Below are 49,664 nucleotides of genomic sequence, written 5' to 3'. Positions count from 1 at the left end.
GGAAGATCTCCTTTGTTGTGGCTCAAGACATGGCGCGCATTTGTCTGTTTGAAAATACAGGCCAGTCCGAATAGGCTGATCGGTATGGCGAACAATCTTGATGACCTCGGTGTATTTGTGGCGGTGGTGAAGGCCAAAGGATTCCGGCGGGCCGCGCGCCAGCTTGGTCTGTCCCCCGCCACTGTCAGCGAGACGATCTCGCGGCTGGAGGCGCGTCTGGAGCTGCGTCTGCTGACCCGCACCACCCGCGCGGTCACGCCCACCGAAGCGGGCGAGGCGCTGGCCCGCCGTGTCGCACCGCTTCTGGCCGAGATGGAAGACAGCCTGCATGCGGCCCGCAGCCAGAGCGGTGCGCTGCATGGCCGTTTGGTGCTGAATGTGCCGGGGGCGGTGATGGTGGATATCCTGCCGCCCTTGGTCGAGGCGTTCTGTGCCCTGTATCCGCAGGTCGAGATCGAGATCATGGTGGATGACCGCATGGTTGATGCGGTGGCCGCAGGATGTGATGCCGGTATCCGCTATGGCGAGGCCTTGGCGCAGGACATGATCGCGGTGCCCATCGGGCCGCGTCGGCAGCAAGCGGCGCTGGCAGCGGCACCGGCCTATCTGGCGCGGGAAGGGTGTCCGGCCCATCCGCGTGACCTTCTGCACCATGCCTGCCTGCGGGCGCGGTTCAGCAGTGGCGCGCTGGTGCCCTGGACCTTCGAGAAGGAGGGCGAAGAGATCCGCCTTGATCCGAAGGCGCGGCTGATCATCGGCACGGGCGGGTCGGCGGCCCTGATCGGCCATGCGGTTGCAGGGTTGGGAGTATGCCTGACCTTCCGCAACTGGCTGGAGCCGCATTTCAAGGCGGGGCATCTGGTACCGGTCCTGCCCGATTGGTGGGAGGAATTCGAAGGCCCGTATCTGTATTTCTACGGGCGCCGCCCGCCTGCCGCGCTGCGCGCCTTTGTGGATTTCCTGCGGGCGCAGCCGCAGGTGGCCGGCCCCTGATCAGGGCGCTCCCAGCAGATGCGAGATCTGGTCGGCGGCCCCCTTGAGCGCCATGCCCAGCGTGGAAATCTGCGCTGCCTTCGCCTCGGGGCGCGTGACCGAAAGCGCCAGTGCCGCCTTCACGTGCCGGCTATGATCGCAGATCGCCGCGCCAAGGCAGATCATCCCCTCGCGCACCTCACCATCATCCACGGAATAGCCACGGGCCTCCTGCGCCGGAAACACCGCCCTGAGGGCCGCCAGATCACGGACGCTGAGACGGGTCAGGGGCGGGGGAAAGGTTCCGGCGAAGGTTGTGGCAAGCTCGGCTTCGGGCAGCGCGGCCAGCAGGATCTTTCCGGTTGCGGTGAAGGGGGCAGGCAGGCGCATCCCCACCTGAAAGGTCACCCCGAGGGGCTGATGGGCCTGCGAGCAGGCGATATAGACGACATTGGCACCATCGAGAATGGTCATGGTCATCGTATAGCCCGCCAGGATCCCCTGCTGGGCCTGAGGACTGTTGAAATAGCGGTGGAATGCCGAGGCCAGATCGGATTTGGCCACGAAGTCGCGGCTCCATGCCAGCGGGCGCGCACCGGTCTGGATGCGCCCCAGCCGGTCGCGATAGATCAGGCCAAGCTCTTCCATTGCGCTCAACAAACCGTGAAGTGTGCTTTTGGGGATCTTTAGGTCCTGCGCCAGACGTGCTGCGGAAACTTCTCCGCAAGCCTCTGATATATAGTCCAGAACGGCGACTGCGCGGCGTAGGGCGGGCACGCTTGCTCCGCCTCTGGTTGTGAATGTTAGCGGTAAGGATGGCGGATTTTCTGTTGACGACACGCCAGACTCCTTCGCACAGTTAATATATGGAATTTGGTTCAATATATTGAACTACAGGAGGCGGCGCAATGATCAAACTGAACGATCCGCAGCTTCTGCGTCAGGACTGCCGAACTGGCGGGGCTTCGGGTGATCACCGGCCGTGGTCCATCCGGCCGTGGTCCATCCGCGTGGCCACCCGTTCAAGCGAGGTCGTGCGGGGCTGAGGGGGCAGACCATCCAAGCGGGGACGGGCAGGGGCCTGTGAGGGCATCGAAGGATATCTTGGGTTGACATATGTGTGCTTGGCCACCGGCCGGGCAGGTTTAATGGGGAGGATAGCATTATGACACTTACACCCTTCAGTTTCTCGACGGTGGGCGACATCCATCTGGAATGGGGCGGTGCGACGAAACTGGGCGAGCTGCTTGGCAGCCGGTTTCCGGCGCGTAATCTCCTGCTGATCACGGATCGCGGGCTCGTCAATGCAGGGCTGATCAGCCCGATCCGTGAGGCGCTCGAGGCCGCAGGCTTCCGTGTGACGCTGTTTGACGAGGTGGTGGCCGACCCGCCCGAGGCGATCGTGCGCGGCTGCACCGAGGCCGCACGGGCCGAAGGGGTGGATATCGTGCTGGGGCTGGGCGGTGGCTCGTCGCTGGATATCGCGAAGCTGGTGGCGGTGATGATCGGCTCGGATCAGGATCTGTCGCAGATGTATGGTATCGGCAATGTCACAGGCAGCCGCCTGCCGCTGGCGCTTGTGCCCACCACCGCAGGCACCGGATCCGAGGTCACCAATATCTCGATCATCACCACCGGCGAGACCACCAAGATGGGCGTCGTCTCGCGCCAGCTCTATGCCGATTTCGTGCTGCTGGATGCCGAACTGACCGTGGGTCTGCCGCAGATCCATACCGCGGCCACGGGGATCGATGCGATGGTCCATGCGATCGAGGCCTATACCTCGAAGTTCAAGAAGAACCCGCTGTCGGATGCGCTGGCACGCGAGGCGCTGCGTCTTCTGGGCGGCAATCTGATTGCGGCCTGTCAGGACGGCACCAACCGCGAGGCGCGCGAGAACATGCTGCTGGGCGCGATGCTGGCAGGGCAGGCCTTCGCCAATTCGCCGGTGGCGGCGGTCCATGCGCTGGCCTATCCGCTGGGCGGGCATTACCACCTGCCGCACGGGCTGACCAATGCGCTGATGCTGGGGCCGGTCCTGCGCTATAACGCCAAGGTCGCCGCGCCGCTTTATGCCGAGCTGGCCGATGTGCTGGGTGTCGAGGGCACGGGTGATGCCGCCACCCGCTCGCAGGCCTTCGTGGACCATATGCTGAAGCTCATGGATGACAGCGGGGCGCCGCGCCGCCTGCGCGATGTGAAGGTCACCGATAACAGCCTTGCCATGCTGGCAAGTGACGCAATGAAACAGCAGCGCCTTCTGGTGAACAACCCTGTCGAAGTGACAGAGGAAGTCGCTCTCGAACTCTATCGCGAAGCGTACTGAGTGCTTGTTGCAGGCGGGACCTTTCCCGCCTGCCGCAGGAAAGCCCCCGCTTGCGGGGGAGGGTAACGGCCATTTCTATCAAGGGGGTCTTAGAATGACCGATGATATTCGTCTTTACATGTTCCAGAGCGGGTCTCTGAAATGCAAGGTCCATAACATCAAGATGAACGAGGGCGCGGGGGCGGATTATGCCATTCCGGTGCCGTTCTTCCTGATCACCCATCCCAAGGGGCATACGATCATTGATGGCGGGAATGCGGTGGAATGTGCCACCGATCCGCGCGGTCACTGGGGCGGGATCTGTGATGTCTACTGGCCCGAGATGACAGCGCAAGAGGGCTGCGTTGCCCAGCTGGAAAAGATCGGTGTGAAGCCCGAGGATGTGAAATACGTCCTGCAGTCGCATCTGCATCTCGACCATACCGGTGCCATTGGTCGCTTCCCCAATGCCACCCATATCGTGCAGCGGTCCGAGTATGAATATGCCTATACGCCGGACTGGTTCGCGGCGGGCGGCTACATCCGCAAGGACTTCGACAAGCCCGGGCTTGATTGGCAGTTCCTCGAAGGCACGGCGGATGACCATTACGACATCTATGGCGATGGCGTTCTGAAGACCGTCTTCACGCCGGGCCATGCACCGGGGCACATGTCCTTCCTTGTGACCCTGCCGCATTCGGGGCCGATGCTGCTGACCGTCGATGCCGCCTATACGACCGACCACTGGGAAGAGCGCTCGTTGCCGGGTTTCCTTGCCTCGACGGTGGATGCCGTGCGTTCGGTCAAGAAGCTGCGGGTGCTGGCCGAGAAGACCGGCGCGACCGTGGTTACGGGGCATGACCCCGATGCATGGGCTAACTTCAAACAGGCCCCCGAGTTCTACGGCTGAAGCTCGCCCCGCCCCTGCGGCCTATGTCTCGGGGGCGGGGGGATTTAGGGCGCTAACACCACCAAAGTCCTATATCCAATGGCTCTGAGCAGGGTCACAGTTTGCCTATGTGGCGTGCTCTGATCCTTCTCTTCTTTCTGGCGGGGCCGCTTTATGCGGCACCGTTGACCCGTGCGGATCTGGCCCCGATGGTCCTTGCGCCCTACGAACTGGGCGAGGCGGTCAATGATCGCGGCGTCTGGTCCTTGCGGAATTCCGGCGGCGGCGAGGCCGGATATGTTTTCGAGACCGCACCGCTTGCGCCTTTGCCGGGATTCTCCGGCGCACCGATCAATATGCTGGTGATGCTCGACCTTGAAGGGCGGTTTCTGAATGTCCGGCTGATCGCGCAGAACGAGCCGATCTTTGTCTCGGGCCTTGGCGAGGCCCCGTTTCGTGCCTTTCTTGAACAGTATCGCGGTCACTCGATCAACGAGCCGCTGGTTGTCGGCACGCCCTATGGCGCGGGGGGCGCGGCCTCCGATAATGTCTATCTGGACGGGGTGACCAAAGCCACGGCCTCGGTCCGGATCGCGCATGAATCCATCCTTGCCGCCACGTTGGCGGTGGCACGTGAAAAGATGCAAGGCGTGGGGGCAGGGCCTGCGCCCGAACCCGATCTGGCGCATGACGAGCCGCTGGAGTGGCGCAGCCTGATGGAGCAGGGGCTCGTCGGGCGGCTGCGCGTGGCGGAACCGGCGCTGGATGCGGCCTTCAAGGGGACGAAATGGGCCGATGATGGCGGCGATCTGGACCCAGCGCGCCCCTATATCGACCTCTATGTTATCGACCTTGGTCCGCCCGCGCTGGCGCGTGCGGTGCTGGCACAGGACAGTCTGGACGAGATCGCCGATGTGCGCGCCCGCGCCCCCGACGACGAGTTGTATCTGCTGATCGAGGCCGGACAGCACGGGCTGGTCTCGCCCGATTTCGTGCGCAATACCGCGCCCGACCGGATGACGGCCACGCAAGACGGGCTGCCCTTGGCGTTACGTGATGCCGATATCCTGCCCGAACTGGCCGAGGATCTGCCCGCCTCTTTGCAGGACGCGACAAAAATGGTGCTGCGTCTGGACCGCCGTCTGGGCTTTGACCCGACCCGCCCGTGGGAGCTGAACCTGCAGGCCATCCGTCTGCACGGGATGCTGATGCCCGAGGCGGGGTCGGTGCATTTTCCGCTGGGCCTGCAGACGCCCGAACGGTTCTTCCTGCGTCCCTCCCCGCCCGAACGGCTGAGCCCCTTTGCCGAGGCCCTGCGCAACCGCGCCCCCGATCTGTGGCTGCTGGCCGGATTTCTGGCGCTGCTGATGGCGGCGCTTCTGGCACAGTCGCGCCTTGCGGGGCTGCGGGCCTATACGCCCGTGCGTCTGGCGATACTGGCATTTGTGGTCGGGTTCGTGGGGTTCTGGGGGCAGGGGCAGCTCTCGATCGTGACGGTCATGGCGGTGGCGCGCGGGCTGGTGGCGGGCGGGCTTGAGGTGCTGCTCTATGATCCGTTCGGGCTGCTGGTCTGGGCGGCAGCAGGGGCGGGCTTCGTGCTCTGGGGGCGGGGGTTTTTCTGTGGCTGGCTTTGCCCCTTTGGTGCCTTGCAGGAATTTGCGCACCATCTGGGCCGCCTGTTGCATCTGCCCCGCATAGAGCCGCCCCCCAGCCTTGCCCGCGCCCTTCTCTGGAGTGGCCCTGTCGCCCTTGCGGGGCTGCTTGCCACGGCTTTCGTGGCCCCCCAGCATGCCGAGACCATAGCCGAGATCGAACCGTTCAAGACGGCGATCACCATGCATTTCGCGCGTCCTTGGCCCTATGCGCTTTGGGCTGCGGGGTGGCTTCTGGTGTCGATGGTCTGGTTCAAAGGCTTCTGCCGTTCGCTCTGCCCTCTGGGGGCCATGATGCGGATCGGCGGGTTTTTGCGCCTGCGGCAATGGATCCCGCGCAGGCCCGAATGCGGCAGCCCCTGTCAGCTTTGCCGCGTGCGCTGTGCCTATGGTGCGATCAGCCCGCAAGGCAAGATCCGCTATTCGGAATGTTTCCAATGTCTTGACTGCGTCAAAATCCATGACGACCCGACGCTCTGTGTGCCACTGGTGCTAGAGGCGAAACGCGCAAGGAGGCCTTCATGAAGCGGCGGCGGTTTCTTCGGATTGTGGCGGGAATGGCGCTTTGCGGCGGGGCCGTGCAGGCGCAGACATGGCAGGGGCGGGCCTTCGGGGCGGATCTGCAGATCACGGCGGCAGGCGCTCTGCCTCTGGCCCGCATCCGCGAGGAGATTGCGCAGATCGAGGCGGTGTTTTCGCTTTTTCGTCCGAGCGAGCTGCAAGAGCTGAACCAGCGCGGCAGGGTCGCGGGATCGGCGCGGCTGCGCACCGTCCTTCATGCCGCCCGACAGGTGCATGCACAGACGCAGGGCGCCTTTGACCCCAGTATCCAGCCGCTCTGGCGCGCATTGGCCGAGGGGGGCGACCCTGTGGCGGCCCGCGCGCTGATCGGCTTTGACCGGCTACGGATGGGCGCGCATGTGCGCCTTGGCCCTGCACAGGCGCTGACATTGAACGGCATCGTGCAGGGCTATGCCGCCGACCGCGTGGCCGAGCTGTGCGCGCAGGCCGGTCTGGGCCGGTGTCTGGTGGATATGGGGGAATTCCGCGCCTTGGGCGGGCCGTTCCATATCGGGCTGGAAGATCCGCAGGCCGGACGTCTCGGACAGCGCAGCCTGAGCCGTGGCGCAATCGCGACCTCGTCGCCTGCGGCGCTCTGGCTGGCGGGGGGCAGTCATATCCTTGGTCCGGCGGGGCAGAAACCACATTGGTCGACGGTCAGTGTGGAAGGCCCGAGCGCGATGATCTGCGATGCGGCCTCGACGGCCTTCGTGCTGATGGACCGTCACGCGATATCGCGCGCGGCCAAGGGGCTTGGCCTGCGCGCGGTCTCTCTGGTGGATATGGACGGGAACCTTGAGACGTTTAGGGTCTAGCGTTCTGGCGGGCGGAAATCGGCCCCGTAAGATTTGAAGATGGTCGCGATCCGCCCATCCTCCAGCCCCGCCGCAATCGCATCATCCACCGCATAGGCCAGCGGGCGGTGCTGCATCGACAGCGCGGCCCCCAAGGTCCAGCTATTGCGCGCAAGGCCCAGAAGCGGCGGTTCGTGCACGGCCTCGTCGGGTTGCAAAGCGGCGTCTATCTCGGCGCGCGGTCCCATGACGGCCATCACCTCGCCCGCCTCGAGCCCCCTCATCGCGGCTTGGGTCGAGGGGTAGCGGTGCACCTTATCCGCTGTGGCCCCATGCGCCACCGAGGTCAGGAAAAAGTCGGAGATCGAGTCGTTTTCCACCCCCACCGGATCATAGCGGAAGACCGGCGGCGTCGGGCCTTTGTCGGGGTAATCGGCGGGCTTATAGGCGATCGCCAGACGGTCCACGGCATATTGACCCGTGAAGACCACCTGATCGAAGCGGCAGGCATAAGCGACATCATAGGGCGCATGCAGCATCAGGTCCGAGACATGGCCACCCACAACCGCCCCGCGATAGACATAGTTCAGCAGATCCGCATCCAGCGTCTCGCCGGGGGTCACCATGCGGATGCGCGCTGTCACGCCCAGTTCCTGCGCGATCAGCTGCGCGATCTCCACATCGATTCCCTGCGGCTTGCCGCCGTCTTCCCAAGACCACGGCGCGAAATCCTCGTACATCGCGACCTCGATCCAGCCATCCTCCCGAATCCGGTCCAGATCGCGCCCGATATCGCGGGCGAAGGTGTTTTGCAGCTTCTGTTCGGGGGCGACGCCCTCGCAGGCCGCATATGACGCCAGCGGCCATGCCGCCAGCGCCAAGGCGATCATCAGGCTCCGCCCCCGCATCGTCATTGCGCCGCCGAAAGGCCGATGGTCAGCAGTTCGGCCGCGTGTTTCTGGCTGGCCGGATCGTCGGTCAGGGCCTCTGCCGCACGGCTGACGGCACTATCGGCCACCGGTGCGCCCGAGAAGGTCTGCACCTTGCTGGCGATCTCGACCAGTTCCTCGTGCACGGGGCCTGCATCGGCCTTGCCGGCCATCAGGTCATCGCGGATCTTGTGCAGCCGGTCGGAATAGGGTTCCAGCGCGTCATCCTCGGGGCGGGTCTCGATATAGGTGCGGATCGCCCATCCGGCTTTCTGGCCCAGCACTTCGCCGAACGCGGGCATCTTGGTGGTGCCGTCTTGCGTATAGCCGTGCTGGAACCGCTCGACGAACCATTCATCGCCATATTCCTCGGCCTCAAGGAAACGCAGATCGGGGGCAAGACCGCCCGACACCGCCCCAAGCCCGTGGCAACGTGCGCAGTTCTGATTGAAACCGGAATCCCCGATCCGCACAGCGGCGCGCCAGACCTCTTCGCCCGCGGCGTCGGCGCGATAGGGGTTCTCGGTCAGCCATTCTTCTCCCACATCGGGCAGGGCGTCGGTATTGATCGGTTGCGGTGCCACATCGCCATGCGCAAACAGCTGCACAGGCGTCAGAATTCCGGCAAAGACGATTGCCGCAAGGCTGCGGCGGGTCCGGCTATCAAGCATTTCTCTCTCCCTCTTGATGGCTGCTCGTCAGCAGATAACGAGACAAGGGACGGCTCCTCCATCCGACCTTCGTCGCGTTTCACCTTATCCTGCCCGAGAGCGGCATCGGCGCGTATTGTCCAATGGTCTAATACGTAAACCGGCCCTTAAAAACGGCGCGTCCCAAAGGGCTTGGCCCGACGGGACGCGGGGCCTAGCGCGCTTTGGGCGGGCGGGTTCTGGCCGGTTCGAATCCCCAGAGCGCCAATGCGAAAAACACGGCGGCGGCCGCTGCCACGACCCCGAAGGACATGGCCGCGAACTGGCCGTAAAGCGCGAAGCGGATCAGCTCGACGGCATGGGTGAAGGGGTTCAGCCGGCAGATGGTGGCCAGAACCGGCGAGGCCTCCTGCATCTTCCACACCGGATAGAGGGCGGAGGACAGGAAGAACATCGGGAAGATCACGAAATTCATCACCCCTGCGAAATTTTCCAGCTGGCGGATGCGGGCGGACAGAAACAGCCCGAGCGCCCCCAGCATCAATCCTGCAAGCACCAGCGCAGGCAGCGCGGCCAGATATCCGAGCGGTGGCAGGTGGATACCATAGAGATAGGCAATGGCCAGAAAGGCCGCAACCTGGACCAGACCCACCAGGGCCCCCGCTACCAGCTTCGCGCCCAGCAGGAACCAGCGCGGCCAAGGGGCGGTCAGCATCAGCCGCATGGTGCCGCTTTCGCGGTCATTGACAAGGCTGAGCGAGCTTTGCATGGCCGAAAACAGCAAGATCATCCCGCAGAGGCCCGGCGCGATATAGGTCTCGTAGGTGATATAGGTGCGGTAGGGCGGAATGATCGACATGCCCAGAGCCGCGCGAAAGCCTGCCGCGAAGACGACCAGCCAGACCAGAGGCCGGACCAGAGCGGCAAAGAACCTCTCGCGCTGGGTCAGAAAGCGGGCAAGCTCGCGCGTCATGATCGCCGCCGCGGCGCGCAGCGCGCTCATTGGAGGGCTCCGGTGCGGCTCAAGAACCAGTCGGCCAGCGGCACCCCACCCCTGAGGCGGCCCACCTGCCCCTCTGCCGCAACCTGCCCGCGATGCAGGAGCACCATCGTATCCGTATCGCGCAATTCGTCCACCAGATGGGTGGCCCAGAGCACCGTAATGCCGCTGGAGGTCAGGTCATGCACATAGGCGGTGATTGCGGCGCGGGCGGGGGCGTCAAGCCCGACGGTCGGCTCATCCAGCAGCAGCAGTCCCGGACGGTGGATCAGCGCGCGGGCGATCTCCATGCGCCGCCTATGGCCCCCGTTCAGCTTGCCGACTTTCTCGCCTGCCCGCTCCGCCATGCCAAGGCGGGTGAGCGCCTCTTCGATACGGGTCTCGCTTTCGCTACGGCTCAGGCCCTGAAGCGCCGCGAAATAGCGCAGATTTGCCGCCACGCTCCGGTCCAGATCATGGGTGGGTTGCTGGAAAACGACGCCGATCCCCGCCAAGGCCCTGCGCGGCGCGCGCCCCATATCCGTGCCTGCCACCTCGACCACGCCCGGACGGGGCCGGATCAGCCCTGTCAGCACCGACATCAGGGTGGATTTCCCCGCCCCGTTCGGCCCCAGAAGGGCGCAGAAACATCCTGCGGGCAGGGTAAAGCCGACCCCGTCAAGGGCCAGCTTCGTCCCCCAGCGGTGGCTGAGTCCGCTGACCTTCAGCGCGGGGTTAGTCGATGGTGATGTCAAGCCGCTGATCCTCGCCCGACGAGCCGGGAATGGACAAAGCATAGCTTCCCGGCTTGACCGCCACAAAGGTGATTTTCATTGTGCCGGGTTCATCGAATTCTACCGAGTTGAGGCCGGTGGGGCGGACTTCCAGCCCTTCGACCACGACCTCGTCGATCCAGACGGCATGAAAGAAATCGGCCCCCGACAGGCCGATCTCGCCCGACCCGTCCGAGGTAATCTCGACGGTGTAATAGCGGCCTGATTTCAGATGCCACGGCCCGCCCAGAGGCTCGCCAACCGAGAGCATCACCTCGGGCAGTTTGTCGCGATTGCCTGCCGCCATCAGACCCGCGGGCGGACCGGCCTCGTTGTCATCATCGGTATCGGCAAAGGCGGTGGTGGCCGAAAGGGCGGCAATCACCAGGGCAGAAAGGAAATAACGCATGGAAAACTCCTGTATAGGCTTGGGTCAGTCTGCAATCGGCTGGGGAGGGGTGGGGCGGGCTGCGGCCCCCCAAGGGAAACGGCCCACCTTGATCGTGGCTTTCGGTTCCAATGTGGCGACATCGATCACCGTCACATCGCCCGAAACGCCATTGGTGGTGAACAGCAGGGTTTCATCGGGGGAATAGGCCAGATGCCAGACCCGCCGCCCGACCATCAGATATTGCTCGACCTCGAAGGTTTTCGCATCCACGACAGCCACATGGTTGGCGGGGCCCAAGGCGATGAACACCTTGGTCTTATCGGGTGAGAACAGCATCCCCACGGGTTGCAGTTTTTCCGAGCGCACACCCGCAATGGCAAAGCGGATCTTGCCCTTCTCGGTCTTGGTTGCGGTATCGAAGATGCTGACCGTGCCGCCGATTTCCGAGCTGACCCACAGCTCGGACCCGTCGGGCGAGAATTCGGCGTGGCGCGGGCGTGCGTCCACCAGCGAGTTGGCGACGATCTGATGGGTCGCGGTATCGATCCAATGCGCCATATTGGTGGTTTCCGATGTGGTCACCTGCACCTTGCCATCGGGCGAGATGCCCATGCCCTCGGGTTCGATTCCGACATCGATCTGGGCCACCACACGGCGGGTCTGGGTATCGACGACGGTGGTCACGGCGTCGTTTTCATTGGCGATGTAAAGCAGCCGGTCATCGGGGGCGAGCACGAATTGCTCGGGGTCTTCCCCCGAGGGCAGGTCATGCAGGATCTTGCCCGTTTCGGGGTCCATCACCTGTACGGCGTCGCTATCGGAGGCGCAGATGTAAAGCCGCTTGAAATCGCGCGAGAAGGTGATGCCGCGCGGGCGTTCGCCCGTAGGATAGCTGCGCACCACCTCGAGGGTCTGGACATCGATCACGCTGACCGTGTCATCGGCCTCGTTGGTCACCCAGATCTCGTCGGCAAGGGCGGGGCTGGCCGCAAGGGCGGTCGTCAGGAACAGGATGCGCAGCATTCAGCCTCCAAAAGCTTTGCAGAGGGTTTCGGGACGGTCGGTGCCAAGGGTGTCCATCTCGTTGGCGTGATGGAGAAACCCCTCGAAGGGGGCGGTCGCGATGACCGCGCGCTCTGTGACCAGTGGCAGGGGCTGGCGCATCTGGCCATCCCACGGGCGGAAGGAAAGCGGCTGGCCCAGAAAGCCCGCGATCCGTGCCTTATCGGAGATCAGATAGTCGCGCAGGCTGCGCGGGTCACCGGCACCGGAGCGGGTGCGGGCATCCGACACAGCGGCCACCGCCACCCATGCCGCGTAATCGGCGGCGCGCATGTCGCGACCGCTGGCCATGCGGAACCGGTCCTGTAGCTGTGCGGCTCCGTTTTGCTCGACCACACCGGCCCAGCCAAGCGGCTGCAACCCCTCGGAGCCCGCAATCGGACGCGGCAGCCATGTGTTATAGGGCAGATAGCGCCCGAAATCGCCGCGTTCATCGGCCACCAGCAGGATGTCATGCTCGGGCAGATCCTGCATGAACAGCGGCACCTCGGCGGCGGCAGAACGGCGCATATCAGCGGTCAGGGGCCAGTCCTTCTCGCCAGCCAGGGCCAGTCCGAACTTGCCCAAGCTGGTCTTGAGCGCTTCGGCAAAGGCTTTGTCTTCGGGATGCGGGCCGGTGACAAGCGCCAGCTTCGTCCAGCGTTTGACCACCAGTGCCTGCGCCAGCGCATCGGTACGCATTGCGACGGAAGGGGTGCTGTGCAGGATATTGGCGCGGCATTGCGTGCCACGAAGCGGCATGTCCTCGGCGCTGGTATTGAAGATCAGCACATCCTTCGCCTCGGGCAGATCCGCCAGCGCCAAGAGGTCTTCCGCCGGAGCGCGCGTCACCAATATCTGTGCCCCCTCGGCCAGAATCTTTTTCGCGGCGGTCAGAAACGGTGCGTCCGGCGGCACACGGGTTTCGTGAAGCTGCCAGTCGATTCCCAGAAATTTGCCTGTCTTTGTAATGTCTTCAAGGCTCAAACGGGCACCTGCGATGCCCAGATCATCGGGGTCACCGGCAAGATTGGATAAAACGGGGGGTGGCGTGACCTGACGTTCAAGCCAGTCAAGGCGTAGCACCTCGGCCTGCGCCGAAGCACATGCCAACCATGCAACCGCCACGGTTGTTAAAAATTTCATGTCTCTCTCCCTGAGGACACTGCATCTGCTCGGGTGGGCGGATGCAATAGGACTAAGGTCTAGGGCTGGGGGGCGGTGCGCCGTGTTAGCCTGTTTTTTGTCAAGGGAGGAAACCATGATGGCAGGTTTGCACAGGGGCTGTCTGGCCCTGCTTCTTGGGTCGTTTCTGGCCTGTCCCGCGCTGGCGGATGCCTTGGCCGAGGAGCCGGGCGGCGACCTCAATCCGCCCGAGATGAGCCTGGACCGTGTGCTGCGTGATACCGCGCGGGGCGAGGTCACGATGATGAATTGCGCCTCGGGCTATTTCATGACGAAATCCGGCGATCATGCTGCGGCGCGCGAGGTCTTCGGCCTATGTGCCGAGCGTGGTTGGACAGGGGCTATGACGTGGATGAGTGCGCTGGAGGATAATGGTCTGGGCGCCGTGGAAGATCCGGCGGCTGCGGCCGAATGGGACCGGCGCGCGGCTGAGGCGGGCGATCCGGTCGGGCAGTTCAACCGTGGTCTGGATCTGCTGCGCGGTCGGGGAGGTGTGCGCGACATCGCTCAGGGACAGGCGATGATCGACCGTGCGGCGCGGGCGGGCCTGCCACAGGCCCAAGAGCTGCAGGGCGCGCACTATGATTGGCGCGCGGTGACCCCGGATGCCGACGAAGCGCGCTATCTGCCACAGGGATAACAGCCAGAATCGCGACCAAAGTCGTATGCGGCCATTGATATGGATCAACCGTGCCGACCTGCAGCGGACCTACTTTCGAGACGGGTAGAAAGTAGGAGAATGGTCATGAAAACAAGCCTTGTTCTGAGTGCAATACTGGCAGCCGCTTGCGTGCAGGTCGCGCAGGCCGATACTACGGAGCGGATCAAGATCGACGCGGGGCATCAGTTCTTCGAGGCGAATTGCCAGCGGTGCCATTCGGTCGATGCGGATCGGGCAAGCTATGGGCCGCTGCTGGAGAAGGTCGTGGGGCGCAAGGCGGGAAGCTATGGCGATTACCCCTATTCCGACGCTTTGAAACAGGCGAATTTCGTCTGGACGCCAGGGGCGCTGCGGGCTTGGATGGAAGATAATGACGTCTTCATTCCAGGCACGAAAATGCGTCATGTCGGCATTGTCGATCCGACGGTTCAGGACTTTATCGTAACCTATCTGAACAGTCAGTAACCCTCATCAGGGGCATGCGTGACGTCTAAGTAAGACCAATGGACAATATCCGCCCGTGTGCCCCTGTCCAATACTTCGGGAATGTCTGATCCGCCCTCTTTTTCCGAGGCGCGGACAGGACGACAGGGAGGACTACGCAATGAACCGTTTCGTTTTGGCCGCAGTGCTGGCCATTTCCTGCGGCTGGGCTTTGGGAGACGCTCAAGCAGGGGTTACCGAGGAGGATCTTCGCGCGGATCAGCAGACGGTGGGCGATGTGCTCACCAACGGGATGGGGCGCAATTTGCAGCGTTTCAGCCCGCTGGAAACGCTGAACCGTGACAACGTGAAAAACCTCGTTCCGGCTTGGGCATTCAGCCTTGGCGGAGAAAAGCAGCGCGGGCAGGAGAGCCAGCCGATCGTCTATGACGGGGTGATGTATATCACCGGCTCCTATTCGCGCCTTTATGCGATTGATATCCATACCGGAAAAGAGCTGTGGCAATATGATGCCCGCCTTCCCGAGGGCATTCTGCCCTGCTGTGACGTGATCAATCGCGGTGCGGCCATCTATGGCGATAATATCTATTTCGGCACATTGGATGCGCGGATCGTGGCGCTTGACCGGAAAACCGGCGATGTCGTCTGGAACAAGAAAATCGCCAATTACAAAGAGGGTTACAGCTATACCGCCGCGCCGCTGATCGTAAACGGGCTTGTCATCACCGGCAATTCGGGCGGTGAATTCGGGATCGTGGGCGAGGTGCAGGCGCGCGATGCGGAAACCGGCGAGCTGGTCTGGACCCGTCCGGTGATCGAAGGCCATATGGGCACGCTCAATGGCGAACCCTCGACCATGACCGGCGAGCTGAACGCGACCTGGCCGGGCGATATGTGGAAAACCGGTGGCGGGGCAACATGGCTGGGTGGCTCTTATGACGCCGATACCGATACGCTGATCTTCGGCACCGGTAACCCCGCGCCGTGGAACAGCCACCTGCGCAATGCGGGCACCCCCGTTGAGGGCAATAAGGGCGACAACCTCTACGCGGCGTCCCGCCTCGGCATCGACCCCAAGACCGGCGAGATCAAGTGGCACTTCCAGTCCACCCCGCGTGAAGGCTGGGATTTCGACGGTGTGAACGAGGTCGTGGGCTTTGTCGATAAGGATGGCAACAAGCGCTATGCGACTGCCGACCGGAACGGCTTCTTCTACATCCTCAACCGCGAAGACGGCAAATTCGTCGCGGCTTATCCTTTTGTGAAGGATATCTCTTGGGCCAGCGGGATCGATGAGACCGGTCGCCCGATCTATAACGAGCAGAATCGCCCCGGTGCGCCGGATACGGCCTCCGAGGATGGCAAGGGCCAGCAGGTCTTCTCGGTGCCCAGTTTCCTTGGGGGCAAGAACTGGATGCCGATGGCGTATAGCCAGCAGACGGGCCTGTTCTATGTGCCCTCCAACGAATGGGGCATGGATATCTGGAACGAGCCGATTTCCTACAAGAAAGGCGCGGCCTATCTTGGGGCAGGCTTCACCATCAAGCCGCTTTTCGAAAGCTATATCGGTTCGCTGAAAGCGATGGACCCGAATACTGGCGAGGTGAAATGGGAATATAAGAACTCTGCACCGCTCTGGGGCGGGGTGATGTCCACGGCGGGTGGCCTTGTCTTTACTGGCAACCCCGAAGGCGAATTCATGGCCTTCGACGCCGAGACCGGTGACAAGCTTTGGTCCTTCCAGACCGGCTCGGGCATTGTTGGCCAGCCGATCACCTGGGAGCAGGATGGCGAGCAATATGTCTCGGTGATTTCCGGCTGGGGGGGCGCTGTGCCGCTTTGGGGTGGTGAGGTTGCCAAGCGTGTGAACTACCTCAATCAAGGTGGCACCGTCTGGACCTTCCGTCTGCCCAAGCAAATGGCCGACGCCAAATAATTCACGCCTATGCGATGGCTTTCGCCGCGCCCGGGGGCAACCTCGGGCGCGTTTTCATGCGCGACAGGGGAAAAAGCCCGAAAACAGATATGTGCATATATAAACGCTTAGCGTGCTAATTTTGTATATTTAACATTTGGAGGAACACTCCTAGATAAGTCTTCAGAAAGAAACACAGCAGATCGCCCGCTTCATTCAGGGTGCTGACGATTTGCGGATCACTTGGAGATTGATCATGAAAAATATCGTTATTGCCGCAGTTGTCGCCCTTACCGCCAGTGCAGGGATCGCGTCCGCCGAGGGGGCAGGCCATGCCCAACTGGCGCAACAGCTTGGTCTGAACGGGGCCGACTTCACCACCGCCGAGTTGACCTCGATCGACGAGGCCCGCCGCGACGGCGACAACAGCACCGTGAACTACTTCCTCAACCACGATAACCGTGTCGCGGCTCCTGCGCAGGAAGTGTCTGCCGGTAAAGCACAGCTGGCTGCGCAGCTTGGCGTTGACCCGAGCAAATACACGCTGGCCGAGCTGGTGACGGTGGATAGCGATCTGCGTGACCACAACGCACAAGACGCGGCCTTCATCCTGTCGGGCGATGCCCGTCACGAAGTTACGCCGCTGCCGGTTCCCTATTTGGGCCAAGGCCGGGACCAATAAGGCCTTAGGTCCACACGCTGCACATCAGGAGATGTGCATCTCCAGTGAAGAAGGGCGGTCTGCTTGCAGGCCGTCCTTTTTCAGTTTTGCCGTGGCGTCATTTGCGTGGATCGCGGGGCGAGGGTGAATTTCCTCGGCCCTCTATGAAACTGATCGGGCTTTCGGGTGTTGGAACAGTAGCAAAGGCTCTGGCGCAGTTTCGGGTGCGGTTCGGGGCCAAGTCACTGTGCAAGGAGACCCCCCATGAAAGACCATGATGGCGCAACCCAAGGCGCTTGCCCGTTTCGCGGAACCCGTATCGGGGGGGCAATCGGCTCCGAGCCGCAACTGGATCACTGGTGGCCCAACCGGCTGAAAGTGGAGCTTCTGCATCAGAATCCGGTGCAGGCCAACCCGCTTGGACCGGACTATGATTACGCCGAAGCGATCAAGGATCTGGATATTGCCGCGCTCAAGGCCGACCTGCGCGCCCTTTTGCATAGTTCGAAAGACTGGTGGCCTTCGGATTACGGGTATTACGGGCCGCAAATGGTGCGTATGGCGTGGCACTCGGCGGGCACCTATCGCATTGCCGACGGGCGTGGCGGTTCGGCCGAAGGGATGCAGCGTTTCGCGCCGATCAACTCGTGGTGGGACAATGGCAATACCGATAAATCCCGCCGTCTTCTATTGCCGATCAAGCAGAAATATGGGGCAAAACTGAGCTGGGCCGACCTGATGATGCTGGCCGGCACGCTTGCGTTGGAGGATATGGGCCTGCCGATCCAAGGCTTTGCCTTTGGTCGCGTGGATGCGTGGGAAGCAGATCGCGCCACATATTGGGGCCCCGAGGGGTGGAACGGCAAGCGTCCTTCGGAGGTCGGGCAAGGTCCGCTGGAAGGCCATCCGAACCAGATGGTCACCCGTGACCTGCGTTGGGAAGGGGATGTCCGGTCTGATCATTATGATCTCGAAGCGCCGTTGGCCAACGCCAATCAGGCCCTGATCTATGTCGATCCCGAAGGCCCCAATGGCAACGGGAATGCGCAAGACAGCGCCCGCGATATCCGCGAGACCTTTGCCCGCATGGCGATGAATGACGAAGAGACCGTTGCCCTGATTGCGGGCGGGCATGCTTTCGGGAAATCGCACGGGATGGTTAGCGCCGATGAAATCGGTCCTGCGCCGGAAGGGGCGCCGATTCAGGCGCAGGGTCTGGGCTGGCAAAACCCCGAAGGCCTCGGGTTTGCGCAATATACCATGACCAACGGGATCGAGGGCAGCTGGACCCCCGACCCCACGATGTGGGACAATTCCTATCTGGAAAACCTGTTCAAATATGAATGGAAGCAGGAGACATCTCCGGCGGGGGCCGTGCAATGGACCCCCGAAGACCCCGACGCGCCGAAAACGCCCGATGCGCATGTCGAGGGCCAGATGAATCCGCTGATGATGATGACATCGGATCTGGCGTTGAAGGTCGATCCCGAATACCGCAAGATCTGCGAGCGCTTTCTGGCGGATTTCGACTATTTCACCGATTGCTTCTCGAAGGCGTGGCACAAGCTGATCCACCGCGATCTGGGGCCGACCTCGCGCTGGCTCGGGCCGGAGATCGGCGGCACGTTCATCTGGCAGGACCCGACGCCCGAGGCAGAGTATCCGCCGATCAGCGAGGCCGATATTGCAGAGCTGAAAAAGACCTGCCTGACGACCGGCCTTCCGCTGCGCGAGCTGATTGCTACGGCATGGGCTTCGGCCTCGACCTATCGCGATACCGACAAACGCGGAGGTGCCAACGGCGCGCGCATCCGCCTTGCGCCACAAAAGGATTGGGCGGTGAACAATCCCGCCCAACTCTCGCGGGTGCTGTCCGCATTGGAACAGGTAAAGTCCGACTTTGACGCCAAGGGGGCGGCCAAGGTTTCGATGGCCGATCTGATTGTTCTGGCAGGTTGTGCGGCCGTTGAAGCTGCGGCCAAGGCGGCGGGGCATGACATTTGCGTGCCCTTCGTGGCGGGACGCACGGATGCCAGCGACGAATGGACCGATGCCGAGACCTTCGACTGGTTGCTGCCCGTGGTGGACGGGTTCCGCAATTACCGGCATCCGGGCATCCGCTATCAGGTTCCGGCAGAGCAGCTCTTCCTTGATCAGGCCGCAAAACTTGCGCTGACCGCGCCGGAATGGACGGCACTGGCCGGTGGGCTACGGGCGCTTGACCAGAATTATGATGGGTCGGAAACGGGGATCTTTACCCAGCGGAAGGGTCAGTTGACCAATGATTATTTCCGTGTGCTGGTATCGATGGACTATGCATGGCACCCGCAGGACGGTGAAGAGATGTTCGATATCCGACCGCGTGCGGGAGAGGGGGCATCCTATACCGCCTCGCGTTGCGATCTGGTTTTCGGCTCCAATAGCGAGCTGCGCCAACTGGCCGAATACTATGCCGCAGATGATGGCGAGGCCTATCTGGTGCGCGATTTCGTGAAAGCCTGGCACAAAGTGATGATGCTTGACCGTTTTGACGTTGCAAAAGAGCGCCGTCGGGCGATGGCGCTATGCTAAGCTTCTGAAGCTTCCGCCATGTTGAAAATGCAGAGGAAACGGGCGCGAGGGTTTCGCGCCCGTTTTCCCTCAGCGGGAGTTAATAACCGCGCTGCATATCGGCCATATCGCCGCAGCGCCCGTCTTTGGCAAACTGGCGGATATTTTCGGCAATGATCCGGCTGCCTGTATCGGGATCGACCTGCGAGGCGATATGCGGCGTGACCGTCACATTGGGATGCGTCCAGAAAGGATGCTCTTCGGGCAGCGGCTCGATAGGGAAGGCATCAAGGATCGCATGGGCAATCTGCCCGTTGTCCAATGCGGCCAGCAGATCGGCCTCGTGCAAGTGATCGCCGCGCCCGCAATTCACCAGACAGGCCCCCTTTGGCAGGGCCTGAAACAGCGAAGCGTCCAGAATATGGCGGGTTTCGGGGGTGAGTGGCAGAAGATTTACCACGATTTCACAATCTTGCAGGAATCTCTTCAGGCCTTCGGGGCCGTGATGGCACGTCACTTGGGCGATATCCTTGGGGCTGCGGGCCCAACCTCTGGTCTCGAAGCCGATCTGCGCCAGCAGCGCTGCCGCCGCTGCACCCAGATTGCCAAGGCCGAGAATGCCGACTTTGCGTTGACCTGCGACCGGCGCCACAATCGGTGCCCATTTTGCCTGCTGCGCGCTGGCCAGCATTTCGGGCATGCCGCGATGGAGATTGAGCACCTGCATCGCCACATATTCGCGCATACGCTGGGTGAGATCCGACCCGATCGTGCGAATGACAGGGATCTGGCGCGGCAGTTCGGGATCTGCGGCAAGATGATCGACCCCCGCGGCCAGCGACACAATCGCCTTCAGGTTTGGCAGGCCAGCCAGAAAGCCGTGGGCAGGTTGCCATACCGCGGCATATTCCACCTGCGCCGCGTCGAACGGCTCATGGCCTGAAACCACCTCGGCCTCGGGCAGAACGGTCTGCAGCCGCGCCACCCATTTGGCACTGGTTTTCGGGCTTGGAAGATAGACGACGATGCTCATAGTAATCCCTGCTGTGGTATTTTCGCCGGATCAGAGCAAGAAAACCGCGCCAAGGCAAGGCGCGGTTTAAGGTGGTTAACGCCAACCCAATGCGGGCGCGACATGGGTCAGAAGGCTTTCAAGCACATGGGTGTTGTAATCAACCCCCAGCATATTGGGCACGGTGAGCAGCAGCGTATCGGCTTCGGCAATCGCTTCGTCCTGCCGCAGCTGGTCAATCAAGCGGTCCGGCTCATCCGCATAGCCCCTGCCGAATACCGAACGGGTCTGGTCGATAATGCCGATCTGGTCCTGATCTTTCGAGCCGTTCCCGAAATACATCCGGTCCTGATCGTTCATCAGCGCAAAGATCGAGCGCGAGACAGAGACCCGTGGCGCATGACTATGGCCGGCCTCTTTCCACGCGGCCCGATAGGCGCGGATCTGCTTGGCTTGCTGGATGTGGAAGGCCTCGCCCGTCTCGTCATCCTTGAGCGTCGAGCTTTGCAGGTTCATCCCCAGTTTCGCAGCCCATTCGGCGGTGGCATTGGAACCCGCGCCCCACCAGATACGCTTGCGCAAGCCCGGACTTTGCGGTTCCAGCCGTAGAAGGCCCGGCGGATTGGGGAACATCGGGCGGGGATTGGGCTGGGCGAAGCCTTCCCCTTCGATCATCTGCAAGAAAACCTGCGTATGACGGCGCGCCATATCGGCAGGGGTCTCGCCTTCGGCGGGCTGATAGCCGAAATGCCGCCAGCCATCAATGACCTGCTCGGGCGAGCCGCGCGAGATGCCCAGTTGCAACCTGCCGCCCGCGATCAGGTCGGCACTTCCGGCATCTTCGACCATATAGAGCGGGTTTTCATAGCGCATGTCGATGACGCCGGTGCCGATCTCGATGCTGCTGGTGCGGGCACCGACCGCCGCCAGAAGCGGAAAGGGAGAGGCCAGTTGACGGGCATAGTGGTGCACGCGGAAATAGGCACCATCCAGCCCCATCTGCTCTGCCGCGACAGCCAGATCGATGGATTGCAACAGGACATCCGACGCCGAGCGGACTTGCGAGCCGCGGTCGTTCGCCCAATGTCCGAAAGAGAGAAAGCCGATCTTTTTCATACGAGTGATCCTTCCGTTTCCCCTGCATGTAGGCGCGCGCAGGGCGGTGCCGCAAGGTTGCCGGATGTTCTCTCAGGCGCAGCCGATGTGCAAAGCGGGAACTGCGTTTTTCGCGCCTAGCTGGCCAGACGTTCGGGCGGGGCGAAAAATTCGACATCTCCGGGATCAATCTGGAAGGTGCCGATTTCCGCAGCAAGAGCCTCCGTTTCCGTCCGCAAGGTCGCGATGGCGGCATTGGTTTCTTCGAACATGGCGGCATTTTTCTGTGTGGTCTGATCCAGTTCCAGGGTCGCGCCGGAGATTTCATTGATGCCGATCGTCGTCTCCCGCGTGGCCGTCACGATGCTCTCGATCCGGCTACGGATGTCATGTACACCGCTGACGATATCCGCCAAGGCCGATCCGGTGGAGTTCACCATGGAGACGCCGCGCTGGACATCCGTGCCCGAGGTCGAAATCATGTTGCTGATCTCTTGCGAGGCATCAGCCGAGCGCTGCGCCAACGCCCGCACCTCCGAAGCGACAACCGCAAAACCGCGTCCCGCCTCTCCCGCGCGTGCGGCTTCTACCCCCGCATTGAGCGCCAGCAGATTGGTCTGGAAAGCAATATCGTCAATGACCTGCAAGACGCGTTCGATCTGTGCAGACGAGCTTTCGATACTGTCCATTGCCGCGATTGCATTGACCACGATCTGGTGTCCGCGCTCGGCACGTTCGCTGATATCGCCAATGGTCTTCTGGGCCTCGTCAAGCGCTCGCGACGAGCTGGTGACCGAGGCGGACATCTCTGTCAGGGCCGAAGTCGTCTCTTCCAGAACGGCGGCATTCTTCTCCGACCGGCGCGCCAGATCGGCAGAGGCATCCGCGATTTCCTGCGTCGAGCTTTCGATGCGCTGCGAGGACGCGGAGATGGTCTGCATGGTCATCGAAAGGGCATTGGCGGCCTGATTGCTGGATTGCGCGACACGATGGAAGCTGCCGCGCAACGTATCGGGCATGCGATAGGTGAAATTGCCCTGTGCGAAGCTCCGCATCGAGGTTTCGACCTCGGTCATGCCCTGTTCGACGCAGCTGCCGATCTCGTTCAGGCCCTTGCAGAGTTCGGCCATCAGGCCCGTTTTGCCTTGGAGCGGAATGCGCTTGGTGAAGTCGCCTCTGGCGCAGGCCGTGACAACCTCGTTGATTTCTTCGGCAATCGCTTCATCTTCGGCCTGTTTCGCTGCGGCATGGGCAAGCTGTTGCTCTGCCGCAAGCTTTTCCTGCTCCAGAAGATGCTCGGCATGCTCCCGCTCCGAGAGTTCGCGCATCTGGGTCTCTTTGGCATGGGCCTCTTCCTGTCGCCGCGCGCGCAGGATGCTTTGACGGAAGGCTTCGATGGCGTCGTTGATCCGACCGAACTCGAGAATGGTCGTCTCCGGCATCTCGCTATCCATCTGACCGGTTGCCATCTGGGTCGCCCGTTGCGAGATATGTCCGACTTCCTGCGCCATTTTTGTGGAAATGCGGCGTGCGAGAAGCAGGATCATGCCGCAGGCTCCAAACATCGCCACGATATTCAGCGCCAAGAGAACCGTTTGATGCCGGACAAACTCTTTTGCAGAGGCCATGATATCCGCAGAAATTCCGTCCTCGAAGGTCTTCAGCATGCCGATACGTTTTGTCGTGGCATCAAAGAACTCCTGCGCGGTCACGCCTTGCGTGCTTCGGGTTTCGGGATAGGCAAAGGCGATGCCGCGCAGTCGCGCGACATCTGTGAATTCGGGGCTGTGTTCCAGCGTGTCCAGCTCGGCGGCTTGTGCCTGAGAAGAAAAATCGCGGAAAAACTCCAGGCCCATATCCTGCTGTGACACCAGTTTGTAGAGCGAGGCCAGTCGGGCCATGTCGAAACTGCCCAAGGCAAAGCCGCCCGCACCAATGGCCCGTTCGATGCCGGCGCGTTCTTTTGTGGCCATGAAAGAGGTCAATGCCCCGAGCTTTTTGGCCAGCTCTGCGCTGATCGCCAGTTTGGAAAGCTGGCCGATGATGTTGATCGCATCCGCATTGATCGTTGTATAATGGCCAAGCGCTTCGGGTATGGGGAGTGTCAGGCTATCGACCTGCGCGCGGATTTTCGCACGTTGCGCGATTTCCGCCTGAAGATTGGCATAGCTTGCCGCCAGACGCGGGGTGAAGGTGCCGGCGAGGCGGTCGCCCATCTGTGTGAACGCTTTAAGGCGTTGATCCGTCTGGCCGCGCTGCGCTGCCAGCTCGTCTTTGAACAGGCTACCCTCGCTGCTGAGAAAGACGCTCGTCGCGCCCCGTTCCTTTTGCTGCTCGTGCACGAGATTGGACAGGGAGGACGCGAATTCCATGAGGGCGCTCAGGTTTCTGGCTTTCTGGCTGCTGGAAATCCGCTCGAAAATCATGAGTCCGGAAAGCAGGATCACGGCGAGAAGCGGGAGAACAAGCAGGCGCGAGATCTTCTGTTTCAAAGAGACATGGCGTTTCGGAGCTGACATCTGCGGATCACCTTTATTGGAGTGCTGTCAGCATTAGGCGCGATATATTAAAGTCCTCTTTCCCGCGCCGCGTGTATCAAAATGCCTCCGATTGCAGCATATTCCCCCTAAGCATTTGGAATAGAATGCAGCTTCGGGGGCTATTTTTGCTGCACCCGCGAGAGAAGCTAAAATGCAATTTATTATGTGATGCCGGCTTGGGTTGCCATATCCGGCCTGTCTTCCGGCAGGGGGGCGCGTGCGACGAGCCAGCAAAGACGGGCCAAGAAAAAAGCCCCCGTATGACCGGGGGCTTTTGAGATTATTTGATCCCGCCGAAGCAGAGATTCTTGATTTCGAGATAGTCATCGCAGCCGTATTTGGAGCCTTCGCGCCCCTGACCGGATTGCTTGATCCCGCCGAAGGGAGCGATTTCCGAGGAGATGGCACCGGTATTGATGCCCACCATCCCTGTTTCCAGCGCCTCGCCCACGCGCCATGCACGTTTGAGATCGCCGGTGTAGAAATAGCTCGCCAGACCGAATTCGGTGTCATTGGCAAAGGCGACCGCATCGGCTTCGGTGTCGAATTTGACCAGCGGTGCCAAAGGACCGAAGGTCTCTTCCGAGGCTACCTTCATCTCTTGCGTCACCCCTGCCAGCAGCGTCGGCTCGTGGAAGGTGCCGCCCAGATTGGAGCGTTTGCCGCCCGTCAGAACGGTCGCGCCCTTGGACACGGCATCGGCAATGTGATCCTCGACCTTGGCCAGAGCCGCGGTGTTGATCAGCGGGCCGGTGGTGGTGCCTTCGGTGAAGCCATCGCCCAGCGTCAGCGCGCCCATCGCCTTGGCCAGCTTTTCGGCGAAAGCATCATAGACGCCTGCCTGCACATAGATGCGGTTCGCGCAGACGCAGGTCTGACCGTTATTGCGGAACTTGGCGATCATCGCGCCTTGCACCGCCGCATCCAGATCGGCATCGTCGAACACGATGAACGGCGCATTGCCGCCCAGTTCCAGCGAGATCTTCTTGACCGTGTCGGCCCCCTGACGCATCAGGATCTTACCCACGCGGGTGGAGCCGGTGAAGGTCATTTTGGCGACCTTCGGGCTGTCGCACAGGGCTTTGCCGATGCCCGACGCATCCAGACCGGTGACGATGTTGAACACACCTGCGGGCACGCCTGCGCGCTCGATCAGCACCGTCAGAGCCAGTGCCGAAAGCGGCGTGAACTCGGAGGGACGGGCCACCATCGTGCAGCCTGCGGCCAAGGCGGGAGCCAGCTTGCGGGCCAGCATCGCATTGGGGAAGTTCCACGGCGTGATCGCCCCCACAACGCCCACCGGCTGCTTGATCACAACCATGCGGATATCGGTCGCATGGCCCGGAATGAAGTCGCCATAAAGACGTTTGGCTTCTTCCGAGAACCATTCGACATAGGAGGCCCCGTACAGGACTTCGCCGCGGGCTTCGGCCCAGGGCTTGCCCATTTCGGCGGTCAGGATCGTGGCCAGATCATCGGCATTGGCCACCATCAGGTCATACAGCTTGCGCAGAATCGCGCCACGCTCTTTGCCGGTTTTCGCCGCCCAGGCCGCTTTCGCTGCGAAGGCCGCGTCAATCGCGCGTTGGGTGTCCTCGACGGTAAGATCCGGCACTTCGGCCAGTTTCTCGCCGGTCGAGGGGTTGTCGACCGTGAAGGTCTTGGCCGCAGCCACCCATTCGCCATTGATATAGGCGCGCGTCTCCAGCAGAGACGCGTCCTTCAGTTTTGCTGCGAGATCTGCGCGATCAAGCATTGGCCAGTTCCTTGGCGCCTTTCACGGCTTTCACCGCGTCGGTCAGGATGGTCATGGCTTCGTCGAATTGCGCATCCGGAATGGTGATCGGCGCGAGGAAGCGGATGACGTTGCCATAGACGCCACAGGTCAGCAGCAGCAGGCCGCGTTCCAGGGCTGCCAGACGGATCTTGTTGGTCAGCTCGGTTGCGGGGGTGCCGTCATCATTCATGAATTCTGCGGCAACCATGAAGCCCGGGCCACGCACTTCGGTCAGTTCCGGCACGATGGTCTTGAGCTCTTCCAGCTTGGTTTTCAGCTTGTCGCCCAGCAGGTTTGCACGGTCGCAGAGTTTTTCTTCCGCGATCACATCCAGCACGGCATTGGCTGCCGCGATGGCCAGTGGGTTGCCGCCATAGGTGCCACCCAGACCGCCGGGGCCTGCGGCATCCATGATTTCGGCGCGGCCAACGACGCCTGCGATCGGGAAGCCGCCACCCAGCGATTTCGCCATCGTGATCAGGTCCGCGGCCGATTCATGCTGTTCCATCGCGAAGACGGTGCCGGTGCGGGCGAAGCCGGTTTGGACTTCGTCTGCGATCATCACGATGCCATGCTTGTCGCAAAGGGCACGGATGCGGTTGACGAATTCTTTCGGTGCGGGCACGAAACCGCCTTCACCTTGCACGGGCTCCAGCACGATGGCGGCCACGCGGGCCGGATCGACATCGGCTTTGAACAGTTTCTCGATGGCATTCATGCTGTCATCGATCGACACGCCATGTGCTTCATAGGGGTAGGGCGCGTGGAAGACATCGCCCATCAGCGGACCGAAGCCGATTTTGTAGGGCGCGACTTTGCCGGTCATGGCCATGGTCATGAAGGTCCGGCCGTGGAAGCCGCCTTGGAAGGTGATCACAGCCGAGCGGTTGGTGTGAGCGCGTGCAATTTTCACGGCGTTTTCAAGTGCTTCTGCGCCGGTCGTCACGAAGACGGTTTTCTTGGCGAAATCGCCCGGTGCCAAGGCGTTGATGCGCTCTGCCAGACGCACATAGTTCTCGTAGGGGATGACTTGGTGGCAGGTATGGGTGAAGGCATCCAGCTGCGCCTTGACGGCCTCGATGACTTTCGGGTGACGGTGGCCGGTGTTCAGCACGGCGATACCGGAGGCGAAATCCAGCAGACGGTTGCCATCGGCATCCCAGATTTCGGTGTTTTCTGCGCGAACTGCATAGTGGTCGGTCAGAACGCCGACGCCACGGGCGAGGGCGGCTTTGCGGCGGGATTCGATGTCTGCGTTTGCCATGAGGGTGATCCTGTTGAGAAGCAATGATTGGAACCCAGCCTATCGGGATTTGGAAACTTAAAAAGTCTGTTTCTTGTTGCGGGTAAGGTGTTGTATACTCGTCATGAATTTGTAAGGTTTGATCAATGGTGAACACTCACAACACGACTTCTCAGGATAAGGAGCTTGGCCACAGGCTGCGCGTGATTCGAGAGCGTGCGGGGTTGTCGCAGCGCGCCCTTGCCAAAAAGGTGGCGGTGCCCAATTCGACTATCTCCTTGATTGAATCGGGAAAGATGAACCCCTCGGTCGGGGCTTTGCGTAAGATCCTTGACGGGATACCGATCAGCCTTTCGGCCTTTTTCGAATTCCAGCCCGATGCGGAACGGCAGATTTTCTATGAATCCGCCGAGCTGACAGAGATCGGCAAGGGGAAATTGTCGCTGCGCCAGATCGGCGGCACGCTGTTTGGCCGCGCGATGATGATCCTGCAAGAGACCTATGAACCAGGGGCTGATACGGGCCGTGTGATGTATGGCCACGAGGGCGAGGAGGGCGGGATCGTCATTTCGGGCCGTGTCGAGATCACCGTGGGCGAGGAACGCAAGGTGCTCGGGCCGGGGGATGCCTATTACTTCGACAGCCGTCTGCCGCACCGTTTCCGGCAGGTCGGGGCCGAACCCTGCGTCGTCATCAGCGCCTGTACACCGCCAACATTCTGACGGAAGAGGCGTTTTCTCGCCTTGTCGGGCCGCCTCCGCCTTTCATCCGCCGCCGTGGTCGTGCTGGAACCGGCCCATTCCCGGCTGCGGTCGCGCCAGTCGCGAACCTCCCGCCAGTCGCAAGGCGCCTGTTGCTATATACCCGTCCGCGCGCCCTCTGTCGTCAAGGTCCCCTGTCGTCACGGCCCCCTGACCGGAAGATGCGTTGCCTTCGGACACAGAGCGGCACGGGCGGCGGCGGCTCAGGGGCCGTCGCAGATGGGGGCCTGCACCGTGGGCAGCTGTCCGGCCTCGGCCATGAAGGCCCGAAAGCCCAGCCTGTCGAGGAAGATCACGCGGTAATGGGCGTGGCCATTGGTCCACCACGGGTCGGATCGGTCGATCTCGGTGATGAAGCGATGCGCGCAGGCCTGACCTGCACTATAGGCGATACCTTCGGGCGAGGTGCCCGCAAGCGGCATATGGATATGGCCGAAGACGATATGGCGGATGCCCTGCGGGTGGGCGGCCAGCCGCGCCATCACGCGGCCCTCGTCATGCAGGCTGATCTTGGCGAAATGGCCGATGCCGTCGTCCATCGGCGGGTGGTGGATGAAAATGGTGGGCGGCAATGGCCCCGCGCCTTGCAGCGCCTCGTCCAGAAACGCCATCCGGTCAGCCCCGAAGATGCCGCCGATCACGCCCGCCTCATGGGTGTCGAGAAAGATCAGCCGCCCGAAATCCGTGTCCTGCCAGCCCTGCACATAGCCATTTCCGTCCAGCGGATGCTCGGGGAAGGCCGCGATGAAATTCGGACGGTCGTCATGATTGCCGAGCATCAGCCGCACGGGGAAGGGCACAGGCGCCAAGATCTCGTGCAGAAGGTCATAGGCCTCTGGGTCGCCGTGATTGCACAGATCGCCGGTGATCACCATCAGGTCGGCATCCGCATGGCGGGCCGTGATATCGGCAATGGCGGCGCGCATCTGCGCCTCGGGGTCCATCTGGTTGGCCAATTGGCCCGCGGGCATCAGATGGGTGTCGGTCAGCTGGATGATCTTCATGGCTCTGCTTTCAAAGGTCATGCGGGAGGCCAGAGCCCCCCGCATAATGTGGGTCATTCCATCAGCGCGTTGGTCTGTTCGACGATCTGTTTCAGACCGTCCTCGGGCGAGACCTCGCCACGCATCACGGTGCCGATGATGTCACGCTGGGTGCGCCAGATACGGACCGAGTCCCCACCCGGATAGCCCGCCCAAGGCAGCGACTTATCGGCCTGAAGCGAGGCGGTCTTCACATTGGGATGCTCGGCGTAATAGGGCGCCAGATAGGCTTCGCCAGTGGCGTTCTTATTGGTCGGCAGATAGCCCGTGATACGCACGATCACATTCTGCGCCTCGGGGCCGGTGATCCACTTGAGGTAGTTCCACGCGGCTTCCTGCTTGGCTTTGTCCTGCGTCAGGATCACGGCCGAATTGCCCCCCGTCGGCACGCCGCCCTTTTCCTTGTCATCCAGCGGGAAGGTCGCGGTGGTCAGTGTGAAACGGTCGCCCACAAGGCCCTCGATGGTCTGCACATGGGCGGGGGTCGAGACCATGAAGCCCGTCTTGCCCGCGCCGAACTGCTGGCGTGCCTGATCCCAGTCGAAGGTCGGCGCATTGGCCTCCACCGCCATCTGGCGGATCATCTTCAGCGCGTTCAGGCCGATCTCATTGTCGAAAGCCACCTTGCCGGTTTTCTCGTCCACCAGCTTGCCGCCCTGTTCAAAGATCAGCGCCTGCCACAGCCAGTCATCCGGCCAGCCCGCGATATCATAGGCCATGCCGGCCATATCGGGGTGCATCTGGTGGATCTTGGCGCCAAGCGCGATCAGCTCGGGCATGGTGTCGGGCATATGCGCCGGATCGGCACCCGCTTCTTTCACCAGCTCGGAGTTGATATAGAGGATCGGCGAGGACGCATTGACCGGCAGGCCATATTGCTTGCCATCGATCTGGCCAAGCGCCGCCATATTGGGCGAGTAGTTTTTATCGAGGAAAGCCTGACCGCCTTCGGCTTCGATGAAGGGACCAAGATCGGTGATCTGGCCGCGCGGGGCCAGCGTATGGACCAGTTCCGCCGTCAGGTTATAGCCCGAGAAATAGACATCCGGCAGATCGCCCGTCACCGCCGAGCGCAGCACCTGTGCCTGACCATCGGTGTAATTGGCGGCGGGGGCGAGGAAGTTGATCTTCACATCGGGGTTGTTCTTCTCGAATTCCTCGGCCAGCGGCTGATGGAATTTCGTAAAGCCCGGCATGTTATAGAGCACATTCAGCGTGACCTCCTGCGTCATGGCGGGAAGCGCCATCAGCAAAGCGGCAGAGGTGGTCAGCCCCGTCAGAACGGTGCGGCGGGTGGGATACATGGGAAAACTCCGGTTCGGTTGGGAGGAAACAGGCTGGGTCATTTGACGCCCGCCATAGTGATGCCCGCGATGAATTGACGGCGGGCAAGGAGGAAACAGGCGACCATGGGCGCGGTGATCAGACAGGCTCCGGCCATGAGCGCGCCGTAATTGGTGCCGGTTTCGGCATCGGCAAAGAACAGCATGCCAAGCGGCGGCGGCGCCAGTTCGGTGCGATTGACCACGATCATCGGCCAGTAGAGGTCGTTCCAATGGGCGACCACGGAAAACACCGCGAAGGCCGCAAGCGAGGGCAGCGAGGCGCGCAGCACAAGCCGCCAGCAGATTTCCATTTCGGAGAAGCCATCGAGACGCGCGGCCTCGATAATCTCGTCGGGATAGGAACGGAAGGACTGGTGAAAGAGGAAGATCGCAAAGACCGACAGAAAAAACGGCGCCATCATCGCGAAATAGGTGTTGAGCATCTGCGCTTTGGCCAGCCCCACGAATAAAGGCAGCGCCAGCGCCTGCATCGGCACACAGAGGGCGGCCACAATCACCGACAGCAATATCTTGCGGCCCGGAAAGCGCAGTTTCGCCAGCGCATAGGCACAGGGCACAGCCGTCAACACCTGCACGATCAGGATGCCCGCGCAGACGATCACCCCGTTCAGCATGAAGCGCGCCATCGGCACCGAGGTCGCCGCCTGATGGAAGTTCTCGGGCCCCGAGAACTCCTTCGGGATCGGCCAGAGCGAGATATCGAAAATCTCGGAGGGCGAACGGATTGCGGTCAGCACCATCCAGTAGAAGGGCAGAAGCATCACGACCGCGCCAAGGCCCAGCACCAGATGGGGAAGGTATTTCGAGGCGCGCATCAGTAATGGACCTTCTTTTCAAGGTGGAGCGTCTGGCCAATGGAAAGCACCAGCACGACACAGAGGAAGATCAGCGTCAGCGCCGCCGCATAGCCCGTGTTGGAATAATCAAACCCCTCGAGGTAGAGCGCGTAAAGCAGCGTCTCCGACCCCGCGCGGCCCTTGGTCAGCACGGCAACGGTCTCGAACACCTTGAAGGCGGAAATCGAGGTGGTCACCGTCACAAACATCGTTGTCGGCCCCAGCATCGGCCAAGTCACGGTGAGAAACCGGTCGATGGGGGATTTCGCGCCGTCAAGTCGGGCGGCTTCATGAAGGTCCTGCGGAATGGCGGTCAGCCCCGCCAGAAACAGCACCATATTAAAGCCCACCACCTGCCAGACACCGATCAGCGCCATGGTCGGGATCAGAAGCCAAGGGGTGCCAAGAAATTGCACCGCATCGAAGCCCAGCCATCTGATCACGGCATTTACCGGCCCGAGGGTCGGATGCAGCAGGAACTGCCAGACAGTGGCCATTGCAACCAGCGTGGCGGTCACGGGCAGGAAATAAGCCACTTCCCACAGGCCCCGCGTACGCTTGCGCCCATGCACCAGAAGCGCCACGCCAAGCGCCAGAAAGATGCCGAAGGGGATGACGATGGCCGCATAGAGCACCGTGTTCCAGAAGGCGCGCAGGAAGACCGGATCATGGAAGGCTTTGGTGAAATTCGACAGCCCCACGAAATGCCAGCGGACCGCGCCCAGCTGGTAGTCGGTCAGCGAAAACCCCGCCAAGGTGATCAGCGGCAGGATATAGATCGTCAGTAGGAGCACAACGGCAGGCGCGGCAAAAAGCATGCCCTTGTTGATTTTACGGCGCGGGCGGGAGTAGCCGAGGTCTAGGACGCTCATGCCACCACCTGCTGACGTAGGCGCGGGGTCAGGCGCTGGCCATCCGCGCCGAAGACATGCAGCGCTTCGGGCGCAAAGCCCAGATGCACCTGCCCCGAGGGCCGCGGCAAAGAGGCGCTCTGGCGCAGGGTCACCGAGAGCGTCTCATCGGCGAGCAGACAGCAGGTCACATAGCGGTCGGCTCCATGGGTCTCGATCCGCGTGACGCGCGCTGGCAGCCCCTTGGCCGCCAGATGGATGTCCTCGGCGCGCAGCCCCAAGGTCACCGGCCCCGCCTGACGGATACGCATATCCAGAACCTCGCCCAGCAGGCGCAAGCGGCCATCGGCCAGGCTTTCGGCGGGCAGCAGGTTGATGGTGGGCGCACCGATAAACCGCGCCACCGTCAGATTGGCGGGGCGGCGATAAAGCTCATCGGGCGTGCCCAGCTGCTCGATCCGGCCCTCGGACATCAGCGCGATGCGGTCGGACATGGTCATCGCCTCGACCTGATCATGGGTAACATAGATGAAGGTCGCGCCAAGACGTTTGTGCAAGGCGGCCAGTTCGTCACGCATATGGGCGCGCAGCTTCGCATCAAGGTTCGACAGCGGCTCGTCCATCAGGAAGGCGGCGGGCTGGCGCACCAAGGCCCGCGCAAGCGCCACTCGCTGGCGTTGCCCGCCCGAAAGCTGCGCCGGTTTACGGTCCAAAAGCGCCGAGATTTGCAGCACCTCGGCGGCCTGTTCCACGGCATGGTCGATCTCGCGCAGCACAGCGCGATTGGCGGTCAAGCGCCCGATCAGCGGCAGGCGGTCGATCAGCTTCAGACGACGCATCCGTAGGGGCGTGGCGATATTCTGGCGCACCGACATATGCGGATAAAGCGCATAGGACTGGAAGACCATCGCCAGATTGCGGTCGGTCGGATCGGTGCCGGTGACATCGGCGCCATTGATCGCGACGCGCCCCTGATCGGCGGTTTCCAGCCCCGCGATGATCCGCAGAAGCGTCGATTTCCCACAGCCCGACATCCCCACCAGCGACAGGAATTCGCCCGCCTGAATGTCGAGGTCGATCCCCTTCAGCACCTTCGTCGTGCCAAATCCCTTGCCGATATTCGTCAGCGTGACGGATTGGGAGCTCATGTCATGTTCCTTTAACTCTGCTTGGGCCAGCAGATGGCGAGGCAAAGTGACACTCATGCTTAGGTTTTGTGAAAGATTTCCGACAAGCGGTCGGGTTTCGCGCGGCGGGGGATGGTTTGCGCGATGCTCGCAATTTTGGCGCGAGCGGTGCTTTTGCCACAGGCGCGCAAACTTGACCGAAGGCGGCAGGGGCGGGCCGACGATTGTCATATGCGGTCAAGTCTTGGCGGGGCAGGATGGGGTAATCTGTCACAGACGCTTACCGGAGGCCCTATGCCCAGCTACCGCCATATGATCGGATCCGAAACCTTCCGCTTCGACAGCCTGACCGCGCTTCTGGCCGCGGCCAGCCCGCAGCGCTCGGGGGACGAGCTGGCAGGGGTGGCTGCCGAAAGCGAGATCGCGCGGGTGGCGGCGCAGATGGCGCTGGCCGATCTGCCGCTGACCGAATTTCTGGCCGAACAGCTTGTGCCCTATGAGGAAGACGAGGTCACCCGCCTGATCTGCGACACCCATGATCGCGCAGCCTTCGCGCCGGTGGCGCATATGACGGTAGGCCAGTTCCGCGACTGGCTGTTGTCGAATGAGGCTGATAGCGCGGCGCTGAAGGCTCTGGCGCGCGGGCTGACGCCCGAGATGGTGGCCGCCGTGTCTAAATTGATGCGCAACCGTGACCTTATCTCTGTGGCCCGCAAGATCGAGGTAATCACCGCTTTCCGCACCACAATGGGGCTGGCGGGGACGGTCTCAAGCCGCCTGCAACCCAACCACCCGACCGATGATCCGGCGGGCGTGGCCGCCAGCATCATCGACGGGCTGCTTTACGGCATTGGCGATGCGATGATCGGCATCAACCCCGCCACCGATAACGTGCCGCAGGCGATGGCGCTGATCCATCTGCTGGATGAGCTGCGCGAGCGTCACGCGATCCCCACGCAAAGCTGCGTGCTGACCCATGTGACCAATTCCATCGAGATCATCAATCGCGGCGCGCCTCTGGATCTGGTGTTCCAGTCGATTGCGGGCACGGAAAAGGCCAATCGCGGCTTTGGTGTCGATCTGGCGGTGCTGGCCGAGGCGCAGGATGCGGCGTTGTCGCTGAAGCGCGGCACGATGGGTCAGAATGTGATGTATTTCGAGACGGGGCAGGGGGCGGCCCTGTCCGCCGATGCGCATTTCGGCATGGACCAGCAGACGGTGGAAACCCGCGCCTATGCCGTGGCGCGCGCCTTTGATCCGCTTCTGGTGAATACGGTCGTGGGCTTTATCGGGCCGGAATATCTGTTTGACGGCAAGCAGATCACTCGCGCGGGGCTTGAGGACCATTTCTGCGCCAAGCTGATGGGCGTGCCGATGGGGTGCGACGTGTGCTACACCAACCACTCGCATGCCGATCAGGATGATATGGACGGGCTGCTGACGCTTCTGTCCGATGCAGGCTGCCGCTATTTCATCGGCGTGCCGGGGGCGGATGATATCATGCTGAATTATCAGTCGCTGTCCTATCACGATATCCTCTACCTGCGCGAAAGCTTTGGCCTCAGGGCTGCGCCCGAATTCGAAAGCTGGCTTGAGGCGCAGGGCATCATCGACAGGGCGGGCCGGATTGCATCCACCCCCAACCGGCTGCTGGCGGAGATGACCCGTCCGGCGCTCAGCGCGTGAGGTCGGCCCATGAGCGATGATCTGACCCGCGATCCCTTTGCCCGCCTTCGCCAAGCCACCCGCGCCCGTATCGGGCTGGGGCGGTCAGGCGCGGGGCTGCCGACCTCTGCGCTTGCGTCTTTCCGGCTGGATGCGGCGCGTGCCCGCGATGCGGTTCATGCGCCTTTGGATGTGGCGGCTCTGCAGGACGAGCTGTCCGGTTTTGACACGCTGGCGCTGGCCTCGGCGGCGGCCGACCGGTCTGTCTATTTGCGTCGCCCCGATCTGGGGCGCAAACTGTCCCACGAAAGCCGCAGCGCCTTGCGAGAGGGCGGCTATGATCTGGCCTTTGTGATCTGTGACGGGCTGTCATCGGCGGCCGTGCAAGCCCATGCGGGTGCGACCTTGCGGGCCGCGCATGAGGCGCTTTCGGATCTGTCGATTGCGCCTGTGGCGATTGTGACCCAAGGCCGCGTGGCCGTGGGCGACGAGATCGGGCAGGGTCTGGGCGCCCGCATGGTGGCTGTGCTGATTGGCGAGCGTCCGGGGCTGACCGTGGCCGATAGCCTTGGCATCTACCTTACCCATAACCCGCAGCCCGGTTGCCCCGATAGCGACCGGAACTGCCTGTCGAATATCCATCTCAGTGGGGGGCAGACGCCGGTTCAGGCGGCCTCCAAACTGGCATGGCTGGTGCGCGAGGCGCGCCGACGGGGCCTGACCGGCACCAAGCTGAAGGAAGAAGCCCCCAGTCTGGCGGCTTCCGAGATCATGCCACTACCAGAACGACCAAAGGACTAAGGCCCGAACGGGTCCATAATAACCAAACAGGGAAAACATCATGTCAACTGGCAAAGCAGGGCTGTCAAAAAGCCTCAACGCCTTCCATCTCTGGGGCCTCGCTGTAGGCCTTGTGATCTCGGGCGAATATTTCGGCTGGAGCTATGGCTGGGAAAGCGCGGGCACGCTGGGCTTTCTGATCACCACGATCATCGTAGCGGCCATGTATACCGCCTTCATCTTCAGCTTTACCGAGCTGACCACCGCGATCCCGCGCGCAGGCGGGCCGTTTGCCTATGCCAACCGCGCCTTCGGTCCCACGGGTGGGGCCATCGCGGGCTTTGCCACGCTGATCGAGTTTCTCTTTGCCCCGCCCGCTATCGCGCTGGCGATCGGCTCCTATCTCAATGTGCAGTTTCCGGGGCTGGACCCGAAACTGGCCGCCGTTTGCGCCTATGTCATCTTTATTGCGCTCAATATCGCGGGGGTGAAGATCGCGGCGACCTTCGAGTTGCTGGTGACGCTGCTGGCGGTCTTCGAGCTGCTGGTCTTCATGGGTGTCGTTGCGCCCGCCTTCTCGGTGACCAATTTCGCAGCCAATGGCTGGGCTGGCGCCAGCGCGTTCTCGCCCGTGGCGATTGGTGGGATCTTTGCCGCGATCCCCTTTGCGATCTGGTTCTTCCTTGCCATTGAAGGCGTCGCTATGGCCGCCGAAGAGGCCAAAGACCCGCGCCGCACCGTACCGAAAGCCTATATCGCAGGCATCCTGACGCTGGTCTTCCTCGCCTTCGGCGTAATGATCATGGCGGGCGGCTCGGGCGACTGGTCGCAGCTGTCCAACCTCAACGACCCGCTGCCGCAAGCGATGATCCGTGTGGTGGGTGAAGGCAGCGGCTGGACCCATATGCTGGTCTGGCTGGGGCTTTTCGGTCTGATCGCGTCCTTCCACGGCATCATCATGGGCTATGCCCGCCAGATGTTCGCCCTGTCGCGCGCCGGTCTGCTGCCCGAGGTCTTCTCGAAGGTCCATCCGCGCTTCCATACGCCGCATGTGGCCACCATTGCAGGCGGGATCGTGGGCATCGTCGCGATCTATTCCGACAGCCTGATCTCGGTTGCGGGCATGTCGCTGACCGCAACCATCGTGACGATGGCCGTCTTTGGCGCGCTGGTGATGTATATCATGTCGATGGCCTCGCTGTTCCGTCTGCGCAAGACCGAACCCGATCTGGACCGCCCGTGGAAAGCCCCCCTGTTCCCGATCCTGCCGGCCATCGCGCTGGGTCTGGCCTGCCTCGCGATGCTGGCGATGATCATCTATAACTTCGAGATCTTCGTGATCTTCGCGGTTCTGATGATCCTCGGCACGACCACCGCCGCCCTGCTGCGCCGCAAGGAAACGGCCACGGCTACGGCGGGCGAATAAGCCGCCCTTGCAACGTCCGCACCGGAAAGATTGCCGCTTGCCCAAGATTTGGGCGAGCGGTTTAACTTTTGGACTTTAGTCGTATTTCGGCCTTGTAGATAAGGTGTGGGCGCATGGCCGTGATTGCGCTAGCCTGAGCCAAGGTTCATTCCGTCCGCGATATGGAGGGATTCAGATGCAGGCTCCGACACCTCAGGTTTTGGCCGCAGCGGCCACCGGAATCGACGGGTTTATCCGCCGTTACAAGCTTTGCCCCGACAGTTTTTTCGGCACGTTGGGCTTTGCGCCGGAAACGGCGGGCCAGCCGATGAGCCGGATGGATCTGGACCTTTACTGCCGCATGATGGAACTGGGGGCCGAACGGTCGGGGGATGTGAATTTCGGACTGGCCTATGGGCAGGCGTTCACGCCGGAAATGCTGGGGCTGATCGGCTATATCGCCATAAATTCGCCGGATCTGGGCACGGCGGCGCAAAATCTTGCGACCTATTTCCCGTGGCACCAGCAAGGCACCGTGACCGGCTGTCGCCAGCAGGGCGGGCTGACATGGATGAGCTATCGCATCGCGCCGGAGCGTGTGCATCTGCGCGATCAGGATGCGCTGGTCACGCTGGGCATGTTCTCTAACGTTCTGCGTCATGCGGCGGGGGCGGACTGGACGCCCGAACTGATCGAACTGGAACAACCCGAAACCGGCTCGCGTCAGGAAATAGAGGCTGCATTCGGCGCGCCGGTGCGCTTTGGCCGCCCCGCCAATGCGCTGGTTTTCCGCAGCGAAGACGGTGTGCGTGCCATGCCGGGGGCCGATGCCACCCTGCAGCAGCTTTTGCTGTGCAATCTGCGCGCCCTCAGCCTGCGCGAGAATGGCCCCAGCCTGACCGAGGAGGTGGCCGAGGTGATCCGCCTGCATCTGCGTGATGCGGAACTGGATCTTGACCGCCTGTCGGACCGGATGGGCCTGCCGCGCTGGACCTTGCAGCGCCGTCTGCAAGAATGTGGCACCAGTTTCGCGCGTCTGGTCGAAGAGACCCGCCGCGAACAGGCCTGCCGCTATCTGGAAGGGTCGCGCCTGTCGATCTCGCATATCGCGGCAGAGCTGGGCTATTCCGAACCCAGCGCCTTTGTCCGTGCGTTCCGCCGCTGGGAGAACACGTCGCCGTCGCACTATCGCAAGGCCTTCAACGCGTTGCGCCACTGATCTTCCCCGCCCCGCGCGCAAGAACGGATCGCCCTTCCGGCGCGCTGTTTTTTGGGGCAGATCGTCTGTTATCACGCAAAAGCGCAATCGCCCGCTTTATCTTCGCCCCCAGCAGGGTTACATGGGGGCAAACATAAGGGAGAAGGTCATGGCCGACGATCTGATCAACAGCTTCATGAATGTGCCGGACGATAATGGCCGGTTCGGGATCTATGGCGGGCGTTTCGTCTCGGAAACGCTGATGCCGCTGATCCTCGATCTGGAGGCGGAATACGAGCGCGCCAAAGTCGACCCGACCTTCTGGGCCGAGATGGACGATCTGTGGAAGCATTATGTCGGCCGCCCCTCGCCGTTATATTACGCGCCCCGCATGACCGAAGAGCTGGGCGGTGCCAAGATCTACCTCAAGCGCGACGAGCTCAACCATACCGGCGCGCATAAGATCAATAACGTGATCGGCCAGATCCTGCTGGCCAAGCGCATGGGCAAGACCCGTATCATCGCGGAAACCGGCGCGGGGCAGCATGGTGTGGCAACGGCCACGGTTTGTGCCAAATTCGGTCTGAAATGCGTGGTCTATATGGGCGCGACCGATGTCGAGCGTCAGGCGCCCAACGTCTTCCGCATGCGTCTTCTGGGGGCCGAAGTGGTGCCCGCGACCTCCGGTCGTGCCACGCTGAAAGATGCCATGAACGAAGCGCTGCGCGATTGGGTGACCAATGTGCGCGACACGTTCTACTGCATCGGCACGGCGGCTGGCCCGCATCCCTACCCGATGATCGTGCGCGATTTCCAGTCGATCATCGGCAAGGAGGTGCGCTGGCAGCTGGCCGAGCAGGAAGGCGAGGGCCGTCTGCCCGATACGCTGGTGGCGGCCCTTGGCGGCGGGTCGAATGCGATGGGGCTGTTCTATCCGTTCCTGAACGACAAATCGGTGAATATCATCGGCGTCGAGGCGGGCGGGCACGGCGTGAACGAGAAGATGGAGCATTGCGCCTCGCTGACCGGCGGGCGTCCGGGGGTGCTGCATGGCAACCGTACCTATCTTCTGCAAGATGCCGATGGCCAGATCCTTGAGGGCCATTCGATCTCGGCGGGTCTCGACTATCCCGGTATCGGGCCGGAACATGCCTGGTTGCATGATACGGGCCGTGCGAACTATGTCTCGATCACCGATAAAGAGGCGCTGGAGGCGTTCCAGTTCTCCTGCCGTACCGAAGGCATCATTCCTGCGCTCGAGCCCAGCCATGCGCTGGCGCATGTCATGAAGATCGCGCCGACCCTGCCCAAAGACCATATCATCGTGATGAATATGTGCGGGCGCGGCGACAAGGATATCTTCGCGGTCGCCAAGCATCTGGGGTTCGATATCCAGACCGAACGCTAAGTCCGGACAGAGAATGCCCGAAGCCATGAGACCGGCTTCGGGCTTTTTCCTGCGCTGGCATGGTGCGCCTCTGCAGGGCGGGGCCTTGGCGCATGGCGCGACGGTATGGCCGCGCGTCAGTCTTTCTTTTTCTTCTTTTTCAGTAGCTTCGTCGGATCGGCTGCGATGGCTTTCGCAAGGCTGTCAGGGTCGAGCGCCGTCAGTTGCCGCAGCCAGATGTTGAGTTGCGACGAGATCTCGGCCAGCGCGGGCAGTCGCGGGTCTTCGGTGGCATGGGCGGCAAAGGCCTCGGCCAGAGGTTCGAACGTCTTGCGCTGGCGCTCGATCATCAGCTTGCGCAGCAGGGCCCAGGGATCCGCATCCGCCACATAGAAATCCTTCCGGCTGCCGGGGCTGCGGGCCTGCTGGACCAAGCCGATTTCCCGCAGCTCCTTCAGGGCGGTCGAGACATTCGAGCGCGAAATGCCCAGAAGGGTGACCAGATCATCGGCCGAGGGATTCTGTGCCGCGCGCCAGATTGCCCCCAGACACATCGCGGCAGGTCGGCTCAGGCCAAGCTGTGCGGCATTGTCTGACAGGATGCGCGAAAGCGGGGGAAGGGAGGTCATGCGGGGTTCCAGTTAGTCGAAGGCCGAAAGAAGCCCTGCGCGCAGGGCATGGTCTGCCGCGCCCTCGGTCGCGGCGGCCCCCTGTTGTGCCAGAGCATGGGTGAGTGCCTGCGCGAAAGGCCCGAAGGTCAATACGCGTTGGCCCAGCCACCACGGGCGGGTGTCCGAAAGCTCGGCCCCGATCAGGCTGCCCAGAAGGGCCTGACGGGACAGGGCGGGGGTGGCCAGAGCGCGCATCAGTCGTTCGGGACGGGCGCGGGTTTCGGACAGGGCAGCGTCGAATTCGGCGTCAGGGGGCAGCGGCGCGCCGCCACCGAATGCCGCAAACAGCCGCCCCGTGGCGCTGCGGGTGACCGAGACCACCTCTTCGGCGGAAATCTGTGCCCATAACGTGGTCTCGCCGGTCATGGCGATGACCCCGTCGAATTGCGGCTGTGCCTTCAGAAGCCCTGCGATCAGGGCCACTTCGCGCGGGTGGGCGGTGACGGGGGGATGGTTTTGTACCAGCTTCGGCAGAAGCCGGATCTGCTGGGCCGGACCCTCCGTGGTGGCGGTGGCCTTGCAGGGAATGTGGCGTGCAGGCCCATCTGCTGCCGCCAGCACAGCCCGTTCGGCGCCGGTGGTGGCAAGTTCGCGCGCCATGAGGGTCTGCGCATCCGCGCCTTCCAGCGCGATGTGACGCGGGGAATCGGCCTGTTCGTCCCAGAGAAAAAGTCGGGCGCCATCCACGGCGCCCGCCAGCCATGTTGTCATCCTGTCCTCCATTATCCAGCCCTAGAAATCATGTGCCGGACGCGGGGGCAAGGGATTAGTCCTGTGTCAGACAGTCGCTGAGGGTCTTGGTCAGCCCCGACAGCAGCGTCGCGTAAAGATCGGGACCGTAGTCGAGCGTGCTCCCCGACGGGTCCAGCGCGCCGCCAAGTTTGACCTCCGTGCCCTCCAGCAGGATCTTGATCTGTTTGGGGTTGTGCTGGGCCTCGGGGAAGGCGCAGATGACGTGATCGGCCCCGAGCGCCTGATGCAAGTCTTCCAGATGTGCCGCACCGGGCGCTGCGGCATCGCCCGCGCTGACGCTGCCGGCGATCTCCAGCCCGTAATGGTCGGCCAGATAGCCATAGGCGGCGTGGAAGACGACGAAGGGTTTGCCTTGCGCCGGGGCAAGCTGTTTTGCCAGACCGGCATCAAGATCCTTGATCCTGGCAATCGCGGCATCGGCATTGGCGGCATAGGTGTCCGCATGTTCGGGGTCTTTTTCGGCCAGTGCCTTGGCAATCACCTGCAGCCAGATTTCGGCGTTTTGCGGATTGAGCCATGCATGGGGATCAAGGCCGTCATGGTGGTGATGTTCGTCATGATCCTCGTGGTCATGCCCGTCATCATGGTCCTCGTGATCATGATCGCTATCGGCGTGCGCCTCGTGGTCATGATCATGCCCGTCCTCATCCTCCACCAGTTCCGGCGTGTGGAAATCCTGCCGGATCGTGCCGTCGGCATGCAGCAGCGAAATCGCGGTCGAGTTGTTGAGCGTATCGATCGCGCGATCAAGCCACGGCGTCAGCTCCGGTCCGATCCAGAACACAAGATCGGCATCTTGCAGGCTGCGGGCCTGACTGGGGCGCAGCTGGAAGCTATGCGGGTCGGCCCCTTTATCCAGAAGTACCTTCGCATCCCCGAGGTTGCCCATCACCTGCTGGACCAAGGATTGCACGACCGGCGTGCCGGTGACGACGCTGGGAATGTCGGCTTGTGCCAAGGCGGGCAGGGCGGCAAATGCACCGATGGTCGCGGCCAGACGAAGCGGCAGACGGGACATGTGGTTTCCTTTCGGGACGAACTTGTTTTCAAATGTGCTTTTGTTTATGTAATAGAATAACAAGTCAAGCAGAATTGTGATGCTATAACATGCCGCAGGTTTCAAAAGAGAGCGTCAGTGCCTTCGAGGCGCATGATCACACCCATTGCGCGGGCCATGCGATGTCGCGCGCCGAAGGCGTGATCGCGGCGCAAAAGCTGCGGCTGACGCCGGTGCGCCGCCGCGTTCTGGAGATCCTGCTTGAGGAACATCGCGCGATGGGGGCCTATGAGGTGCTCGAACGGCTGGCGGAGGAGGGCTTTGGCAAACAGCCCCCCGTGGCCTATCGCGCGCTGGATTTTCTGGTCGATTGCGGGCTGGTGCACCGGATCCGCAGGCTGAACGCCTTTATCGCCTGTCTACATGCGGGCGAGGACCATGCGCCGGTTTTCCTGATCTGCGAGACGTGCGATGCCGTAGCCGAAGCGCCCGGAGCCGCCGTGCGCGCCGAACTGGACAAATCCGCGCTGGGGGTGGGGTTCAGGGTGGATCGCGCCAGCATCGAAGCCGTGGGCCTTTGCCCGCGCTGTGCGCAAAAGCCCGAGAAAGAGACCACGAAAGATGTCTGACAGCCTGCTTTCGGCGCAGAATCTCGGTGTGAAACACGGCGATGATTTCGTTCTGCATTCGGTTCATTTCGACATCCGGCCCAAAGAGATCGTGACGGTTGTCGGGCCGAACGGGTCGGGGAAGTCGACGCTGATCAAGGCTCTGATCGGGCTGGAAACATTGGCGACGGGGCGCGTTCAGAAAGCGGCCGGTCTGGTGATCGGCTACGTGCCGCAAAAGCTGCATATCGATGCGACGCTACCGCTGAGTGTGCGGCGCTTCCTGTCCCTGCCCAAGCGGGTCAGCGATGCGGCGGCGCGGGCCGTTCTGGCGCGTGTCGGGGTTGAGGGAATCGAGTCCCGCCCGCTGTCGGGGCTATCCGGCGGGCAGTTGCAGCGCGTGCTTCTGGCGCGCGCGCTTCTGGCCAAGCCGGATGTGCTGATTCTGGACGAGCCGACACAGGGGCTGGACCAGCCGGGTACGGCGGCCTTCTATCTGCTGATCGAGGAGGTGCGTGCCGAAACCGGCTGTGCGGTTCTTATGGTCAGCCACGATCTGCATGTGGTGATGTCCTCGTCGGATCGGGTGATCTGCCTGAACGGTCATATCTGCTGCGAGGGCACCCCCGCGATTGTGTCCGAGGCACCGGAATACCGGGCGTTGTTCGGTATCGGGACGGGCGGTGCCTTTGCGCTTTACCAGCACCATCACGACCATAGCCACGATCCGCAAAGCGGAGCCTGCCTTGCCCATGATCACGGCGCAAGCTCAACCAAGGATACTGCACCGATATGATGGCGCTTTTCGATGATTTCCTTCTGCGCTCGCTGCTGGCGGGGGTGGGGCTGTGTCTGGCCACCGGTCCTTTGGGGGCTTTCGTGGTCTGGCGGCGTATGGCCTATTTCGGGGATGCGACCTCGCATGCGGCCATTCTGGGCGTTGCGATCAGTCTGGGCTTCGGGGTTTCGGTCTATGCCGGAACGCTGGGGGTGGCGCTGCTGATGGCGCTGACCGTGGCGCATCTGTCCGGTCGCGGATATGCGGCGGATACCGTGCTGGGCGTGCTGGCCCATGCGGCGCTGGCCATCGGTCTGGTGGCGGCCTCGTTTATCGGCGGGCTGCGGGTGGATCTTTCCGCATGGCTTTTCGGGGATATTCTGGCCGTGTCGCGCATGGATCTTGCGATCATCTGGCTTGGTGGGCTGGTTGTGCTGGCGCTTCTGGTCTGGCGCTGGCAGAATCTGCTGACCGCGACCGTCAGCGAGGCGCTGGCGAAATCTGCCGGAATCGACGGGCGGCGCGAACAGCTTGTGCTGACGGTGGCGCTGGCGCTGACGGTGGCCGTGGCAATCAAGATCGTCGGGGCCTTGCTGATTGCGGCGCTGTTGATCGTCCCTGCGGCGGCGGCGCGTCAGGTGGCGCGCAGTCCCGAGGCGATGGCGGTTAGTGCCACGCTGATCGGAATGGCTTCGGTGGCGGCGGGTATTTTCGGCTCGCTACGCTGGGACACGCCGGCGGGGCCGTCGATCGTGGTGGGGAGTGCTCTTATTTTCGTGATGCTCCTGCTTTTCCGCAGGCGTCACTGAGTCGTTTTGCAGGCATGCCATGCCGGATCGGGGCCCGCTCCCGCTCTCGCTCCCGCACTGGCTTCCGGCCCGTAAGACAGGCGCCGGGCGCAGGGCAAATCTGATTACGCAGACCCCGGGCATAAGGTTCCGTGATTCGCGGAAAATTTCTGATTTTCATGGACCTATGCAATTTACTGAAGCTGTTTGCCCCCATGTATAAAGGGCGCTGTTGCCATAAAGCTTAAAAAAACGTGCCAAAGTGCAACACATATCACAGTCACGCGCGCAAAGCTTGAGATTCCCCCTTTGCAATTTCGTGAGCCTGTGTAATCGTCGCGTTCGATGCTGCATGTTTGGCGGCACTCTACGGTAATGACGGAGATTACTATGAAAAAACTCGCTACCCTCGCACTCGTCGCCGGTCTCTCGGCTTCGTCCGCTTTCGCAGGCGGTTACACCGCACCGGTCGTTGAGCCGGAGCCGGTCGTCGTCGAGCAAGGCTCGTCCTCGAACGCAGCGATCCTGATCCCGGTTCTGCTGCTGGTCGGTATCGCAGTTGCTGCGGCTGACTAATCAGTCTGACTGATTTCATGGGAAAAGCCGGAAAGCGATGCTTTCCGGCTTTTTTCATGCGCATAAGACCGTTGTGTCCGCAGTCTGTGCCTTTCCCGATTGCAACTGTTATCCGCCCGGACATAACCTAGAATTGCAAGGCACATCTCGTTGCGGGTCGATCCCCGTCGAGAGCCAGGGGGAGGATTGTTTTGGGAAAAGTCATTACGGTTGCTCAACAAAAAGGTGGTGCGGGTAAGACCACCGTCGCGGTCAATCTGGCCATAGGCTTGGTGCGGGCAGGCTATAGTGTCGCGCTTCTCGACACCGATCCGCAGGGGTCTTTAGGCCGCTGGTTCATGACGCGGCGCGACGCGCTGGACGATCCGGGGGTCGGGTTTGGCACCTCGTCGTCCTGGGGCGTCAGCTATGAATGTGAAAAGCTGAAACGCGATTTCGATGTGGTGATCGTCGATACGCCGCCCAAAGTGGATAGCGATCTGCGTCCGGCCCTGCGTGAAGCCGACGAGATCATCGTTCCGGTGGCAGGCAGCCATGTCGATCTCTGGGCCACCGAAGGGGTCCTTGATCTGGCGCGGCGCTGTAACAAAAGCCCGCGCATCCTTCTCAATCGCGTCAAAAGCAACACGCGTCTGGGGCAGGAAGTGGCGCAGGCTGCGGCAGAGCTCGAGGCGCAACTGATGACCTCCACGCTGGCCAATCGCGTGGTCTATGCCGAAACACTCGGGCAGGGGCTGTCTGTCGTGGAAGCCAAGCGCAGTCCCGCATGGGACGAGATTGCCGCCCTGCTGGAAGAGCTCAATATCGCGTCCTGATCTTGTGGCGCATGATCCAGAGGCCGGTTTTCAAAAGCGCCAGACGGTCGCGCATCCAGGCGCGGGCATAGCGATGCCGGCGCATTGTGCGGTGGTCGGGGCTGCTGATGCTGGCCTCCAGCCCCAAGGCCCGTGCAATCAGTCTGGCGCGAAAGCCGTGATAGCGGTCGGTGACAAGGATCACGCGCCCCTGTGCCAGATCGGGGCAGAGGGCTTTGGCATTGGTGATATTCTGGATCGTATCGGTCGAGCGGTCCTCCAGCACCAGACGGTCTGGCGCAACGCCGTGCCGGATCAGGATCCGTGCCATGACTTCGGCCTCGCTCGGGGCGTGGCGGCCAAGCCCGCCACAGCAGATGATCCGCTGGGCCTGCTCCGCCTGCCAAAGCGTCAGCGCCTGCATGACCCGCCGGTGCAGGGCGGGAGAGGCTTGCCCGTCGGGCCAGACGGCAGCGCCGAGAATCAGGATCGTTATCGGGCTCATAAGGCGCATCTAGGGGGCGGGCCGGTTGAAATCCAGTCCTAGAATTCGAACCATAGTCCCAGTTTCACGCGCGGCTGCCGTTCCGCTTCTAGCGGGGCGGAGACGCCCAGTTGCAGCTGCGCCCACGCGAACTCCTTGACGACAGAGGCGGTGAGGCTGCGGGACAGGCCGTCATTATCGGGTTTGTAAAGCTGTAACTGGGTAAAGACCATCAGGTCCTCGCGCAGATGCAGGCCCGCCGTCAGGTCCAGTTTGGTGAAGCTTTTGCTGGGCAGGTGGCTCGGGTCCGGCAGGGTCATCGGGTCGATGCCCTCTGCTGCCGGATCATAGCGCACGCTTTGCGGTGCCTGCAGGTGGCGCAGTTCGGCGCTCAGCCAGCCCGGCCTGTGCCAGAGCGGGTCTTGCACGGACATGCCCCAATTCGCGCCCAGCCCGTACATGGCGACACTCTCGCCATCCAGTTTGCGGGTTCCGACCCAGCCGGTCATGGTCAGCTTCTGCGACCATGTGTCGGGAAAAACCGGCGTCTGCCAGCCGATCCAGTAGTCTTCGGACCGGTCGCCCCGCCCGAGATCGACAATCAGGGTGCTCCGTGCCGAAAGCCCGTATTCGGCATAGAGGCTGGTCCATGTCTCGGTCTCCTGTCCGGTCTCCTGACCGAAAGACAGGAAAGCGGTGCCTTTCTCACGCATCCACGGTCCGGCCCCGACAGGGGTGGCCAGACACAGGCAGAGCATGACCAGAGCGAAAGGGCGCATCGCGGCCTCCTTGAGCGGAGGCCCAGTGTCTCACAGCCCCTCCTGCCGACCAAGGAATTTCTTCTTAGGGTTGTGGTCCAGTCAGATCATCCGGCGCAGCCCTGCCTGCACCTTCAACAGGGCAGGCAGATATTCGGCGCGCGCCTCGTCGATATCGTGGTGCAGGGCGGCAAAGCCGGTGTTCAGCGCGGCAACGGTTCTGCCGCGCGCATCAAGGATCGGCACGGCCAAAGAGCGCAAGCCAGGCTCGACCTCCTGATCGATGGTGGCATAGCCCTGCGCGCGGACCTGCGCGATCACGCCCATGATCTCGTCGGGATCGGTCAGGCTTTGCGGGCTGCGCGGGCTGAGATCGGAGGCCTCAATCCGTGCGCGGGCATCGGGCTCGGGCAGCGCCGCCAGCAGCACCCGCCCCATCGAGGTGCAATGCGCCGGCAGCCGCGATCCGGGCATCAGTCCGATGGACATCACCCGCCGCTGCGCTGCTCGCGCCAGATAGACGATTTCGGTCTCGTCAAGGATCGCCACCGAACAGGATTGCCCGATCTGCTCTGACAGCTGGTCGAGCCAGGGCTGCACCACCTGCGCCAGCGGCATCGAGGCCAGCGCCCCCATCCCCAGCCGTAAAACGCGGGGCGTCAGGCTGAAGAACTTGCCATCATATTCGGCATAGCCCTCGTGATACAGCGTCAGAAGGCAGCGCCGCGCGGTGGCGCGGTCAAACCCTGTGCGGGCGGCCACATCGGTGATGGCAAGGCGCGGCGTCTCGGCGCCAAAGCACTCCATCACCTTCAGCGCCTTGGCCAGAGACCCGATATGATCGGTCGGTTTGTTCAACATGCGAACGCCCTTTTCGTCTATATGAACAAAGATCAATATGCGAACAATACGGCTTCTCCGGTCACATCCGCAAGCGTAATGTCGGCCCCAATTAGGAGGACTTACATGGACAAGACTGTTTCGTCTGTGGCCGCAGCCGTCGCGGATATTCCCGACGGTTGCGTGCTGATGATCGGGGGCTTTGGCGGGTCGGGCGCACCGATCGAGCTGATCCACGCATTGATCGACCGGTTCCGCGCGACCGGTAGCCCGAAAAACCTGACCGTGGTCAATAATAACGCCGGCAATGGGTCCATCGGGATCGCGGCGATGATCAAGGCGGGCATGGTGGGCAAGATGATCTGCTCCTTCCCGCGCTCGTCGAACGCCGAAGCCTTCAACGAGAAATATCTCGCGGGCGAGATCGCGCTGGAGCTGGTGCCGCAGGGCACGCTGGCCGAGCGTATCCGTGCCGCAGGTGCGGGCATCCCCGCCTTCTATACGCCGACCTCTTTCGGGACCGAGCTGGCCGAGGGCAAGCCCGTCGAGGAATTCGAGGGTAAATCCTATGTGCAGGAACGCTGGCTGAAGGCCGATTTCGCGCTGATCAAGGGCCATATCGGCGATAAGATGGGCAATATGACCTATCGGATGGCAGGGCGGAACTTCAACCCGCTGATGGCGATGGCCGCCAACCGCACCATCGCGCAGGTCTCGAGCCTGATCGAGCCGGGCGGGATCGACCCGCAGGAAGTCATCACCCCCGGCATTTTCGTCGATGCCTTGGTCGAGGTGAAAGACCCGCAACAGGAAGAAGTCCTTGTCCGGACGGGAGTGGTCTACTGATGCTTGATATGAAACTTTCCAACGCGCAAATCGCATGGCGCGCGGCGCAGGACATCGAGGACGGCTCCTATGTGAACCTCGGCATCGGCTTCCCCGAGATGATCGCCAAGTTCCAACCCGAAGGCCGCGATGTGATCTATCACACCGAGAACGGCGTTCTGGGCTTTGGCGAGGCCCCGCCCGCCGGTGAGGAGGATTGGGATCTGATCAATGCCGGCAAGAAGGCGATCACCCTGAACCCCGGTGCCGCGTTTTTCCACCATGCGGACAGCTTCTCGATGGTCCGTGGCGGCCATCTGGATCTGGCGGTGCTGGGCGCTTATCAGGTCGCCCAAAACGGCGATCTGGCAAATTGGCGGGTGGGGTCCAAGGGCGTGCCTGCGGTAGGCGGCGCGATGGATCTGGTGCATGGCGCCAAACGGGTGGCGGTGGTGACCGATCACGTCACCAAGGATGGTAAGCCGAAGCTGGTCGAGGCCTGCACCTTCCCGTTGACGGGTCTGGGCTGTGTGACCCGCGTCTATACCTCGCTTTGTGTGGTCGATATCGAGGGTGGCCGTTTCGTGCTGCGCGAGAAACTGGCCGCCATGTCGATGGAAGAGCTGCAATCCTATACGGGGGCGACGCTGCATGTCGACGGCTCGGTAGGCGAGATGACCGTGCCGGAGGGCCTGTGATGACCGAAGTCTATATCTGCGACTATATCCGCACGCCGATTGGCCGTTTTGGTGGGGCCTTGTCGAGCGTCCGTGCCGATGATCTGGGGGCGATCCCGCTGAAGGCGTTGGCGGAGCGCAACCCGTCGCTTGATCTCGCGCAGATCGACGAGGTGATCTTTGGCTGCGCCAATCAGGCGGGCGAGGATAACCGCAATGTCGCGCGGATGTCGCTTCTGCTGGCGGGCTATCCCGAAACGGTGCCGGGCACCACGATGAACCGGCTCTGCGGTTCGGGCATGGATGCGATCATCACCGCCGCCCGCGCGATCAAGGCGGGGGAGGCCAGCCTGATTGTGGCAGGCGGCGTGGAATCCATGTCGCGCGCGCCTTTCGTCATGCCCAAAGCTACGGCGGCCTTCTCGCGGGCCAATTCGGTCGAGGACACCACAATCGGCTGGCGCTTCGTCAACAAGCTGATGAAAAAGATGTATGGCGTGGATTCGATGCCCGAAACGGCCGAGAATGTCGCCGAAGACTTCAACGTCTCGCGCGAGGATCAGGACGCCTTCGCCCTGCGCTCGCAACAGGCGGCGGGGCGCGCGATGGAAAACGGGCGGCTTGCGCAGGAGATCGTGCCGGTCAGCATCCCGCAGCGCAAGGGCGAGCCAGTGGTCGTCGATACCGACGAACATCC

At 62.3% G+C, this 49,664-nt stretch carries 49 protein-coding genes (1 of these 49 only partly in view); 25 read left to right on the top strand and 24 right to left on the bottom strand.

What is annotated here, in order from left to right:
* Positions 1 to 84 precede the first annotated feature (84 nt).
* Complete coding sequence (locus RPE78_RS17825) at positions 85 to 993, top strand: LysR family transcriptional regulator (RefSeq protein ID WP_330629442.1); 909 nt, start codon at positions 85 to 87, stop codon at positions 991 to 993.
* Here the strand turns inward: RPE78_RS17825 and RPE78_RS17820 are convergent, their stop codons facing one another.
* Positions 994 to 1,749, bottom strand: a complete 756-nt coding sequence (locus RPE78_RS17820; RefSeq protein WP_330629441.1) for an IclR family transcriptional regulator — start codon at positions 1,747 to 1,749, stop codon at positions 994 to 996. It abuts the gene before it with no gap.
* A 131-nt stretch (positions 1,750 to 1,880) separates the two neighbouring features.
* Between RPE78_RS17820 and RPE78_RS17815 the strand changes: the two genes are divergently transcribed.
* From RPE78_RS17815 to RPE78_RS17795, 5 genes are all read left to right on the top strand, one after another.
* Positions 1,881 to 2,018, top strand: a complete 138-nt coding sequence (locus RPE78_RS17815) for a hypothetical protein (protein ID WP_330629440.1) — start codon at positions 1,881 to 1,883, stop codon at positions 2,016 to 2,018.
* Positions 2,019 to 2,137: 119 nt separating this feature from the next.
* A complete protein-coding gene (locus RPE78_RS17810; protein WP_330629439.1) occupies positions 2,138 to 3,298 on the top strand; it encodes an iron-containing alcohol dehydrogenase in 1,161 nt (386 codons plus the stop codon).
* A gap of 94 nt (positions 3,299 to 3,392) precedes the next feature.
* Positions 3,393 to 4,187 carry an N-acyl homoserine lactonase AttM gene (gene attM, locus RPE78_RS17805; RefSeq protein ID WP_330629438.1) on the top strand — a complete coding sequence of 265 codons (795 nt, stop codon included), beginning with the start codon at positions 3,393 to 3,395 and terminating at the stop codon, positions 4,185 to 4,187.
* Between the two features lie 107 nt (positions 4,188 to 4,294).
* Positions 4,295 to 6,343, top strand: a complete 2,049-nt coding sequence (locus RPE78_RS17800; RefSeq protein WP_330629437.1) for a 4Fe-4S binding protein — start codon at positions 4,295 to 4,297, stop codon at positions 6,341 to 6,343.
* A complete protein-coding gene (locus tag RPE78_RS17795) occupies positions 6,340 to 7,194 on the top strand; it encodes an FAD:protein FMN transferase (RefSeq protein ID WP_330629436.1) in 855 nt (284 codons plus the stop codon). The genes RPE78_RS17800 and RPE78_RS17795 overlap by 4 nt, the downstream gene beginning before the upstream one ends.
* On the opposite strand, the gene RPE78_RS17790 is transcribed toward RPE78_RS17795, so the two are convergent.
* From RPE78_RS17790 to RPE78_RS17760, 7 genes are all read right to left on the bottom strand, one after another.
* Complete coding sequence (locus RPE78_RS17790; RefSeq protein WP_339109943.1) at positions 7,191 to 8,063, bottom strand: transporter substrate-binding domain-containing protein; 873 nt, start codon at positions 8,061 to 8,063, stop codon at positions 7,191 to 7,193. The genes RPE78_RS17795 and RPE78_RS17790 overlap by 4 nt on opposite strands.
* Positions 8,064 to 8,083: 20 nt before the next feature.
* Complete coding sequence (gene pedF, locus RPE78_RS17785; protein WP_330629435.1) at positions 8,084 to 8,773, bottom strand: cytochrome c-550 PedF; 690 nt, start codon at positions 8,771 to 8,773, stop codon at positions 8,084 to 8,086.
* 193 nt (positions 8,774 to 8,966) lie between these two features.
* A complete protein-coding gene (locus RPE78_RS17780; protein WP_330629434.1) occupies positions 8,967 to 9,755 on the bottom strand; it encodes an ABC transporter permease in 789 nt (262 codons plus the stop codon).
* Positions 9,752 to 10,486 carry an ABC transporter ATP-binding protein gene (locus tag RPE78_RS17775; protein ID WP_330629433.1) on the bottom strand — a complete coding sequence of 245 codons (735 nt, stop codon included), beginning with the start codon at positions 10,484 to 10,486 and terminating at the stop codon, positions 9,752 to 9,754. Before RPE78_RS17775 ends, RPE78_RS17780 begins: the two co-directional genes overlap by 4 nt.
* The gene (locus tag RPE78_RS17770; RefSeq protein ID WP_330629432.1) at positions 10,467 to 10,913 is read right to left on the bottom strand and encodes a hypothetical protein; all 447 of its coding nucleotides are present in this window, start codon (positions 10,911 to 10,913) and stop codon (positions 10,467 to 10,469) included. The genes RPE78_RS17775 and RPE78_RS17770 overlap by 20 nt, the downstream gene beginning before the upstream one ends.
* A 24-nt stretch (positions 10,914 to 10,937) precedes the next feature.
* On the bottom strand, positions 10,938 to 11,918 hold the full coding sequence (locus RPE78_RS17765) for a YVTN family beta-propeller repeat protein (RefSeq protein WP_330629431.1): 981 nt from the start codon (positions 11,916 to 11,918) through the stop codon (positions 10,938 to 10,940).
* Positions 11,919 to 13,082, bottom strand: coding sequence for an ABC transporter substrate-binding protein (locus RPE78_RS17760; RefSeq protein ID WP_330629430.1), 1,164 nt, complete (start codon positions 13,080 to 13,082; stop codon positions 11,919 to 11,921).
* Between the two features lie 115 nt (positions 13,083 to 13,197).
* On the opposite strand from RPE78_RS17760, the gene RPE78_RS17755 reads away from it, so the two are divergent.
* From RPE78_RS17755 to katG, 5 genes are all read left to right on the top strand, one after another.
* Positions 13,198 to 13,761, top strand: coding sequence for a sel1 repeat family protein (locus RPE78_RS17755; RefSeq protein WP_330629429.1), 564 nt, complete (start codon positions 13,198 to 13,200; stop codon positions 13,759 to 13,761).
* Positions 13,762 to 13,866: 105 nt separating this feature from the next.
* Complete coding sequence (locus tag RPE78_RS17750; protein ID WP_330629427.1) at positions 13,867 to 14,247, top strand: c-type cytochrome; 381 nt, start codon at positions 13,867 to 13,869, stop codon at positions 14,245 to 14,247.
* A gap of 139 nt (positions 14,248 to 14,386) precedes the next feature.
* Positions 14,387 to 16,162 (top strand): PQQ-dependent methanol/ethanol family dehydrogenase, encoded by a 1,776-nt coding sequence (locus tag RPE78_RS17745; protein ID WP_330629425.1) that lies wholly within the window; start codon positions 14,387 to 14,389, stop codon positions 16,160 to 16,162.
* Between the two features lie 235 nt (positions 16,163 to 16,397).
* The gene (locus tag RPE78_RS17740; protein WP_330629424.1) at positions 16,398 to 16,823 is read left to right on the top strand and encodes a hypothetical protein; all 426 of its coding nucleotides are present in this window, start codon (positions 16,398 to 16,400) and stop codon (positions 16,821 to 16,823) included.
* Positions 16,824 to 17,066: 243 nt separating this feature from the next.
* Positions 17,067 to 19,373 carry a catalase/peroxidase HPI gene (katG, locus tag RPE78_RS17735; protein WP_330629423.1) on the top strand — a complete coding sequence of 769 codons (2,307 nt, stop codon included), beginning with the start codon at positions 17,067 to 17,069 and terminating at the stop codon, positions 19,371 to 19,373.
* A gap of 79 nt (positions 19,374 to 19,452) precedes the next feature.
* Here katG and RPE78_RS17730 read toward each other — a convergent pair whose 3' ends face one another.
* The 5 genes from RPE78_RS17730 to RPE78_RS17710 all read right to left on the bottom strand — a co-directional run bounded on the left by RPE78_RS17730 (position 19,453) and on the right by RPE78_RS17710 (position 27,040).
* On the bottom strand, positions 19,453 to 20,385 hold the full coding sequence (locus RPE78_RS17730; RefSeq protein ID WP_330629422.1) for a glyoxylate/hydroxypyruvate reductase A: 933 nt from the start codon (positions 20,383 to 20,385) through the stop codon (positions 19,453 to 19,455).
* A gap of 75 nt (positions 20,386 to 20,460) precedes the next feature.
* Complete coding sequence (locus RPE78_RS17725) at positions 20,461 to 21,480, bottom strand: LLM class flavin-dependent oxidoreductase (protein ID WP_330629420.1); 1,020 nt, start codon at positions 21,478 to 21,480, stop codon at positions 20,461 to 20,463.
* Between the two features lie 116 nt (positions 21,481 to 21,596).
* The gene (locus RPE78_RS17720; protein ID WP_330629419.1) at positions 21,597 to 23,978 is read right to left on the bottom strand and encodes a nitrate- and nitrite sensing domain-containing protein; all 2,382 of its coding nucleotides are present in this window, start codon (positions 23,976 to 23,978) and stop codon (positions 21,597 to 21,599) included.
* 301 nt (positions 23,979 to 24,279) lie between these two features.
* Entirely contained in the window at positions 24,280 to 25,755 is a 1,476-nt protein-coding gene (locus RPE78_RS17715) for an NAD-dependent succinate-semialdehyde dehydrogenase (protein ID WP_330629417.1), read from the bottom strand.
* Complete coding sequence (locus RPE78_RS17710) at positions 25,748 to 27,040, bottom strand: 4-aminobutyrate--2-oxoglutarate transaminase (RefSeq protein WP_330629416.1); 1,293 nt, start codon at positions 27,038 to 27,040, stop codon at positions 25,748 to 25,750. The genes RPE78_RS17715 and RPE78_RS17710 overlap by 8 nt, the downstream gene beginning before the upstream one ends.
* 125 nt (positions 27,041 to 27,165) lie before the next feature.
* On the opposite strand from RPE78_RS17710, the gene RPE78_RS17705 reads away from it, so the two are divergent.
* Positions 27,166 to 27,741 (top strand): cupin domain-containing protein, encoded by a 576-nt coding sequence (locus tag RPE78_RS17705; protein WP_330629415.1) that lies wholly within the window; start codon positions 27,166 to 27,168, stop codon positions 27,739 to 27,741.
* Between the two features lie 242 nt (positions 27,742 to 27,983).
* Here RPE78_RS17705 and RPE78_RS17700 read toward each other — a convergent pair whose 3' ends face one another.
* Genes RPE78_RS17700 through RPE78_RS17680 form a run of 5 tightly spaced genes read right to left on the bottom strand, consistent with a single transcriptional unit; the run spans position 27,984 to position 33,004 of the window.
* Entirely contained in the window at positions 27,984 to 28,841 is an 858-nt protein-coding gene (locus RPE78_RS17700) for a phosphodiesterase (protein WP_330629413.1), read from the bottom strand.
* Entirely contained in the window at positions 28,838 to 30,127 is a 1,290-nt protein-coding gene (locus tag RPE78_RS17695; RefSeq protein WP_330629412.1) for an ABC transporter substrate-binding protein, read from the bottom strand. Before RPE78_RS17695 ends, RPE78_RS17700 begins: the two co-directional genes overlap by 4 nt.
* A 38-nt stretch (positions 30,128 to 30,165) precedes the next feature.
* Positions 30,166 to 30,984 carry a carbohydrate ABC transporter permease gene (locus RPE78_RS17690; RefSeq protein WP_330629411.1) on the bottom strand — a complete coding sequence of 273 codons (819 nt, stop codon included), beginning with the start codon at positions 30,982 to 30,984 and terminating at the stop codon, positions 30,166 to 30,168.
* On the bottom strand, positions 30,984 to 31,877 hold the full coding sequence (locus tag RPE78_RS17685; protein WP_330629410.1) for a sugar ABC transporter permease: 894 nt from the start codon (positions 31,875 to 31,877) through the stop codon (positions 30,984 to 30,986). The genes RPE78_RS17690 and RPE78_RS17685 overlap by 1 nt, the downstream gene beginning before the upstream one ends.
* A complete protein-coding gene (locus RPE78_RS17680; protein WP_330629408.1) occupies positions 31,874 to 33,004 on the bottom strand; it encodes an ABC transporter ATP-binding protein in 1,131 nt (376 codons plus the stop codon). Before RPE78_RS17680 ends, RPE78_RS17685 begins: the two co-directional genes overlap by 4 nt.
* Positions 33,005 to 33,277: 273 nt before the next feature.
* On the opposite strand from RPE78_RS17680, the gene RPE78_RS17675 reads away from it, so the two are divergent.
* The 5 genes from RPE78_RS17675 to trpB all read left to right on the top strand — a co-directional run bounded on the left by RPE78_RS17675 (position 33,278) and on the right by trpB (position 39,439).
* Entirely contained in the window at positions 33,278 to 34,669 is a 1,392-nt protein-coding gene (locus RPE78_RS17675) for an ethanolamine ammonia-lyase subunit EutB (protein ID WP_330629407.1), read from the top strand.
* A 9-nt stretch (positions 34,670 to 34,678) separates the two neighbouring features.
* On the top strand, positions 34,679 to 35,449 hold the full coding sequence (gene eutC / locus RPE78_RS17670; protein WP_330629406.1) for an ethanolamine ammonia-lyase subunit EutC: 771 nt from the start codon (positions 34,679 to 34,681) through the stop codon (positions 35,447 to 35,449).
* 40 nt (positions 35,450 to 35,489) lie between these two features.
* Complete coding sequence (gene eat / locus RPE78_RS17665) at positions 35,490 to 36,854, top strand: ethanolamine permease (RefSeq protein ID WP_330629405.1); 1,365 nt, start codon at positions 35,490 to 35,492, stop codon at positions 36,852 to 36,854.
* Between the two features lie 175 nt (positions 36,855 to 37,029).
* Entirely contained in the window at positions 37,030 to 38,052 is a 1,023-nt protein-coding gene (locus RPE78_RS17660; protein WP_330629404.1) for an AraC family transcriptional regulator, read from the top strand.
* A 148-nt stretch (positions 38,053 to 38,200) separates the two neighbouring features.
* On the top strand, positions 38,201 to 39,439 hold the full coding sequence (gene trpB, locus RPE78_RS17655) for a tryptophan synthase subunit beta (protein WP_330629403.1): 1,239 nt from the start codon (positions 38,201 to 38,203) through the stop codon (positions 39,437 to 39,439).
* Between the two features lie 116 nt (positions 39,440 to 39,555).
* On the opposite strand, the gene RPE78_RS17650 is transcribed toward trpB, so the two are convergent.
* From RPE78_RS17650 to RPE78_RS17640, 3 genes are read right to left on the bottom strand one after another with little or no spacing between them, the layout of a single operon-like run.
* On the bottom strand, positions 39,556 to 40,047 hold the full coding sequence (locus tag RPE78_RS17650; RefSeq protein WP_330629401.1) for a MarR family transcriptional regulator: 492 nt from the start codon (positions 40,045 to 40,047) through the stop codon (positions 39,556 to 39,558).
* A gap of 12 nt (positions 40,048 to 40,059) precedes the next feature.
* A complete protein-coding gene (locus RPE78_RS17645) occupies positions 40,060 to 40,800 on the bottom strand; it encodes a 2-dehydro-3-deoxygalactonokinase (protein WP_406721710.1) in 741 nt (246 codons plus the stop codon).
* Between the two features lie 55 nt (positions 40,801 to 40,855).
* Positions 40,856 to 41,860, bottom strand: a complete 1,005-nt coding sequence (locus RPE78_RS17640; RefSeq protein ID WP_330629399.1) for a metal ABC transporter solute-binding protein, Zn/Mn family — start codon at positions 41,858 to 41,860, stop codon at positions 40,856 to 40,858.
* Between the two features lie 89 nt (positions 41,861 to 41,949).
* Between RPE78_RS17640 and RPE78_RS17635 the strand changes: the two genes are divergently transcribed.
* The 5 genes from RPE78_RS17635 to parA all read left to right on the top strand — a co-directional run bounded on the left by RPE78_RS17635 (position 41,950) and on the right by parA (position 45,404).
* Positions 41,950 to 42,468, top strand: coding sequence for a Fur family transcriptional regulator (locus tag RPE78_RS17635; RefSeq protein WP_330629398.1), 519 nt, complete (start codon positions 41,950 to 41,952; stop codon positions 42,466 to 42,468).
* Entirely contained in the window at positions 42,461 to 43,243 is a 783-nt protein-coding gene (locus RPE78_RS17630; RefSeq protein ID WP_330629396.1) for a metal ABC transporter ATP-binding protein, read from the top strand. The genes RPE78_RS17635 and RPE78_RS17630 overlap by 8 nt, the downstream gene beginning before the upstream one ends.
* Positions 43,240 to 44,034 (top strand): metal ABC transporter permease, encoded by a 795-nt coding sequence (locus RPE78_RS17625; RefSeq protein ID WP_330629394.1) that lies wholly within the window; start codon positions 43,240 to 43,242, stop codon positions 44,032 to 44,034. Before RPE78_RS17630 ends, RPE78_RS17625 begins: the two co-directional genes overlap by 4 nt.
* Before the next feature lie 369 nt (positions 44,035 to 44,403).
* Positions 44,404 to 44,589 (top strand): hypothetical protein, encoded by a 186-nt coding sequence (locus tag RPE78_RS17620; RefSeq protein WP_330629393.1) that lies wholly within the window; start codon positions 44,404 to 44,406, stop codon positions 44,587 to 44,589.
* Between the two features lie 191 nt (positions 44,590 to 44,780).
* On the top strand, positions 44,781 to 45,404 hold the full coding sequence (parA, locus tag RPE78_RS17615) for a ParA family partition ATPase (RefSeq protein ID WP_330629392.1): 624 nt from the start codon (positions 44,781 to 44,783) through the stop codon (positions 45,402 to 45,404).
* Here parA and RPE78_RS17610 read toward each other — a convergent pair.
* The 3 genes from RPE78_RS17610 to RPE78_RS17600 form a co-directional block, all read right to left on the bottom strand.
* Positions 45,388 to 45,888 carry a YdcF family protein gene (locus RPE78_RS17610; RefSeq protein ID WP_330629391.1) on the bottom strand — a complete coding sequence of 167 codons (501 nt, stop codon included), beginning with the start codon at positions 45,886 to 45,888 and terminating at the stop codon, positions 45,388 to 45,390. The genes parA and RPE78_RS17610 overlap by 17 nt on opposite strands.
* A 38-nt stretch (positions 45,889 to 45,926) precedes the next feature.
* Positions 45,927 to 46,646 (bottom strand): hypothetical protein, encoded by a 720-nt coding sequence (locus RPE78_RS17605; protein ID WP_330629390.1) that lies wholly within the window; start codon positions 46,644 to 46,646, stop codon positions 45,927 to 45,929.
* An 81-nt stretch (positions 46,647 to 46,727) separates the two neighbouring features.
* Positions 46,728 to 47,486: an IclR family transcriptional regulator C-terminal domain-containing protein gene (locus RPE78_RS17600; protein ID WP_330629389.1), complete on the bottom strand. Its 759-nt coding sequence runs from the start codon at positions 47,484 to 47,486 to the stop codon at positions 46,728 to 46,730.
* Between the two features lie 105 nt (positions 47,487 to 47,591).
* On the opposite strand from RPE78_RS17600, the gene RPE78_RS17595 reads away from it, so the two are divergent.
* The 3 genes in view from RPE78_RS17595 to pcaF are tightly spaced (each overlapping or abutting the next) and all read left to right on the top strand, a layout consistent with a single transcriptional unit that may run on beyond the window.
* A complete protein-coding gene (locus RPE78_RS17595; RefSeq protein ID WP_330629388.1) occupies positions 47,592 to 48,311 on the top strand; it encodes a 3-oxoacid CoA-transferase subunit A in 720 nt (239 codons plus the stop codon).
* Positions 48,311 to 48,988, top strand: a complete 678-nt coding sequence (locus RPE78_RS17590; protein WP_330629387.1) for a 3-oxoacid CoA-transferase subunit B — start codon at positions 48,311 to 48,313, stop codon at positions 48,986 to 48,988. The genes RPE78_RS17595 and RPE78_RS17590 overlap by 1 nt, the downstream gene beginning before the upstream one ends.
* Positions 48,988 to 49,664, top strand: partial view of a 3-oxoadipyl-CoA thiolase gene (gene pcaF, locus RPE78_RS17585; protein ID WP_330629386.1) — the 5' portion only. Its footprint extends 523 nt past the window's final position; only the first 677 of its 1,200 coding nucleotides appear in the window; its start codon is at positions 48,988 to 48,990; the stop codon falls past the right edge of the window. Before RPE78_RS17590 ends, pcaF begins: the two co-directional genes overlap by 1 nt.

It is taken from the genome of Thioclava litoralis (genome assembly GCF_045278885.1).
GTDB lineage: Bacteria > Pseudomonadota > Alphaproteobacteria > Rhodobacterales > Rhodobacteraceae > Thioclava > Thioclava litoralis.
The sequence above is the reverse complement of the archived record's forward strand: the minus strand, read 5'-3'. Positions and strand labels throughout refer to the sequence as shown.

Bases quoted from the DNA above. Each gene is read 5' to 3' on its own strand.
- RPE78_RS17720 (WP_330629419.1), bottom strand. From the start codon at position 23,978: ATGTCAGCTCCGAAACGCCATGTCTCTTTGAAACAGAAGATCTCGCGC.
- RPE78_RS17685 (WP_330629410.1), bottom strand. From the start codon at position 31,877: ATGAGCGTCCTAGACCTCGGCTACTCCCGCCCGCGCCGTAAAATCAAC.
- pedF (WP_330629435.1), bottom strand. From the start codon at position 8,773: ATGCTTGATAGCCGGACCCGCCGCAGCCTTGCGGCAATCGTCTTTGCC.
- RPE78_RS17700 (WP_330629413.1), bottom strand. From the start codon at position 28,841: ATGACCCACATTATGCGGGGGGCTCTGGCCTCCCGCATGACCTTTGAA.
- trpB (WP_330629403.1), top strand. From the start codon at position 38,201: ATGGCCGACGATCTGATCAACAGCTTCATGAATGTGCCGGACGATAAT.
- RPE78_RS17590 (WP_330629387.1), top strand. From the start codon at position 48,311: ATGCTTGATATGAAACTTTCCAACGCGCAAATCGCATGGCGCGCGGCG.
- RPE78_RS17740 (WP_330629424.1), top strand. From the start codon at position 16,398: ATGAAAAATATCGTTATTGCCGCAGTTGTCGCCCTTACCGCCAGTGCA.
- RPE78_RS17770 (WP_330629432.1), bottom strand. From the start codon at position 10,913: ATGCGTTATTTCCTTTCTGCCCTGGTGATTGCCGCCCTTTCGGCCACC.
- RPE78_RS17810 (WP_330629439.1), top strand. From the start codon at position 2,138: ATGACACTTACACCCTTCAGTTTCTCGACGGTGGGCGACATCCATCTG.
- RPE78_RS17715 (WP_330629417.1), bottom strand. From the start codon at position 25,755: ATGCTTGATCGCGCAGATCTCGCAGCAAAACTGAAGGACGCGTCTCTG.
- RPE78_RS17760 (WP_330629430.1), bottom strand. From the start codon at position 13,082: ATGAAATTTTTAACAACCGTGGCGGTTGCATGGTTGGCATGTGCTTCG.
- RPE78_RS17620 (WP_330629393.1), top strand. From the start codon at position 44,404: ATGAAAAAACTCGCTACCCTCGCACTCGTCGCCGGTCTCTCGGCTTCG.
- RPE78_RS17630 (WP_330629396.1), top strand. From the start codon at position 42,461: ATGTCTGACAGCCTGCTTTCGGCGCAGAATCTCGGTGTGAAACACGGC.
- RPE78_RS17680 (WP_330629408.1), bottom strand. From the start codon at position 33,004: ATGAGCTCCCAATCCGTCACGCTGACGAATATCGGCAAGGGATTTGGC.
- RPE78_RS17750 (WP_330629427.1), top strand. From the start codon at position 13,867: ATGAAAACAAGCCTTGTTCTGAGTGCAATACTGGCAGCCGCTTGCGTG.
- RPE78_RS17790 (WP_339109943.1), bottom strand. From the start codon at position 8,063: ATGATCGCCTTGGCGCTGGCGGCATGGCCGCTGGCGTCATATGCGGCC.
- RPE78_RS17660 (WP_330629404.1), top strand. From the start codon at position 37,030: ATGCAGGCTCCGACACCTCAGGTTTTGGCCGCAGCGGCCACCGGAATC.
- RPE78_RS17815 (WP_330629440.1), top strand. From the start codon at position 1,881: ATGATCAAACTGAACGATCCGCAGCTTCTGCGTCAGGACTGCCGAACT.
- RPE78_RS17710 (WP_330629416.1), bottom strand. From the start codon at position 27,040: ATGGCAAACGCAGACATCGAATCCCGCCGCAAAGCCGCCCTCGCCCGT.
- eutC (WP_330629406.1), top strand. From the start codon at position 34,679: ATGAGCGATGATCTGACCCGCGATCCCTTTGCCCGCCTTCGCCAAGCC.
- RPE78_RS17650 (WP_330629401.1), bottom strand. From the start codon at position 40,047: ATGACCTCCCTTCCCCCGCTTTCGCGCATCCTGTCAGACAATGCCGCA.
- RPE78_RS17640 (WP_330629399.1), bottom strand. From the start codon at position 41,860: ATGTCCCGTCTGCCGCTTCGTCTGGCCGCGACCATCGGTGCATTTGCC.
- attM (WP_330629438.1), top strand. From the start codon at position 3,393: ATGACCGATGATATTCGTCTTTACATGTTCCAGAGCGGGTCTCTGAAA.
- eat (WP_330629405.1), top strand. From the start codon at position 35,490: ATGTCAACTGGCAAAGCAGGGCTGTCAAAAAGCCTCAACGCCTTCCAT.
- RPE78_RS17705 (WP_330629415.1), top strand. From the start codon at position 27,166: ATGGTGAACACTCACAACACGACTTCTCAGGATAAGGAGCTTGGCCAC.
- RPE78_RS17690 (WP_330629411.1), bottom strand. From the start codon at position 30,984: ATGCGCGCCTCGAAATACCTTCCCCATCTGGTGCTGGGCCTTGGCGCG.
- RPE78_RS17780 (WP_330629434.1), bottom strand. From the start codon at position 9,755: ATGAGCGCGCTGCGCGCCGCGGCGGCGATCATGACGCGCGAGCTTGCC.
- RPE78_RS17825 (WP_330629442.1), top strand. From the start codon at position 85: ATGGCGAACAATCTTGATGACCTCGGTGTATTTGTGGCGGTGGTGAAG.
- RPE78_RS17625 (WP_330629394.1), top strand. From the start codon at position 43,240: ATGATGGCGCTTTTCGATGATTTCCTTCTGCGCTCGCTGCTGGCGGGG.
- RPE78_RS17725 (WP_330629420.1), bottom strand. From the start codon at position 21,480: ATGAAAAAGATCGGCTTTCTCTCTTTCGGACATTGGGCGAACGACCGC.
- RPE78_RS17605 (WP_330629390.1), bottom strand. From the start codon at position 46,646: ATGCGCCCTTTCGCTCTGGTCATGCTCTGCCTGTGTCTGGCCACCCCT.
- katG (WP_330629423.1), top strand. From the start codon at position 17,067: ATGAAAGACCATGATGGCGCAACCCAAGGCGCTTGCCCGTTTCGCGGA.
- RPE78_RS17595 (WP_330629388.1), top strand. From the start codon at position 47,592: ATGGACAAGACTGTTTCGTCTGTGGCCGCAGCCGTCGCGGATATTCCC.
- RPE78_RS17695 (WP_330629412.1), bottom strand. From the start codon at position 30,127: ATGTATCCCACCCGCCGCACCGTTCTGACGGGGCTGACCACCTCTGCC.
- RPE78_RS17730 (WP_330629422.1), bottom strand. From the start codon at position 20,385: ATGAGCATCGTCGTCTATCTTCCAAGCCCGAAAACCAGTGCCAAATGG.
- RPE78_RS17765 (WP_330629431.1), bottom strand. From the start codon at position 11,918: ATGCTGCGCATCCTGTTCCTGACGACCGCCCTTGCGGCCAGCCCCGCC.
- RPE78_RS17800 (WP_330629437.1), top strand. From the start codon at position 4,295: ATGTGGCGTGCTCTGATCCTTCTCTTCTTTCTGGCGGGGCCGCTTTAT.
- RPE78_RS17755 (WP_330629429.1), top strand. From the start codon at position 13,198: ATGATGGCAGGTTTGCACAGGGGCTGTCTGGCCCTGCTTCTTGGGTCG.
- RPE78_RS17645 (WP_406721710.1), bottom strand. From the start codon at position 40,800: ATGACAACATGGCTGGCGGGCGCCGTGGATGGCGCCCGACTTTTTCTC.
- RPE78_RS17610 (WP_330629391.1), bottom strand. From the start codon at position 45,888: ATGAGCCCGATAACGATCCTGATTCTCGGCGCTGCCGTCTGGCCCGAC.
- RPE78_RS17675 (WP_330629407.1), top strand. From the start codon at position 33,278: ATGCCCAGCTACCGCCATATGATCGGATCCGAAACCTTCCGCTTCGAC.
- RPE78_RS17795 (WP_330629436.1), top strand. From the start codon at position 6,340: ATGAAGCGGCGGCGGTTTCTTCGGATTGTGGCGGGAATGGCGCTTTGC.
- RPE78_RS17635 (WP_330629398.1), top strand. From the start codon at position 41,950: ATGCCGCAGGTTTCAAAAGAGAGCGTCAGTGCCTTCGAGGCGCATGAT.
- RPE78_RS17600 (WP_330629389.1), bottom strand. From the start codon at position 47,486: ATGTTGAACAAACCGACCGATCATATCGGGTCTCTGGCCAAGGCGCTG.
- RPE78_RS17745 (WP_330629425.1), top strand. From the start codon at position 14,387: ATGAACCGTTTCGTTTTGGCCGCAGTGCTGGCCATTTCCTGCGGCTGG.